The sequence below is a fragment of the Cognatundibacterium oligocarboniphilum genome, from assembly GCF_013377855.1.
Taxonomy (GTDB): domain Bacteria; phylum Pseudomonadota; class Gammaproteobacteria; order Burkholderiales; family Burkholderiaceae_D; genus Undibacterium; species Undibacterium oligocarboniphilum.
This window is the reverse complement of record NZ_JABXYJ010000005.1, coordinates 115,344-173,014: the sequence shown is the minus strand read 5'-3', so window position 1 is coordinate 173,014 and position 57,671 is coordinate 115,344. Positions and strand designations below refer to the sequence as shown.

At 49.8% G+C, this 57,671-nt stretch carries 53 protein-coding genes (2 of these 53 cut by a window edge); 27 read left to right on the top strand and 26 right to left on the bottom strand.

Going from position 1 to position 57,671, the window contains the following annotated elements; all coding sequences use genetic code 11:
• Nucleotides 1–30, bottom strand: partial view of an Lrp/AsnC family transcriptional regulator gene (locus HV832_RS10040; RefSeq protein ID WP_176803706.1) — the 5' end (the start) only. The gene continues 417 nt to the left of window position 1, outside the view; the window shows 30 of its 447 coding nt (coding positions 1–30); it begins with the start codon at nt 28–30; its stop codon lies off the left edge, out of view.
• A 141-nt stretch (nt 31–171) separates the two neighbouring features.
• Here HV832_RS10040 and HV832_RS10035 point away from each other — a divergent pair, with 141 nt between their 5' ends.
• From HV832_RS10035 to HV832_RS09950, 18 genes are all read left to right on the top strand, one after another.
• On the top strand, nt 172–1,263 hold the full coding sequence (locus HV832_RS10035) for a saccharopine dehydrogenase family protein (RefSeq protein ID WP_176803705.1): 1,092 nt from the start codon (nt 172–174) through the stop codon (nt 1,261–1,263).
• A 178-nt stretch (nt 1,264–1,441) separates the two neighbouring features.
• The gene (gene amaB / locus HV832_RS10030) at nt 1,442–2,953 is read left to right on the top strand and encodes an L-piperidine-6-carboxylate dehydrogenase (protein ID WP_176803704.1); all 1,512 of its coding nucleotides are present in this window, start codon (nt 1,442–1,444) and stop codon (nt 2,951–2,953) included.
• Nucleotides 2,954–3,255: 302 nt separating this feature from the next.
• Entirely contained in the window at nt 3,256–4,047 is a 792-nt protein-coding gene (locus HV832_RS10025; RefSeq protein ID WP_176803703.1) for a substrate-binding periplasmic protein, read from the top strand.
• Between the two features lie 136 nt (nt 4,048–4,183).
• Nucleotides 4,184–4,666 carry a Fe-S cluster assembly transcriptional regulator IscR gene (gene iscR, locus HV832_RS10020; protein ID WP_176803702.1) on the top strand — a complete coding sequence of 161 codons (483 nt, stop codon included), beginning with the start codon at nt 4,184–4,186 and terminating at the stop codon, nt 4,664–4,666.
• A gap of 15 nt (nt 4,667–4,681) precedes the next feature.
• Nucleotides 4,682–5,935: an IscS subfamily cysteine desulfurase gene (locus HV832_RS10015; RefSeq protein ID WP_176803701.1), complete on the top strand. Its 1,254-nt coding sequence runs from the start codon at nt 4,682–4,684 to the stop codon at nt 5,933–5,935.
• 54 nt (nt 5,936–5,989) lie between these two features.
• A complete protein-coding gene (gene iscU / locus HV832_RS10010) occupies nt 5,990–6,376 on the top strand; it encodes a Fe-S cluster assembly scaffold IscU (protein ID WP_176803700.1) in 387 nt (128 codons plus the stop codon).
• A 43-nt stretch (nt 6,377–6,419) separates the two neighbouring features.
• Entirely contained in the window at nt 6,420–6,743 is a 324-nt protein-coding gene (iscA, locus tag HV832_RS10005) for an iron-sulfur cluster assembly protein IscA (RefSeq protein WP_176803699.1), read from the top strand.
• A gap of 17 nt (nt 6,744–6,760) precedes the next feature.
• On the top strand, nt 6,761–7,264 hold the full coding sequence (gene hscB, locus HV832_RS10000) for a Fe-S protein assembly co-chaperone HscB (protein ID WP_176803698.1): 504 nt from the start codon (nt 6,761–6,763) through the stop codon (nt 7,262–7,264).
• Between the two features lie 71 nt (nt 7,265–7,335).
• A complete protein-coding gene (gene hscA / locus HV832_RS09995) occupies nt 7,336–9,201 on the top strand; it encodes a Fe-S protein assembly chaperone HscA (RefSeq protein ID WP_176803697.1) in 1,866 nt (621 codons plus the stop codon).
• A 31-nt stretch (nt 9,202–9,232) separates the two neighbouring features.
• Entirely contained in the window at nt 9,233–9,571 is a 339-nt protein-coding gene (gene fdx / locus HV832_RS09990; protein ID WP_176803696.1) for an ISC system 2Fe-2S type ferredoxin, read from the top strand.
• A 40-nt stretch (nt 9,572–9,611) separates the two neighbouring features.
• Nucleotides 9,612–9,806, top strand: a complete 195-nt coding sequence (gene iscX / locus HV832_RS09985) for a Fe-S cluster assembly protein IscX (RefSeq protein ID WP_176803695.1) — start codon at nt 9,612–9,614, stop codon at nt 9,804–9,806.
• A gap of 191 nt (nt 9,807–9,997) precedes the next feature.
• Nucleotides 9,998–11,611: a sensor histidine kinase gene (locus tag HV832_RS09980; protein ID WP_176803694.1), complete on the top strand. Its 1,614-nt coding sequence runs from the start codon at nt 9,998–10,000 to the stop codon at nt 11,609–11,611.
• Between the two features lie 193 nt (nt 11,612–11,804).
• Complete coding sequence (locus HV832_RS09975; RefSeq protein WP_176803693.1) at nt 11,805–12,599, top strand: thymidylate synthase; 795 nt, start codon at nt 11,805–11,807, stop codon at nt 12,597–12,599.
• 14 nt (nt 12,600–12,613) lie between these two features.
• Complete coding sequence (locus tag HV832_RS09970; protein WP_176803692.1) at nt 12,614–13,096, top strand: dihydrofolate reductase; 483 nt, start codon at nt 12,614–12,616, stop codon at nt 13,094–13,096.
• A gap of 9 nt (nt 13,097–13,105) precedes the next feature.
• Nucleotides 13,106–13,678, top strand: a complete 573-nt coding sequence (locus HV832_RS09965) for a DUF4337 domain-containing protein (protein ID WP_176803691.1) — start codon at nt 13,106–13,108, stop codon at nt 13,676–13,678.
• Between the two features lie 14 nt (nt 13,679–13,692).
• Nucleotides 13,693–14,481, top strand: a complete 789-nt coding sequence (locus HV832_RS09960) for a MipA/OmpV family protein (RefSeq protein WP_176803690.1) — start codon at nt 13,693–13,695, stop codon at nt 14,479–14,481.
• Between the two features lie 318 nt (nt 14,482–14,799).
• Entirely contained in the window at nt 14,800–17,070 is a 2,271-nt protein-coding gene (locus HV832_RS09955) for an arginine/lysine/ornithine decarboxylase (protein WP_176803689.1), read from the top strand.
• A gap of 202 nt (nt 17,071–17,272) precedes the next feature.
• On the top strand, nt 17,273–18,190 hold the full coding sequence (locus HV832_RS09950; protein ID WP_176803688.1) for a flagellar brake protein: 918 nt from the start codon (nt 17,273–17,275) through the stop codon (nt 18,188–18,190).
• Nucleotides 18,191–18,302: 112 nt separating this feature from the next.
• Here HV832_RS09950 and dcd read toward each other — a convergent pair whose 3' ends face one another.
• The 4 genes from dcd to HV832_RS09930 all read right to left on the bottom strand — a co-directional run bounded on the left by dcd (nt 18,303) and on the right by HV832_RS09930 (nt 21,494).
• Complete coding sequence (gene dcd, locus HV832_RS09945; protein WP_176803687.1) at nt 18,303–18,869, bottom strand: dCTP deaminase; 567 nt, start codon at nt 18,867–18,869, stop codon at nt 18,303–18,305.
• A gap of 167 nt (nt 18,870–19,036) precedes the next feature.
• Nucleotides 19,037–19,504, bottom strand: a complete 468-nt coding sequence (locus HV832_RS09940; RefSeq protein ID WP_176803686.1) for a (2Fe-2S)-binding protein — start codon at nt 19,502–19,504, stop codon at nt 19,037–19,039.
• A 47-nt stretch (nt 19,505–19,551) separates the two neighbouring features.
• Nucleotides 19,552–20,355, bottom strand: coding sequence for an ABC transporter substrate-binding protein (locus tag HV832_RS09935; RefSeq protein ID WP_176803685.1), 804 nt, complete (start codon nt 20,353–20,355; stop codon nt 19,552–19,554).
• 272 nt (nt 20,356–20,627) lie between these two features.
• Nucleotides 20,628–21,494 (bottom strand): DUF1653 domain-containing protein, encoded by an 867-nt coding sequence (locus tag HV832_RS09930; RefSeq protein ID WP_176803684.1) that lies wholly within the window; start codon nt 21,492–21,494, stop codon nt 20,628–20,630.
• Nucleotides 21,495–21,853: 359 nt separating this feature from the next.
• On the opposite strand from HV832_RS09930, the gene HV832_RS09925 reads away from it, so the two are divergent.
• Nucleotides 21,854–24,112, top strand: coding sequence for an OPT family oligopeptide transporter (locus HV832_RS09925; RefSeq protein WP_176803683.1), 2,259 nt, complete (start codon nt 21,854–21,856; stop codon nt 24,110–24,112).
• Nucleotides 24,113–24,250: 138 nt separating this feature from the next.
• Nucleotides 24,251–24,517, top strand: a complete 267-nt coding sequence (locus HV832_RS09920) for a hypothetical protein (RefSeq protein ID WP_176803682.1) — start codon at nt 24,251–24,253, stop codon at nt 24,515–24,517.
• 138 nt (nt 24,518–24,655) lie between these two features.
• On the opposite strand, the gene flgL is transcribed toward HV832_RS09920, so the two are convergent.
• From flgL to flgB, 11 genes are all read right to left on the bottom strand, one after another.
• A complete protein-coding gene (gene flgL, locus HV832_RS09915; RefSeq protein ID WP_176803681.1) occupies nt 24,656–25,870 on the bottom strand; it encodes a flagellar hook-associated protein FlgL in 1,215 nt (404 codons plus the stop codon).
• An 8-nt stretch (nt 25,871–25,878) separates the two neighbouring features.
• The gene (gene flgK / locus HV832_RS09910) at nt 25,879–28,134 is read right to left on the bottom strand and encodes a flagellar hook-associated protein FlgK (RefSeq protein ID WP_176803680.1); all 2,256 of its coding nucleotides are present in this window, start codon (nt 28,132–28,134) and stop codon (nt 25,879–25,881) included.
• 123 nt (nt 28,135–28,257) lie between these two features.
• Complete coding sequence (flgJ, locus tag HV832_RS09905) at nt 28,258–29,154, bottom strand: flagellar assembly peptidoglycan hydrolase FlgJ (protein WP_176803679.1); 897 nt, start codon at nt 29,152–29,154, stop codon at nt 28,258–28,260.
• A gap of 9 nt (nt 29,155–29,163) precedes the next feature.
• The gene (locus HV832_RS09900; protein WP_176803678.1) at nt 29,164–30,282 is read right to left on the bottom strand and encodes a flagellar basal body P-ring protein FlgI; all 1,119 of its coding nucleotides are present in this window, start codon (nt 30,280–30,282) and stop codon (nt 29,164–29,166) included.
• A gap of 15 nt (nt 30,283–30,297) precedes the next feature.
• Nucleotides 30,298–30,963: a flagellar basal body L-ring protein FlgH gene (locus HV832_RS09895; protein ID WP_176803677.1), complete on the bottom strand. Its 666-nt coding sequence runs from the start codon at nt 30,961–30,963 to the stop codon at nt 30,298–30,300.
• Between the two features lie 16 nt (nt 30,964–30,979).
• Nucleotides 30,980–31,762, bottom strand: coding sequence for a flagellar basal-body rod protein FlgG (gene flgG, locus HV832_RS09890; RefSeq protein ID WP_176803676.1), 783 nt, complete (start codon nt 31,760–31,762; stop codon nt 30,980–30,982).
• Nucleotides 31,763–31,825: 63 nt separating this feature from the next.
• On the bottom strand, nt 31,826–32,566 hold the full coding sequence (gene flgF, locus HV832_RS09885) for a flagellar basal-body rod protein FlgF (protein WP_176803675.1): 741 nt from the start codon (nt 32,564–32,566) through the stop codon (nt 31,826–31,828).
• Nucleotides 32,567–32,622: 56 nt separating this feature from the next.
• Nucleotides 32,623–33,978 (bottom strand): flagellar hook protein FlgE, encoded by a 1,356-nt coding sequence (gene flgE, locus HV832_RS09880; RefSeq protein ID WP_176803674.1) that lies wholly within the window; start codon nt 33,976–33,978, stop codon nt 32,623–32,625.
• 52 nt (nt 33,979–34,030) lie between these two features.
• Entirely contained in the window at nt 34,031–34,699 is a 669-nt protein-coding gene (locus tag HV832_RS09875) for a flagellar hook assembly protein FlgD (protein WP_176803673.1), read from the bottom strand.
• 22 nt (nt 34,700–34,721) lie between these two features.
• Nucleotides 34,722–35,126 carry a flagellar basal body rod protein FlgC gene (flgC, locus tag HV832_RS09870; protein ID WP_176803672.1) on the bottom strand — a complete coding sequence of 135 codons (405 nt, stop codon included), beginning with the start codon at nt 35,124–35,126 and terminating at the stop codon, nt 34,722–34,724.
• 2 nt (nt 35,127–35,128) lie between these two features.
• Nucleotides 35,129–35,536 (bottom strand): flagellar basal body rod protein FlgB, encoded by a 408-nt coding sequence (gene flgB, locus HV832_RS09865; protein ID WP_176803671.1) that lies wholly within the window; start codon nt 35,534–35,536, stop codon nt 35,129–35,131.
• 174 nt (nt 35,537–35,710) lie between these two features.
• On the opposite strand from flgB, the gene flgA reads away from it, so the two are divergent.
• From flgA to HV832_RS09850, 3 genes are all read left to right on the top strand, one after another.
• Nucleotides 35,711–36,418 carry a flagellar basal body P-ring formation chaperone FlgA gene (gene flgA, locus HV832_RS09860; protein WP_223827242.1) on the top strand — a complete coding sequence of 236 codons (708 nt, stop codon included), beginning with the start codon at nt 35,711–35,713 and terminating at the stop codon, nt 36,416–36,418.
• 121 nt (nt 36,419–36,539) lie between these two features.
• A complete protein-coding gene (gene flgM, locus HV832_RS09855) occupies nt 36,540–36,854 on the top strand; it encodes a flagellar biosynthesis anti-sigma factor FlgM (RefSeq protein WP_176803669.1) in 315 nt (104 codons plus the stop codon).
• A gap of 2 nt (nt 36,855–36,856) precedes the next feature.
• On the top strand, nt 36,857–37,345 hold the full coding sequence (locus HV832_RS09850; RefSeq protein WP_176803668.1) for a flagella synthesis protein FlgN: 489 nt from the start codon (nt 36,857–36,859) through the stop codon (nt 37,343–37,345).
• A 73-nt stretch (nt 37,346–37,418) separates the two neighbouring features.
• Here the strand turns inward: HV832_RS09850 and motD are convergent, their stop codons facing one another.
• From motD to flhB, 7 genes are read right to left on the bottom strand one after another with little or no spacing between them, the layout of a single operon-like run.
• Entirely contained in the window at nt 37,419–38,204 is a 786-nt protein-coding gene (gene motD / locus HV832_RS09845) for a flagellar motor protein MotD (RefSeq protein ID WP_176803667.1), read from the bottom strand.
• Nucleotides 38,204–38,956, bottom strand: a complete 753-nt coding sequence (locus HV832_RS09840; protein ID WP_176803666.1) for a flagellar motor protein — start codon at nt 38,954–38,956, stop codon at nt 38,204–38,206. The genes motD and HV832_RS09840 overlap by 1 nt, the downstream gene beginning before the upstream one ends.
• Nucleotides 38,938–39,669 (bottom strand): RNA polymerase sigma factor FliA, encoded by a 732-nt coding sequence (locus HV832_RS09835; protein WP_176803665.1) that lies wholly within the window; start codon nt 39,667–39,669, stop codon nt 38,938–38,940. The genes HV832_RS09840 and HV832_RS09835 overlap by 19 nt, the downstream gene beginning before the upstream one ends.
• Before the next feature lie 8 nt (nt 39,670–39,677).
• Nucleotides 39,678–40,520, bottom strand: coding sequence for a MinD/ParA family ATP-binding protein (locus tag HV832_RS09830; protein ID WP_176803664.1), 843 nt, complete (start codon nt 40,518–40,520; stop codon nt 39,678–39,680).
• The gene (flhF, locus tag HV832_RS09825; protein WP_176803663.1) at nt 40,513–41,763 is read right to left on the bottom strand and encodes a flagellar biosynthesis GTPase FlhF; all 1,251 of its coding nucleotides are present in this window, start codon (nt 41,761–41,763) and stop codon (nt 40,513–40,515) included. The genes HV832_RS09830 and flhF overlap by 8 nt, the downstream gene beginning before the upstream one ends.
• On the bottom strand, nt 41,760–43,853 hold the full coding sequence (gene flhA, locus HV832_RS09820) for a flagellar biosynthesis protein FlhA (RefSeq protein WP_176803662.1): 2,094 nt from the start codon (nt 43,851–43,853) through the stop codon (nt 41,760–41,762). Before flhA ends, flhF begins: the two co-directional genes overlap by 4 nt.
• Entirely contained in the window at nt 43,850–45,001 is a 1,152-nt protein-coding gene (flhB, locus tag HV832_RS09815) for a flagellar biosynthesis protein FlhB (protein ID WP_176803661.1), read from the bottom strand. The genes flhA and flhB overlap by 4 nt, the downstream gene beginning before the upstream one ends.
• A 396-nt stretch (nt 45,002–45,397) precedes the next feature.
• Between flhB and HV832_RS09810 the strand changes: the two genes are divergently transcribed.
• Nucleotides 45,398–46,870: a hypothetical protein gene (locus HV832_RS09810; RefSeq protein ID WP_176803660.1), complete on the top strand. Its 1,473-nt coding sequence runs from the start codon at nt 45,398–45,400 to the stop codon at nt 46,868–46,870.
• Nucleotides 46,871–47,172: 302 nt separating this feature from the next.
• Here HV832_RS09810 and purL read toward each other — a convergent pair whose 3' ends face one another.
• Nucleotides 47,173–51,171, bottom strand: coding sequence for a phosphoribosylformylglycinamidine synthase (gene purL, locus HV832_RS09805; RefSeq protein WP_176803659.1), 3,999 nt, complete (start codon nt 51,169–51,171; stop codon nt 47,173–47,175).
• A gap of 384 nt (nt 51,172–51,555) precedes the next feature.
• On the opposite strand from purL, the gene mutS reads away from it, so the two are divergent.
• On the top strand, nt 51,556–54,192 hold the full coding sequence (gene mutS / locus HV832_RS09800) for a DNA mismatch repair protein MutS (protein ID WP_176803658.1): 2,637 nt from the start codon (nt 51,556–51,558) through the stop codon (nt 54,190–54,192).
• Nucleotides 54,193–54,266: 74 nt separating this feature from the next.
• Here the strand turns inward: mutS and HV832_RS09795 are convergent, their stop codons facing one another.
• Nucleotides 54,267–54,806: an FKBP-type peptidyl-prolyl cis-trans isomerase gene (locus HV832_RS09795; protein ID WP_176803657.1), complete on the bottom strand. Its 540-nt coding sequence runs from the start codon at nt 54,804–54,806 to the stop codon at nt 54,267–54,269.
• A gap of 77 nt (nt 54,807–54,883) precedes the next feature.
• Between HV832_RS09795 and HV832_RS09790 the strand changes: the two genes are divergently transcribed.
• Both HV832_RS09790 and HV832_RS17295 read left to right on the top strand, forming a co-directional pair.
• Nucleotides 54,884–56,017, top strand: coding sequence for a cupin domain-containing protein (locus tag HV832_RS09790; protein ID WP_176803656.1), 1,134 nt, complete (start codon nt 54,884–54,886; stop codon nt 56,015–56,017).
• Between the two features lie 283 nt (nt 56,018–56,300).
• On the top strand, nt 56,301–56,528 hold the full coding sequence (locus HV832_RS17295; protein ID WP_223827256.1) for a hypothetical protein: 228 nt from the start codon (nt 56,301–56,303) through the stop codon (nt 56,526–56,528).
• A 128-nt stretch (nt 56,529–56,656) separates the two neighbouring features.
• Here the strand turns inward: HV832_RS17295 and bamC are convergent, their stop codons facing one another.
• On the bottom strand, nt 56,657–57,671 hold the 3' portion of the coding sequence (bamC, locus tag HV832_RS09780; RefSeq protein WP_176803654.1) for an outer membrane protein assembly factor BamC. Its footprint extends 152 nt past the window's final position; 1,015 of the gene's 1,167 nt are visible here — the last part of the coding sequence; the start codon falls outside the window, past its right edge — the gene reads right to left on this strand; the stop codon is at nt 56,657–56,659.

Here is a 57,671-nt window from a genome sequence, read left to right as displayed (position 1 = left end):
ATTATCAATTTCATCAAGCTCTGGTTTCATATATCATTTCATATTCATATATCGTCATATTGTATTAAATAATGGCATATTGACGATAATTTAGAGACTATTATCTGACAAAATTTGCATCTAGACTTTCTCCAGCGACTTTTAATCCACAAAAATTACCTGGAGATAATCATGACAACCAAACTCATCCTGCTGGGTGCCGGAAAAATCGGCGATGCCATTCTGAACCTGCTCTCCCATACCGGTGATTACGACATCACAGTCGCCGATCGCGATCCGGAGCGCCTGAAGTATGTGGCACAAGCCAACTTCCCGAATACCCGTATCGTGCAGGCAGATCTCGGCGATCAGGCAGCCGTGACCTGCTTAATTCAGGGGCATCAGGTCACACTGTCTGCCTGCCCATATTTCCTGACCCCGGTGATTGCCGGCGCAGCCAGGGCAGCGCACTCGCATTACTTCGATCTGACCGAAGACGTTGAAAGCACCCGCATCGTCAAACAACTGGCGGAAGGTGCTGATTGCGCCTTCGTTCCTCAATGCGGACTTGCGCCCGGCTTCATCTCCATCGTTGCGAACGATGTTGCCAGCCGCTTTGACTCCTTACGCGACGTCAGCATGCGCGTCGGCGCGTTGCCGACTTTCCCGAATAACGCCCTGAAATACAACCTGACCTGGAGTACAGACGGCCTGATTAATGAATATTGCAATCCGTGTGAAGCTATTGTCGACGGGGAATTGCGCGAAACAGCAGCGCTTGAAGAAATTGAGCACTTCTCTCTGGATGGCATTGATTACGAAGCGTTCAATACCTCCGGCGGTCTGGGGACACTGTGTGAAAGTCTCAAAGGTAAGGTGCAAAACCTGAATTACAAAACTGTCCGCTATCCGGGGCACCGTGATATCGTCAAAATGCTGATACGCGATCTCGAACTGGGCAAACTCGAGCGCCGCCCGATTTTGAAAGATGTTCTGGAAACTTCCATTCCAATGACCAAGCAGGATGTCGTGCTGGTCTTTGTCAGCGTCGTCGGAACCCGTAATGGCAGACTGGAGCAAGAATCTTATGCCAAAAAAATCTATGCGCAGCATGTGAACGGGCAATTGCTGTCGGCGATTCAACTCACAACGGCATCTGGTATCTGCACGATGGTGGATCTGGTTGTCACCGGCAAATTACCGCAGCATGGTCTGGTCAGACAAGAGCAGACCCGCCTGACTGACTTCCTGAGCAACCGCTTCGGCAAATACTATGCTGTCTGACAGTACTGATGCAGAATCTGTCGCGCCACTGGTTTTTCAGGGGCGCCATCTGCATCCGGATTGACAACACTTGCTGCAATCCTTGCAATATCGTACCTGATCGTCATAACCCTATACCGGATTTTGTTTTTCTGCTTAGCAGGCAAAAACTTCCGGCACAAACAGAGCGAGATTTACCATGACAATTTCTTCGATTGACAGCCTACTCGGCAAACTTGGCGTAACACTTGATGGTTACGCAGGAAGCGATATACACAGCATCTCCCCGATTGATGGAAAATTACTCGCCAGTCTGAAGGCCGACAGCACCAGCATTATTGAACGTCGCATCCAAGAAGCTCACCAGGCTTATCTGGCATGGCGGACTGTTCCAGCCCCACGGCGCGGGGAGCTTATCCGGCTGTTCGGCGAAGAATTGCGCACATACAAACATGAACTGGGGCAACTGGTCACTCTGGAAGCCGGAAAAATTCTACAGGAAGGTCTCGGCGAAGTTCAGGAGATGATCGATATTTGCGATTTTGCTGTGGGCCTGTCGCGCCAGCTTTATGGCCTGACCATTGCATCCGAACGCCCCGGACACCGGATGATGGAACAATGGCATCCTGCCGGTGCCGTCGGAATCATTTCAGCATTCAATTTTCCTGTTGCAGTCTGGGCATGGAATGCGGCACTGGCCATTGTCTGCGGAGATAGCGTGATCTGGAAACCTTCAGAAAAAACACCGTTGACTGCCATCGCAACCCAGACACTATTCATAAAAGCTGCACAGCGCTTCGGGAGTGACGCGCCGGCTGCTCTTACGCAATTGATTATTGGAGGACGCGACAGCGGCGCACAAATGGTGGCAGATCACAGAGTTGCACTGGTCAGCGCCACTGGAAGTACGCGCATGGGCAAACAGGTCGCCGAGGTCTGCGCCAAACGTCTGGCGCGCAGCATTCTTGAGCTGGGCGGCAATAACGCGATGATCGTGGCGCCAAGTGCCGATCTGGAAATGGCGGTACGTGCCATTATCTTCTCTGCAGTAGGCACTGCCGGTCAGCGCTGCACCACCCTGCGCCGCCTGTTTGTTCATCAAAGCATTTACGACACACTGGTGCCACGTCTGAAGAAAATCTACGAAGGTCTGCCAATTGGCAATCCGCTGACGTCCGGCACGCTGGTTGGCCCGCTGATTGATGAAATGGCCTATAACAACCTGCAAAAAACGATAGATCAGGCGATCGGTCAGGGTGCGAAAATCAGCGGTGGCCATCGTATTGATGTAGCCGGTTACGAAAAAGGTTTTTACGTCCGTCCGGCAATTGCCGAACTCAGCGCACCGGCCGACATCATGCAACACGAAACCTTTGCGCCGCTGATGTATATCGTTCCTTACAACGACCTCCAGCAAGCTATCGATTGGAATAACAATGTGCCGCAAGGTTTGTCTTCTTCGATCTTCACCACCGACATGCGCGAAGCCGAGCTGTTCGTTTCTGCTGCCGGCAGCGACTGTGGTATTGCCAACGTCAACATCGGCCCATCCGGTGCGGAAATCGGCGGTGCATTTGGCGGAGAAAAAGAAACCGGCGGTGGACGTGAATCCGGCTCCGATGCGTGGAAAGCGTATATGCGCAGAACGACCAACACCTTCAACTACAGCCACGCTTTGCCGCTGGCGCAAGGAATCAGTTTCGATATCTGAGTCCACGCATAAGTGCATTGATTTATCTCCCCTTCCTTCACCGGAAGGGTTTTTATTTCCCCAAAGCATAAAAAATTTAACAACTGTTGACATAAGGATTACCACAAGACCATCTTTCTCTCAAGCACAAGACTTATAATTACAGTGCAATCTGCCTTCCCCAAAGAATTCAATCAGACGGCATAAAAAATCAGAATAACGACCATATTCCTATTTCAGCCAGATCATCTGATCAGGTTTCGATCATGATCCCTTCTGTACTTTTCCGTTTATTGTCGTTGTATTTACTATGTGCTCCGCTTATGCTCAGCGCACAAGAAGCACAATTTGTCCGATACCCCAGACAGTCAATGGATGCCGACCCCAACGGCAAGTACATTATGCGATTGCTGTCAGATGCTCTTGCGTTGGATAACCAGCATTACGAGTTAATTCCGAGCAAAGATCCTATGCAGCAGGCGCGCGCCATCTATGAGATGACCTCAGGAATGGGCTCCATTGATGTGATGTGGACGGTCACTACCGATGAGCGCGAAAAACAATTGATCCCGATCCGGATTCCGATCGATAAAGGTCTTTTCGGCTGGCGACTGGCGCTTGTTGTTAACCCTAAGCTGTTGCATCAGGTTAAATCTCTTGATGACCTCAGAAAATTTTCTGCTGGTCAGGGCTTTGACTGGCCGGATGTCGGTATTCTGCGCCAGAATGACCTGACAGTGATGACTGCCACCGCTTATGAGCCGCTGTTTTTCATGCTGCGCGCCGGGCGTTTCGACTACTTCCCGCGATCAATGCTGGAAATTCAGAAGGAACTGGATACTTACCGATCTATCGGTCTGCATATCGATGATGCGATTGCATTACATTACCCCACCGCTCTGTATTTTTTTGTTTCCCCCAGAAAACCGGATGTCGCCAAAGCACTGCAGCAAGGGCTGGAGAAAATGCTGAAAAATGGCCAGTTTGAAAAATTGTTCCAGCAATATCTCGGCTCAACCATTCAAAGAGCCAGGATACGCAATCGAACCGTCATTGAACTCAACAACCCTCTGCTGAAAGCAGAATCTTTACCATTAGACCGGAACGAACTCTGATACCACCCCTGACCCTCAGCCCATACATGGGCATTACCTGACAAAATTGCTCAAGTTTGCTATACTTGATAAAAATGCTCAACAACTCAGGGTATTCAGTTTATTGCACCTCCCCCGACATACCGGAGCTTATTGTATGCGCCTTACGACCAAAGGACGTTTTGCCGTCACCGCCATGATTGATCTGGCCCTCCGCCAGGATCAGGGACCTGTCACGCTCGCCGGTATCAGTCAGCGTCAGGATATTTCCCTGTCTTATCTTGAGCAGCTGTTTGGCAAACTGCGCCGTCATGAAATTGTCGAGTCTGTGCGCGGTCCCGGAGGCGGCTATAATCTGGCCCGCAAAGCACAGTATGTCACCGTCGCAGACATCATCATTGCGGTCGATGAACCGCTGGATGCCACACAATGCGGCGGCAAAGGCAACTGTCACGGCAGCGATCATGCCAACGGTCTGCACTGCATGACCCATGATTTATGGGCGACGCTGAACGCCAAAATGGTCGATTATCTGGACTCTGTTTCTCTACAGGATCTGGTCAATCAGCAAAAACAGAAAAACCCGGAAAACCACGTTGTGGTCGTGCATAACAATCATGCCAACCACACTGCCTCTTGAATATTGGAGTCCCGAATGAATGCACCACTGGAACAAAGCCTGCTGGACACACTGAAGTCACCGCATTTTCCGATTTACATGGATTACTCGGCCACAACACCGGTTGATCCACGCGTCGCCGACAAGATGATTCCGTTTTTGCGGGCTCAGTTTGGCAACCCTGCGTCTCGCAGTCACATGTATGGATGGGACGCTGAAGCAGCTGTGGAAGAAGCGCGGGCCAATGTTGCGACACTGGTCAATGCCGATCCCCGTGAAATTATCTGGACGTCGGGCGCAACAGAAAGCAACAACCTGGCGTTAAAAGGGGCTGCAAATTTCTACAAAGCCAAAGGCAAGCACATCATTACAGTCAAAACCGAACACAAGGCTGTGCTCGATACCGTGCGCGAACTGGAACGCCAAGGCTTTGAGGCAACCTATCTGCAACCACAAGACAACGGGCTGATTACACTGCAACAATTGAAAGATGCGATTCGTCCGGATACGATTCTGGTATCAGTCATGTGGGTCAACAATGAAATCGGTGTAGTGCAACCCATCGCTGAAATCGGTGAGTTGTGCCGGGAAAAAGGAATCGTGTTTCACTCAGACGCTGCGCAGGCGACTGGCAAAGTCGAGATTGATCTCGAAAAAGTCAAAGTTGACCTGGTTTCTTTTTCTGCGCACAAGAGCTATGGTCCGAAAGGCATTGGCGCGCTCTACATCCGCCGCAAGCCACGGGTTCGCCTGGAAGCGCAGATGCATGGCGGTGGCCATGAACGGGGATTCCGCTCCGGTACGCTGGCACCGCATCAATGCGTCGGTATGGGTGAGGCATTCCGGCTCGCAAAAGAAGAAATGACCAGCGAATTGACGCATATCCGCGCAATGCGTGACCGTCTCGCCAAAGGCTTGCAGGAAATCGAGGAAACCTATGTCAACGGCGACATGGAACACCGCGTGCCGCACAACCTCAACGTGAGCTTTAATTACGTTGAAGGCGAATCGCTGATCATGGCAGTCAAGGATATTGCTGTTTCATCCGGTTCAGCCTGCACCTCTGCAAGCCTTGAACCATCGTATGTGTTGCGCGCACTGGGACGCAGCGACGAATTGGCTCACAGCTCAATCCGCTTTACTATCGGTCGCTTCACCACTGAAGAAGACATTGATTTCGCAATCAATCTACTGAAATCAAAGGTAGGAAAATTGCGTGAATTATCTCCACTGTGGGATATGTATAAAGACGGTATCGATATCTCGACAATACAGTGGGCAGCCCACTAAACAACGGGCATCAGCCGCAATGAATGCGGCTTAACGAACAGAGGGAGGAATATCATGGCTTACTCAGATAAAGTTTTAGATCACTACGAAAACCCGCGTAACGTAGGCGCTTTTGAAAAAGGCGACGATAGTGTCGGAACCGGTATGGTCGGGGCACCAGCCTGCGGCGACGTCATGAAACTGCAGATCAAAGTTGGCGCTGACGGCTTGATTGAAGATGCCAAATTCAAAACCTATGGTTGCGGCTCAGCTATTGCCTCATCCTCACTAGTCACAGAATGGGTGAAAGGCAAAACCCTGGATCAGGCACTCGAAATCAAAAACACGGCAATTGCAGAAGAACTGGCATTGCCGCCAGTAAAGATTCACTGCTCGATTCTGGCTGAAGATGCGATCAAAGCTGCCGTGCTGGACTACAAAAACAAGCACAATGCAGGCTAAGAGCGACAGAGGGACTGATTAAGGCAGCAAAGGCAGACACATCATGGCAATCACACTCACAGAAAAAGCAGCAAAACACGTTACCCGTTACATGGAACGCCGTGGCAAAGGTATCGGACTCCGGTTCGGTGTGCGCACGACTGGCTGCTCAGGCATGGCGTACAAGCTGGAATATGTGGATGAAATCGGCAGTGATGATCAGGTATTTGAATCGCATGGCGTTAAAGTGTTTGTGGATCCGAAAAGCCTTCCTTATATTGACGGCACAGAACTTGATTTTGCACGTGAAGGTCTGAACGAAGGCTTTAAATTCTACAATCCAAATGTCAAGGATGAATGCGGTTGCGGTGAAAGTTTCCGTATTTAATCCTGCGAAAATCAGCAATGCAAAATCACTTTGAATTATTCCAGTTGCCGGTACAGTTCACGCTTGACACGGATCGACTCAACGCGGCCTATCGCGAAGTGCAGAATCAGGTTCATCCAGATAAGTTTGTTCAGGCTACCGATGCAGAAAAGCGGATTGCCATGCAATGGGCCACCCGCGCCAATGAAGCCTATCAGACACTGAAAAAGCCAATTAAACGCGCGACCTATCTGTGTGAATTGCATGGCGTGAATTTGCAAAGCGAATCCAATACCAGCATGCCCGCAGAGTTTCTGATGCAGCAAATGGAATGGCGCGAGGCTTTTGAAGAAGCGCGCCACCTGAACGATATACATGCATTGATGGAGCTGGAAACCACATTGCACGATGCGCTCAAAACACAATTGCAGCAAGTCGCTAATACGCTGAACAATCAGGACTTCGCTATGGCATCGCAGCACATCCGTTCCTGCATGTTTCTGGAAAAATTCATCGCCGATATTGCTGCTTTAGAAGAATAGTATCGACGCCCGTTAAATTCGCACATTTTGTGTGCTAACCGGATGGATCAACCATCCCCGACAACATCATCATGGCATTACTGCAGATTTCCGAACCCGGCATGTCCACTGCCCCTCACCAGCACAGACTGGCAGTCGGCATCGATCTCGGCACCACCAATTCGCTGGTTGCCACCGTTCGCAATAGCATTCCCGAAGTATTAAATGACGAAGAAGGCCGCCCGCTGCTGCCATCGGTCGTGCGCTATTTGCCAAACGGTCATGCACATATCGGTTTCAAAGCACAGGTCGAACAGAGCAATGATCCCAAAAATACGATTGTGTCGGTCAAGCGCTTTATGGGACGCGGCCTGAAAGATATTGCTTACGCTGAAAATCTTCCCTACGACTTTCACGACGAGCCAGGCATGGTGAAACTGAAAACCATAGCAGGAATCAAAAGCCCGGTCGAAGTATCCGCGCAGATTCTGGCAAGCTTACGCCAGCAGGCAGAAGATGCTCTGGGAGATGATCTGGTAGGCGCCGTCATCACAGTGCCCGCCTATTTCGATGATGCACAGCGTCAGGCCACCAAAGATGCGGCCAAACTGGCAGGGATTAACGTGTTACGATTGCTGAATGAACCAACCGCTGCCGCAATTGCCTACGGCCTCGACAATGCGTCAGAAGGCACTTACGCCGTATACGACCTGGGTGGCGGCACTTTTGACATCTCCATTCTGCGCATGAGTAAAGGCGTGTTTGAGGTTCTCTCTACCGGTGGCGACTCGGCACTCGGTGGCGACGATTTTGATCATCGTCTGTTTTGCTGGATTTTGCAGGAAGCAAAGCTGGCGCCCCTGTCCGACGAGGACACCAGCCTGCTGATGGTGAAAGCGCGCGAAGCCAAAGAAACTCTCTCCAGTAAGCCACATACCTACATTGATGCCAAACTGAACTCTGGCGAGAGCGTTCATCTTCAGATTCATGCCGCGCAGTTTGCCGAGATGACGCAGAATCTGGTTTTAAAAACCATCACCCCATGCCGCAAAGCCTTGCGCGATGCCAGTCTGTCAGCAGACGATATCGACGGAGTAGTGCTGGTTGGCGGCGCAACCCGCATGCCGCACGTGCGTAAGGCTGTCGGCGAATTCTTCCAGACCACGCCGTTTGCCAATATCGATCCGGACAAAGTCGTAGCACTTGGCGCGGCCATTCAGGCAAATCTGTTAGCAGGAAACCGGGCGCCGGGAGATGACTGGCTGCTGCTCGACGTCATTCCACTGTCTCTGGGAGTGGAAACCATGGGTGGACTGGCTGAAAAAGTCATCCCGCGCAATTCCACGATTCCGTGTGCCCGGGCGCAGGAATTCACGACCTTCAAAGACGGCCAGACTGCAATGGCAATTCACGTTGTACAGGGAGAGCGCGAACTGGTCAGCGATTGCCGGTCTCTGGCGCGTTTTGAATTACGCGGCATCCCACCAATGGCGGCAGGTGCGGCGCGTATTCGCATTACTTATCAGGTCGATGCGGATGGTTTGCTCTCTGTTTCCGCCCGTGAATTACGTTCCGGCATAGAAGCTGCGGTGACAGTGAAACCATCATATGGACTGGCAGACGAAGATATCACCCGCATGCTACAAGACTCATTCTCGTCAGCAGACAGCGACATGCAGCAAAGGGCATTACGCGAAGAACTTGTGGAAGCAGAAAGAATTCTGCTCGCTACCCAGTCTGCGCTGGATGCGGACCGGCATCTGATCAACGATGCCGAAAATACCGTGATTCAGACACTAATGCATCGGGTCAGGGAGTTAATGCAGCAACAAGATCATCAGGCTCTGCACCATGCCATCGACACGCTGGCGCAAGGAACGGAAGAGTTTGCAGCTCGACGCATGGACCAGAGTGTACGCCACGCTCTGACTGGAAAAAAACTGGATGAAATCGCCTGAACGGCATACTATTTTTGAATCGAGGCCTACTATGCCACAAGTTATCGTTTTACCGCATGCACAACTTTGTCCAGAGGGAACTGTGCTTGAGGTTCCGGAAGGTAAGTCTCTGTGTGAGGCACTGGTTGAAAATGATGTGGAGATTGAACACGCCTGCGAAATGTCCTGCGCCTGTACCACCTGCCACGTCATCATCCGCGAAGGCTTTCAATCATTAAATTCTTCCAGCGATGATGAAGAAGATTTGTTGGATGCGGCATGGGGACTGGAATCCACTTCCCGCCTGTCGTGCCAGGTAAAACTGGGGAAGCAGGATATTACGATTGAAATCCCCAAATACACGATCAATCACGCACGGGAAAATCACTGACCAGCCACGTCTTTCCAATCAGCCACTGAAGGGGGAAATTATGAAATGGACAGATACACATCAAATTGCCGGGGCACTGTACGACAAATTTCCCGGGATTGATCCTTTAACCGTCCGTTTTACCGACCTGCATAACTGGATCGTCGATCTGGAAGGTTTCAATGATGATCATCTGCGCGGCGGAGAGAAAATACTTGAGGCAATTCAAGCAGCATGGATTGAAGAAGCACGTTAAATAAATTGTTGTGTTGCCACCAGTAACACATTTGATTTCTTGCTGAAACATAAAAAAACTCTTACTATTTCTTGATTGTCTACAATATTGCGACGTCGCCAATATGCTAGACGTGTCTTGCTTCGTGCAGACGGGGGGTTACCGCACCTGCCCCTGCATCCCACAGAACAGTGACAAATTAGGATATGGCAATGTGGTTTCAACATGTACTTTCCTCTATCCGCAGCCGGATCACGCTTCGTCTGGCCATTATTGCCGCTGTCATATTCGGACTGATGGTGCCGTCCGCGATTTTAGTGCCTTACCATCTGCATACAATCGAACAGGCAGCACGGGTTCGCAACAAAGAAGACCATAACCGTCTGGTTGAAATTTTATCTGTTATCCTGAGTGAGCCTCTATGGCAAATCACTCCTGAAATTGCCAATATTTCGAGCGAGGTGGTTTACTCCGATCCTCGTGTTGCCACCATTGAAGTTACTACCTTGCCGGATCGTAAAGAATTCATTAAAAATGATACCCGGCGCGCAACGCAAAAGGGCCCATTCACCAGCATGACGCGTGAAATACGGCATGGTGGACAAATCATCGGCGAAGTAAAACTGACATTAGCCGAAGATCTGTTGCAAGATAGTCTACGCTCCGACTTCCGGCGTTATGTGACGACAGCTGTATTGTCGCTGCTGCTGGCCGTTATTTTTATTTTGCTGGTGCTGCAATGGCGACTGGTCAGACCGGTCAAATTACTGATGGATGAATCGGACAGACTTGCCAACGGCGAATTAAATGACCCGATCGCTTTAAACCGGGAAGATGAACTCGGACATCTGGCAAACAGTCTGGAAGCCACGCGGCAGGCACTGAAACGGTCATTTGGCGAGCTCGAAATTAAAAATCAGCAATTACTGGAATATTCCAGCACGCTGGAATCCAAAGTACGCCAGAGAACTCAGGAACTGGAATCAGTCAACCATAATCTGGAAGCAGCACTGCATAATGTGAATACAGCACAGGCTGAGCTAGCCAGGGTTGAACGCATGGCAGCACTGGGTTCCATGGTAGCAGGTGTTGCTCACGAACTGAATACGCCGCTTGGTAATTGCTTACTGGTTGCCAGCACCCTCGAAGAGGAAACACGTCGTCTGCTGGAGATGGTGGAAGGTGGTCAGATTCGACGTTCGGATCTGACCCGTTATGCAACAACAGCTGTCGACTCTACCAAATTATTGTTGCGCGGATTACAACAATCTGCCCATCTGGTAGGCGACTTCAAACAAGTCGCCGTTGATCAGTCCAGCGCCCAGCGGCGCACCTTTGATTTACTGATCACACTTCAGGAACTGACTGCCCTGCTGCATTCCAGTCTGCGCAAAACCCCGTTCATACTGGAACTGGATATTCCCCCCGACATCCAGCTGAATAGTTACCCCGGGCTGCTGGGACAGGTATTTACGAACCTGGTCAATAACGCAGTCATTCATGGCCTGGAAGGACGCAGTTCTGGTCACATGCGCTGTACGGCAAAAAAACAAGGCGCTTTTGTACTCATGATTTTCACCGATGACGGTAAAGGAATTTCACAAGAAATTATTAACCGGATTTTTGAACCCTTCTTCACCACAAAGTTTGGTCAGGGCGGTAGCGGCCTGGGGCTTAGCATTACGTTTAATATCGTCACCAATGTACTCGGCGGAACCATCCACGTATCCAGCGTACCTGATCAAGGTACACGTTTCGAAATTCGTCTTCCCCTGATTGCTCCCGGTGACAAGGATGAGAAAGATCCGCTGTTCAAAGATCAGTAAGCATATATTCCCGACAAAATCGTTCAACAGAAAATTCAATATTCCGAAATTCCTGAATTGTTTTTTGGATTAAAAGCAAAAAAACAAATGATAGCCCGGATTTGAAAAATTTACTCTCAAACAACTCCTAATCCGAAAATGCCGGCGCAGCTTGCTGGTATACTACGCACCACTACTTCTCACATCTTCATTTATGCGCCAATACCTCGACTTCATGCGGCATGTGCGGGATCACGGCACAATAAAGACCGACCGGACAGGAACCGGCACTATTTCGGTATTCGGTTATCAGATGCGCTTCGATCTGCAGCAAGGTTTTCCGCTGATCACCACTAAAAAACTACATTTGAAATCGATTATCCATGAATTGATCTGGTTTCTGGCTGGCTCGACCAATATTCAATACCTGAAAGATAACGGCGTTTCAATCTGGGATGAGTGGGCTGATGAAAACGGTAACCTGGGGCCAGTTTATGGCTCACAGTGGCGTAACTGGCCAACACCGGATGGTCAGCATATTGATCAGATCGCACAGCTGATCGACCAGATCCGCAACAACCCGGATTCAAGACGCATGATCGTTTCAGCATGGAACGTAGCCGATATTCCACAGATGAAACTGCCGCCATGTCATGCCCTTTTTCAATTTTATGTCGCAGATGGAAAATTATCCTGTCAGCTTTATCAGCGCAGTGCTGATATTTTCCTTGGTGTTCCGTTTAATATTGCTTCATATGCCTTGCTGACCCATATGATTGCTCAGCAAACCGGGCTGGATGTGGGAGAGTTCATCTGGACAGGCGGAGACTGCCACTTGTACTCCAATCACTTGCAACAGGTCGAAGAACAACTATCGCGCACACCGCTGCCTTTGCCGCAGTTACGGATTCTCCGCCATCCCGGATCTGTATTTGATTACCGCTTTGAAGATTTTGAGTTCATTAATTATGAATTTCATCCACATATCAAAGCGCCAGTCGCCGTATAGGAAATGTCATCAACATGTCTTCTTTGACTATTATCGTTGCGACGGATAAACGCGCTGGCATCGGTATCAACAATACCCTGCCCTGGCACTTACCAGAAGATCTGGCACATTTTAAAAAAATGACCAGCGGTCATCCGATCATTATGGGAAGAAAAACTTTTGAGTCCATTGGCCGTCCGCTTCCAAACCGGCGCAATATCATCATCAGCCGCAACGCAACATGGCAACATGAAGGTACCGAAGTATTTCCTTCGCTCGAAGCTGCACAAAAAGCGCTGGCAGCACAATCCGCTTTTGTTATTGGCGGCGCCCAAATATACGCTCAGGCGATGCCACTGGCTAATCAATTGATCGTCACAGAAATACAACAGGAATTCCCCTGTGATGCATTCTTCCCTTATATTGAACCAACACAATGGAAAGAAATCAGTAGAGAATCTCATTATTCCGAACCTCGGCAACTACATTACGATTTTGTTACTTACGAAAAAATTTAAGGATTGCTTATGTCATCTGAAGGCTTTCACGTGCATGGCCCACACGATCATGAACTTGAACATGTGGCAGAACATGGCGGCGATGAGTTCGCCAGCCGCATCGCGGTGATGACCGCCATCATGGCAACAGTCGGCGCGCTGTTTGGCTACGAAGGCGGCGCGACCCAAAATAATGCGGCTATGTATAAAAATGAGGCCTCCATCAAAAAGACCGCGGCAGCGAACCAATGGAATTTTTATCAATCAAAGTCGAATAAGCAGAATCTGGCAGAGCTGGCGCTGATTCTGCCCGGGGCAGATGAGGAAAAATACAAAGCCAAGATCGCCCGTTACGAAAGTGAAAAAGAGCAAATCAAGCAGGATGCCGAAAAGCTCGAGGCCGAATCCAGAGAGTGGGATCACAAGTCCGAAGAAGCCATGCATCAGCATCATCGCTGGGCACAGGCGATGACGGCGGTACAAATTGCCATTTCTCTCGCGGCCATTACTTTATTAACAAAAAAGAAATGGTTGCAATATGCTTCATATGGCGTGGCCGGTATTGGCGTTATACTGGCCGGGCTCGCCTGGCTACACATCTGATTTGAGAGATTAATATGAAACGACTTCTCGGTATCCTGCTGCTCGCAGGTGCAGTGACGGCGCAAGCTCAGACAGCCGATTTTGTGCAAATTGTTCCAGAATACTATCTGCCAAAAGACGTAAATTTTTCCTTAGGTGCAGCAGCACTCTATCTGCCCAAGTACAAAGGCTCGGACGAGCATCGTGTTACTGCTTATCCATTATTTGATGGGCAATGGAAAAACGGTGCTTTTTTCAGTGCGGTTAATGGTTTAGGTTATAACTTTTCCAAAATCCAAGGGCTGCAGTATGGTCTGCGCATGTCGCTTGAGGCTGCGCGCGACGAATCACGTTCGACTAAATTACACGGGTTAGGCGATGTGAATACCGCACTGGAACCCGGTGCTTTCCTGAATTACTCGTTTACACCGAATTATTCCCTGTTGTCATCCTTACGGTATGGATCAGGGATCGACCATAACGGACTGCAGATCAGCCTTGGCGGCCGCATTTCCACCGCGCTCAACAGTCAGCACAGGCTCTCTGCCACGATTGGTGCAAACTGGGCTAACAGCGCATATCAGCAATCGTATTTCGGTGTCACACCACAGCAATCCCTTGCCAGTGGATATGCGCAATACACACCAACAGCAGGACTGACCGACATTCGTCTGCATGCCAGCTGGCATTGGAATATCGATACCAACTGGTCTCTCACGACCGGTGCATCCATTAGTCGACTGTCAGGGGACGCCGCCAAGAGTCCGTTTGTATTTGACAGGACTCCGGTCACCGTCTATTCGGCTGCCAGCTACCGGTTCTGATCCGACGCGACTGACCAGATCAGTAACCAGCAACAAAAGGGCACAGTGCAAACTATGCCCTTTTTTGCATGTCACCTCAAATATTCCGCATTACCAGAAATTCAATCTGACACATTCCCCCGCCCCGCCACTTTTCATCTTCACCTGGCACTTCATGACCATCCGATGAAATATGCAGGAAATCCTGAAAATTCACTCTTTTTTTCTACATTATCCCTCACATATCTGAGAGAATTCGCTCTTTGAATTTTTCGGCGCGCAAGCGGTTACCAAACTTGCCCAGGCGTCTCCCTTGTACGACGTTTTTTGGAGACTTCCATGAAATTCCGCTTCCCCATTGTCATCATTGACGAAGATTTCCGTTCCGAAAATACCTCCGGCCTGGGGATCCGTGCGCTCGCAGACGCTATCGAATCAGAAGGCATGGAAGTCCTCGGCGTGACCAGCTACGGCGACCTGTCTCAGTTCGCTCAACAACAATCGCGTGCATCAGCATTTATTCTGTCGATTGATGACGAAGAATTCGGTGATGGCAGCGATGAAGAGACTGATTACGCACTGAAATCATTACGCGCTTTTGTAGAGGAAATCCGGTATAAAAATGCAGATATCCCGATTTATCTGTATGGTGAAACACGGACCTCACGCCACATTCCGAATGATATCCTGCGTGAACTGCATGGCTTCATTCACATGTTTGAAGACACTCCTGAATTCGTTGCACGTCATATCATCCGGGAAGCAAAATCCTATCTCGACAGTCTGGCACCGCCATTTTTCCGCGCGCTGGTGCACTATGCCAACGATGGCTCTTACTCCTGGCATTGCCCTGGGCACTCCGGCGGCGTGGCTTTTCTGAAGTCACCGATCGGTCAGATGTTTCACCAGTTTTTTGGTGAGAACATGTTACGTGCCGACGTCTGTAACGCGGTAGAAGAACTCGGACAGTTACTTGACCATACCGGTCCGGTAGCCGCCTCAGAACGTAACGCGGCACGTATTTTTAATGCAGATCACTGCTACTTCGTCACTAACGGCACATCGACTTCGAATAAGATGGTCTGGCATTCCACCGTAGCGCCAGGCGACATCGTCGTGGTCGACCGCAACTGCCATAAATCCATACTGCACTCCATCATCATGTGCGGCGCAATTCCGGTATTTTTAATGCCTACCCGGAATCATCTTGGCATCATCGGCCCTATTCCGCTGGAAGAATTCAGTATGGAAAGCATTCGCAAAAAAATCGAAGCTAATCCATTTGCGCGCGAAGCAAAAAACAAAAAACCCCGAATTCTGACGATTACACAATCGACCTATGATGGCGTGCTGTACAACGTTGAAGTATTAAAAAACATGCTGGATGGCGAAATTGACACCCTGCACTTTGACGAAGCATGGTTGCCACATGCCACCTTCCACCCCTTCTATCAGGATATGCATGCCATTGGCAAAGACCGGCCAAGAGCAAAAAAATCCATGATTTTCTCAACCCAATCCACGCACAAACTGCTGGCTGGTATTTCCCAGGCGTCCCAGATCCTGGTGCGCGAATCGGAAACTGTGAAGCTGGATAAAGACAGCTTCAATGAAGCCTACCTGATGCATACGTCTACTTCTCCGCAATATTCGATCATTGCATCATGCGACGTCGCTGCAGCCATGATGGAAGCGCCTGGTGGGGAAGCTCTGGTCGAAGAGTCGATTCTGGAAGCGCTGGACTTCCGCCGTGCCATGCGCAAGGTCGATCAGGAATGGGGTCAGGACTGGTGGTTTCAGGTCTGGGGACCGGAAGAATTCGCCGCAGACGGCGTTGGCTCCAGAGAAGATTGGGTCATCCGTGCCGAAGACGACTGGCACGGTTTTGGCAAACTGGCCTCTGGCTTCAACATGCTGGATCCGATCAAGGCAACCATCGTTACTCCCGGCCTGTCTCTCGAAGGTAAGTTCGGTGAAACAGGCATCCCGGCATCAATTGTGACCAAGTATCTGGCTGAGCATGGCGTGATTGTAGAAAAATGCGGTCTGTATTCCTTCTTCATCATGTTTACGATCGGCATTACCAAAGGCCGTTGGAATACATTGCTAACCGCTTTGCAGCAATTCAAGGACGATTACGATAAAAATCAGCCGATGTGGCGTATTTTGCCCGAATTTGCAGCCGCCAATCCACGTTACGAAGGTGTTGGTCTGAAAGATCTGTGCCAGGGCATCCATGAAGCCTATAAAGGACACGACGTTGCTCGACTAACAACTGAAATGTATTTGTCCGACATGCAGCCCGCCATGAAACCATCTGACGCATTCGCCATGATGGCGCATCGAGAAATTGAACGTGTATCGATTGATGAGCTGGAAGGCCGGGTCACTGCAATTCTGCTGACGCCCTACCCACCAGGTATTCCTCTGTTAATTCCGGGGGAACGTTTTAACCGGACGATCGTCGATTACCTGCGTTTCGTGCGGGATTTTAACGAAAAATTTCCGGGCTTTGAAACAGATTGCCATGGCTTGGTCAAAGCTGAGCTAGATGGGAAACGTGGATATTTTGTCGATTGCGTCAAACAGGCTGCAGAAGCGGGAAAATAAAAACTCCGATCGCGAAGTCCTCATCTAAAAAATCCCTGAAGACAACCGTCTGTCAGGGATTTTTTAATTATTGTAAACATTTTGTCTGAAATCAGCTGAGCACTTGCTGCTTGCAGCAAAAAAGCAGTAACATCAGGCGAATACATGATCAGAATACCATTTCCTGAACAAGGTAGTTGCCGGATATTTATACGGAAAATACATGAGTGAAGTGCAAGGTCTAATGCCGCTGAGAAAAACGGAAATCAGCGTCGGAGAAACTATCAACTGGCCGATTTATAGTCAGGATGGCTGCCTGTTGCTTAATGCAGGGCTGAAAATTAAAGACCAACAGCAACTGGAACATCTGATGGAAGTCGGGTACTGCAATGCGAACCATCTCTGGGACAGTATCCCTTCAAAGCTGTCTGCCTCAGAAACACTCTCAAAATCATCCACAGAAGAATCTGCGCCTCCGACTGACCTGAACAAAGAAAGCATCGTTGAGCTCGATAGCGTGCGCTGGACAGTCGGAGAGGTTTTTTACCTGCAGACTCACGATCAGTCCGCAGCACGCTATACCGTTCGTCTAATTGGTTTTATTAAAAATAAAACACTGCTGGTGACGGCTCCGGTGATTAACGGTAAAGCAGAATTAATTCGTGAAGGGCAGGCATTTATCATTCGTGCTTTTCCCGGGAAAAAAGCTTATGCCTTTGCTGCCACGCTCGTTAAATATATCTACTCACCGCATGCCTACCTGCATCTGAGTTACCCGAAACAGGTGCGCTCCACCACAATTCGCCAGGGAGCAAGAGCTGCCGTTAAAATCATTGCGTCTGTTTCCATGAAAAACTCAGATATCACTGCTGCTGCCACACTTGGCGACCTGAGTATGGGTGGAGCTTCGGGTATTCTGAAAAAGCAGATTGGCAATAAAGGGGATGTCGGAGTCATCAAATTTAAAGTTCACGCCGCCGGAAACGACGAATACTTGGTACTGGATACGATTTTACGATCCGTAGCAGAAACCGAGAATGGCGAAGAATTCCGGCATGGTTTTGAATTTGTTAATCTGACACCGCAATCCCGTTTAGTGCTCTCCGCTTTCGTGCATCAAACCTTAGCAGAAAAAGACTGAAATAGCATAAACAAAGTCCATAATGCATGACCATCTGCGACGTCTTATTGCTTCAATAAAAAAGCAGATTCAGTGAATCTGCTTTTTTTTACGCTGTGGCTTTGGATTATGTTCAGGTTTTTGGCAGAGTCACACCGTGCTGTCCCTGATATTTACCACCACGGTCTTTGTAAGACGTTTCGCACACTTCATCACTCTCAAAAAATAACACTTGCGCACAACCTTCGCCGGCATAAATCTTGGCCGGCAGCGGTGTCGTATTTGAGAATTCCAGCGTGACGTATCCTTCCCACTCGGGTTCAAACGGCGTCACATTCACAATAATGCCGCAACGGGCGTAAGTTGACTTGCCGAGACAGATCGTCAGCACACTGCGCGGTATCCGGAAATACTCCATCGTCCTGGCCAGAGCGAATGAATTCGGCGGAATGATGCAGACATCCCCTTTGAAATCGACAAATGACTTTTCGTCGAAATTTTTAGGGTCAACAATCGTGCTGTTGATATTGGTGAAAATCTTGAATTCATCAGCACAGCGGATATCGTAACCATAAGACGATGTGCCATAACTGACAATGCGCTGGCCATCGCGGGTACGCACTTGTCCCGGCTCAAACGGCGAAATCATACCGTGCTGTTCCGCCATGCGGCGTATCCATTTATCCGATTTGATGCTCATGCAATTCTCCTGCCAGAAATAGTGGGGAGAATTTTACGCGAAAACAAACACTGTAATGAGCAAATTGCACAAACATCCACGCAAAAGCGGTCTCTGCTTGTTGCAACGATCTGCCGGCGTCCGGAAATGACAACACCCTTTTCAGATATAACTGATGCAAATCAAAATCAACGTTGCTTTAGCAGATCAGCGGCAGCTGTCTTGATCGCTTCGCGGATACGCTGATAAGTGCCACAGCGACAGATATTGCCGCTCATGGCGTTGTCGATATCCGTATCAGTCGGCGAAGAATTTGATGCCAGTAAAGCTGCGGCGCTCATTAACTGACCAGACTGGCAATATCCGCACTGCGGTACGTCATGAATCATCCATGCCCGCTGCAGAGCCTTGCCGTAAGCGCTCTCCAGATGCTCAATCGTCGTGATTTTTTTATCTGCGACAGAAGCGACCGGCGTCTGGCATGAGCGCACAGGCACGCCATCCACATGGACGGTGCAAGCGCCACATAAGGCAGCACCACAACCGAATTTAGTTCCGGTAAGCCCAAGTTCATCGCGCAAGACCCACAGTAATGGGGTATCAGACTCAGAGCGACAACTGACTGTCTGATCATTAATCCGCAAATTGGTTGTCATCAGATCTCTTCATCACCGGGCGCATATCCCGACGAGCAATAGTTAAATTATTTTTTATAGGAGGGGAAAAATAACTGCTGCCCATCCACTTTAAATTCTGCAATTTTTTTCTGCCCTTCCGGCGAAGTCATCCATTCGATCAGGCTATTCGCTCCACGGATATTAATGTCTTTATATTTAGCCGGATTCACGGCGATGATGCCATACGGATTAAACATTTTGGGATCACCCTCGACCTCAATTGCCAGACCGGTTTTGGCCTTATACGCGCCGTAAGTAGCGCGGTCAGTCAGGGTGTACGCCTGCATCTGCGCCGCCATCGTCAGCACCTCGCCCATACCGAGACCTGCGGAGATATATGATGCGCCAGCTGGCTTCACACCAGCCTCTTTCCAGTATGCTTGCTCCATCTGGTCGGTACCGGAATTATCGCCGCGGGAGATGAACTTGACCTGTGCCCCTGCCAGTTTGCGCAAGGCCGCGATCACATCCTTACTGCCTTTCAGACCTGCCGGATCGGATACCGGTCCGACGATGATGAAGTCGTTGTACATCACATCGCGGCGGTTAATGCCGTGACCTTCTGCCACAAATTTATCTTCTGCCGCACGTGCATGCACCAGAGTCACATCCACATCGCCATTCTTTGCCAACTCGAGCGCCTTGCCGGTACCGACAGAAATCACATGCACCTTGACATGCGTTTTTGCCTCAAATTCCGGCAAAATGGCTTTCAGCAATCCAGAATTATCAGTACTGGTCGTTGTGGATAAACGCAACACTTCCTCAGCATGGATAAGCGGATGCACGCAAAAGATCAATACCGCGACAGCAGCTATTAGTTTTTTCATTGTTCCTCCTGGAATAAGTGCCACGCTATTCTCGCATGAAAGCAGGTCGTTACACCGCCCGCAATCCGCGGCCACTGCAACGGAATCACTTCCGTGCACCGACCGATTTGTCAAATATGCACCCAAAAAAATGTATAGCATACACCCAGCAGAATTTCATTTTTTGGGGGAAATCATTAAAAATAAGCCTATACTCTTCATCAAAAAAGGGATTAGATCACATACTCCCCCCAGTATGTTGAATTAGAATTTACGGATAAGTCATCCCTGGTTCAGACGGTCAACGGCGTAAACCGCTGCACCTGCTTCCCGTCAATCTCCAGCATCTCAAAAAACACACTCTTGGGCCTAGTCCAGATACTTCCGTTCTGGGCGCGATAAACGATCACCGGACTCAGATCAGCCTCCTGAGTCGCCTCGCAGACCAACTCGTAAATCCCGCCTTTGTAATGCCTGAAACGCTGCGAATGTCCGATACTGACTGCAGGCGACGCAGCCGTCACGACAGCGTGTTCCGGAGGTGAAAAATACTTTTGTAAAAATCCAGAAACTTTGGCGGCAGCCAGCCGGTTCACCTGCACCAGCAATTGCGGATTAATTGGTGCCTGTGTAGTGTAGCGTTGCTGCAATTGCGTCGCCAGATACAACATCAGCGCTGCCGTGACCTGCGCATCCGCTTCTGCCCGATGCGCGCGCCCTTCAAAACGGATTTTCAGTGCAGCGGCCAGCGGACCAAGTGAATAGCTGGGTAAACCGGGACAAATCCTGCGTGCCAGCTTGACGGAACAGATCACGCCCTGATGTGATGGTTGCAGCCCCAGACGCTGACTTTCGGACCACAAGAACTTTTCGTCAAAACTCGCATTGTGCGCCACCAGCGCAGAATCGCCGATAAATGCCAGCAAAGAGGGAAATACCTCCTCCGCCGGCGGTGCAGCATCGACCATGGCCTGCGTAATACCGGTCAATTCAGTAATAAAATACGGAATCCGCACGCGACTATTGACCAGCGAGACAAAACGCTCCGTGACCGCGCCGCCCACTATCCGTAACGCGGCGACTTCCGTCACACGCCCACCCTGCTCCGGGCTCATGCCGGAAGTTTCAAAATCGATGACAACCACTGCCTGTTCAAACATACGCTTTCAATCATTCATCACATTATCTGACTCGTACCAAATCATCCGCGCCACTTGCACCTGCTTGCCTGAGGCCGGTAATTTTGCGTCAGCCCGTCCGTTATTGGGCTGCAACGCAAAAACCCCGCCAATCTATCACGTTTAAATCACGATGCACTTCTCCTACCTCCGGTAATCAGCAAAAGAACGATACATCGCCGGAAAAGAAGGCACCCGGTGATTGCTCAGAAAGGAAAAAAAGCGTGATAATGCGCGATTAGTAAATTGATCATCTGCGGCGACAAAGATCATCAAGTCCGGGCGGACCCGGTCAGCACAACTGGCAGAGTCCATCATGCATAACAAAAAAAGGGTCACCAATGCAAAAAGAAACCACTTCCGCATTTAAGCCGTACATACCCGCTGCAGCACAGTTACCGGAAATGACTGCCCGCGCCCTGATCATGGGGGTGGTGCTCGGTATGATTTTTGGCGCTTCATCACTCTATCTGGTGTTAAAAGTCGGCCTGACCGTCAGCGCCTCGATTCCGGTAGCCGTGATTGCCATCACACTGTTCCGCCTGTTTAACAAGGCGGGTGGTAAAGATTCCACGATTCTGGAAAACAGTATTACCCAGACTGCCGGCTCGGCGGGTGAATCGCTCGCATTCGGCCTGGGCGTCACCATGCCTGCTATCCTGATCCTGGGTTTTGATCTGGAAATCTACCGCGTGATGCTCGTCGGCTGCCTTGGTGGTTTGCTTGGCATCCTGATGATGATCCCGATGCGACGTACCATGATTGTGGAAAAACACGGTGAACTGAAATACCCGGAAGGGACTGCCTGTGCCGAGGTATTAAAAGCAGCTGCCACTGATACCTCGCGTGAGGCCGCTGGTGAAACCAGCAATCCGCATGCTCAGGATGATGCGAACCGCCGCGCAGCCATTATCTTCGGCGGATTCGGAATCGGTCTGTTATATAAAATTGCCAATGTCGCGTTCAAAGGATGGAAAGACACCCCCGAAGTTGTTTTTGGCACTCCACTAAAAGCCGGCTCGATCGGCGCAGAAGTATCTCCGGAATTACTCGGCGTTGGCTACATCATCGGCCCCCGTATTGCTGCTGTAATGGCTGCAGGCGGCGTCATGTCTTACCTGTTGTTGATCCCGATGATCAAATTTTTTGGCGATGCGCTGACCGTCCCGCTGACACCCGGAACCAAGCTGATCAGCGCCATGAGCCCTCACGAAATCCGCAGCGCCTATGTACTGTACATCGGCGCAGGCGCTGTCGCTGCTGGCGGACTGGTCAGCCTGATGCGTGCCATGCCTACCATCTGGCGCAGTCTGTCGGCCGGATTATCGGGCATGCGGAACGGCAAAGAACAAGTCCGCGCCGTATTACGCACTGATCAGGATATTCCGATGAAATGGGTAATCATCGGTGCGCTGGCAATCATTGCCATCATCACAATGGCAACACCATTGCACATGAATTTACTCGGTGCATTGCTGATACTGGTATTCGGATTTTTGTTCTCCACCGTGTCTTCCCGCCTCACTGGTGAAATTGGTTCGTCTTCCAACCCGATTTCCGGCATGACTGTAGCGACGCTGTTATTCACCTGCCTGATTTTTCTGTTGATGGGCTGGACCGGTGGTCAATATTATGTGACGGCACTCTCTGTCGGTGCGATCGTCTGTATTGCGTCCAGCAATGCAGGCACCACTTCCCAGGATTTAAAAACCGGTTATCTGGTAGGGTCCACGCCACGCCTGCAACAGTACGCTATTCTCGCCGGCGCTCTGTCATCAGCGTTGATTCTGGGCCCAATCCTGTTGAAGCTGAACGATGCAGGCACAGTCTACGTACCGGCAGCACAGGTTACCGCAGGTCTCAGCACTGATGCCGCCAAACTGACTGAAACCGCGCAATTGCAAGGTCCACAGGCCGAACAGGATAAGACCACCTATAAAGTCTGGCACAAGAATGACAGCAATGGCGGCCCTGCCGGCAAGTATCTGGTGAACGATGCAGGACAAGTGGTCTACCTGGTTGATCCGGGCATCAATGGCGCCTACAACAAGCGCCCTGACGGAACTGAGGTAAAAAAATACGATGCCCCCAAAGCTGTGCTGATGTCGTACATCATCAAAGGGATTCTGGATCGTCAGTTACCTTGGACGCTGGTATTATTTGGCGTGATGATTGCGCTGGTGCTGGAAATGTCCGGCATCCCATCGCTGGCATTTGCAGTCGGTGTTTATTTGCCGCTATCATCGTCAGCCCCCCTGTTTGTCGGCGGCATGATACGCTGGCTGGTCGATCGCAGGAACAGCAAGCTCGATCAGTATAAGAACCTGAATGCAGAAGAAATGCAGGCTGCCGGCGATCGCAGTGCGGGTGTGCTGTTATCCTCTGGCTATATTGCCGGCGGAGCGCTGGCAGGGATTGTGATCGCCTTCACTGCAGGTATTCTGACCGGTTTTGATCAGGCCATCGGCAACTGGGCGACTGTACATAATCCTTTCTTTGAAGGACCCAATGCTAATGCCCTGACGATGCTGCCTTACGCCGTGATCGTTTTGTTGCTGTACTGGATTGGCAGAGAAAAAAATACCCCATCTGATCGTTAAGCAGCGACAGCACCCGATTAGATATTTTTTATCAAAGAGACCGGTATTGCTAACGATTCAGGGCTTGAATTCCTGTGAATTCGAGCCCTTTTTATTCCCGTCTGTCCACACAGATCTACTTGTACCAAGGAAAAGAAGATGATTTCCTCACCCATTTACGATTGTAAAAATCAAGCTGTTGTGATTGGCGATATCGTTCGCATCGTTACACTGAACCCGCAGTTCATAAAGAGTTTTCCGGAGGATGAACGAATTCTGATCGAATCAATGATCGGACAGTTTTTTAAAATCATCGCACTCGATGAAGATGGCTATCCTTGTGTTGTCAGGGAATGGCATGATGAACGCGGACAGCTGCAAACGCACGTCATCGGACTGGATTCCGAAGAGATGGAAAAAGTCTGAGTCATCGTTCTGCATTTTTGCTCAATGCCTGGTACCACAACTACCAGTATGAAAAAAATACCACCGTATGAGTGACATTTTTTTGGAGAGGAATGCATTAAAGTCGGATGAAATTAAAGAATCCCAATGAAGCGGTAATCAGGTGATATAGCTGAACAGCGATAAGTTGGCCGTTTTAACGAATGATTGCTGTGCTGCCTGCAAAATCGTCTGCTGCTGACTCAGAGATGTAATCGCTTTCGCATAATCCAGATCCTGAATCTGCGACAACGACTGCTTATAATAGACACCGTTTGCTGAACCAACACTGTCAAGATCATCGATTTCTTTCAGACTGGAACCAATCTGGGCGCGTTGCGTCAACACATTACTCAGCGACGCATCCAAATTTGAACCACCTTGACTCAAAGCTGCCGTCAAATCTTTTTTCGCCGGCGCGGAGGAAGTTGGCGTCTTCAAGGCATTAATCACATCCGTGACGGTTTCAAAAATGTTCTGATTGCCCGGCTGAATAGAAAAATGATCTCCCGGTGCTGGCGCACCAGGGGTATTCGTCAAAGTAATCTTCATCCCATCTACAGTGACCGTGGCAGGGCTTGTATATGCTGTGCTTGGGACAACCACGGCACCCGTAGTTTTGTTGGTGACCGTAAAATTTGCAGCCAGTGCATCAAATGCCACATCATAATTATTACCTGTCAGACTAGATGCTGTCGCAGGATTAATACTGACGGTAGCAACCGCTTGCCCGGTATTGGAAGGATTTGGAACAACATTAAATTGCCCGGTTGAAGTGCGGATGTTTTCAAAAATCATCGTTCCGGGTGTACTCAGCGGCAATTGGCGTGTGGTATCGACCTGGAGATAACGCTGCCCCTGATCACCATTGTACTTTGCACCGCCAGCTGTCTTGGTATAGGGGGCTGTTGTGGTTGAAAATCCTGAAAACAAATACGCACCGGTACCATCGGTCGTGTTAGCCAGCCCCATCAGCTGATCCAGATTACTCTGCATTTCAGTGGCAATAGCAGTACGGTCATTATCATTTAATGCACCGTTGCCAGCATTGACCATCAAAACTTTCAGATTTTGCAAAGTGGTAGTGACGCTGCCCAGCACTGAGTCAGACATTGACAGATTTGCTTTAGCATTTTGCCGGTTAACAGCATACTGATCATTAATGGAATCCGCCTGTGTAATTACCAACGCACGCGCAGAACCAATGGGATCATCGGCAGGTGTCAGAATCTGGCGGCCAGATGCGATCTGCTGCTGGGTTTTATTCAGCGAGGACTGCAGATCGCTGATACGGGAACCACCGCCCTCATAAATCATCCGAGTACTGATACGCATATAAGTTCCTACCTTCCGATTGCCAGCAAAGTTTCAAACAGCTGGCTGGCGATTTGCATCAGTTTTCCGGCAGCCTGATATGCCTGCTGATACTTCAATAAATTGGCAGCCTCTTCGTCCAGATTAACGCCCGATACAGATTGCTGTATATCTGTTGCATTTTTCAACGTAGTTGTTTCAGAAGCACTCGTCACCTGCAATTCATGCGTCTTGTTGCCAACCTGGCTGACAAATTGCGCATAGGCTCCCTGGATTGTCGTGGTGCCGCCAATCAGATTATTCTGCGTCTGTATTCCAGCAAGCAACAAAGAGTTTCGGTTATCACCAGTTCCGGCGACATTCGGAGAGATATTAAACACGTCACCATTGGCTGGCGTACCTGAAATGGTATAGCTGGTTCCGGAAAAGCTATAAGTTGCCCCACTGACGTAAGGAATTGCCGTACCTGCCGGATAAGTTGTACCGGTTGTGCTGTTGGGATTGGTCACGGTGACATTGGCATTCGGAGGAAATCCAGTCACGGTATTAGCCGGAGCATTAAAAGTCAGCTTAGATGTGGCCACCGGGATAGATGGACTTAAGGTAAAGGTATCCCCGTTAGCAGGAGCACCGGTTCCGTTGGCAATAACAAAATTCATACCGCTAAAACTGATCGTAGCACCACTGGTATAAGGGATGCTCGCCGGAGGTGCATAGTTTGTGGTCACCCCGCCTGTCTTCACCGTCACGGTGGCATTCGACGGAAATCCAGACAAGGTACCTGGTGCCGTAAAAGTCAGCGTGACCGCTGCTGTCAGCGGTGAACCGGAGTACGTATTGTCTGTTGATACCGGGCTAATCGTAGCACCGGCAGAGGTCGATGCTGCTGCAACAGGGGAGTCCAGCGTACCTGCAGAGATTTTGCTATTGCCAGTATTGGTTGTCGGTGCAGAACTGGTCATTGGCGCAGAAGCAGCAACTTTAGACGGATCATTAATATAAACCCCAAATCCCCCTGCGACCGCTGATGTTGGCCGGATCATATATTCATCACCGGCAGCAGGCTGTGCCGCCGGTGGCTGAGGAAACTGCATACTGACCCCATCAACACTGATAGGCTGCGAAGTTGCGGTTGTAACCTGTCCATCAGAAACACGAATCACGCGATAATTACCCGGACTAGTCACCTGTAACCGATAATCACTGGTTGTCAATGCACCCACATTAGTGATGCTTGCTGTGGGTAATGCGTTAGAAGTATTAGAAGTCGATGGCGTGGTGACAGGCTGCGGTATGGTAAAAAATTTACCCCCGACTTGCCCATTCAGATCCAAGCCCAGAGCATGCTGATCGTTAAAATTAGAAGCAATACCAAGTGCTACCCGTCCAATCGCATTCTGCGCCGGGTCTAATGTACTTGAACGGAAATCAAACAAGCCGCCGAGAATACCGCCAGGCAATCCATTTTCAGCAACCTGGATAGCGGTACCGTTAGTAGTATAAGAAACTTCAGTTCTCGATGGATCTGTCGTCGATTTGCTGGTCTGCAATTGATTCACCACGCCACCTATAACAATAGGTTGGCCGTTCCCGATAAAGACATTGTATTTACTATCTTGCGGTATGACTGTGACCTTGGTGTACTTGGACAACTCAGTCACCAGCTGATCCCGTTGATCCAGCAAATCGTTCGGCGGCGAACCTGTCGTACTTTGAGACCTGGCAATTGTTTCGTTCAGGGCTGATAACTGTGTCGCATACGTATTGATCGCACTGACAGCCGACTCAATCTGACCATTGATACCTGTCCGGATCTGGTCCAGACGGGTTTGCAGGCTATTGAAGCGCCCTCCCAGGGCCTGGGCACTGGAGAGTATTGCCTGGCGCGCTGCTGCCCCTGCAGTACCATTTGGGGACGAAGACAAATTCTGGACTGATTTAAAGAAATCTTGCAAAGCGGGAGTCACGCCTGCTGTTGAATCGGCAACCAGATTATTAATCTGCTGTATTTGAGACAAATAAGAGTCGGCCTGATTTTTGGATGTCTGCGCAGCATTCACCTGTTGGCCAATAAACGTATCATATTGTCGCTGAATCTGGCTGACAGATACACCTTGCCCGACATATGACCCGCCCAGTATCTGGGGCGCATTCGCAGTCTGAAGAATGACTTGACGGTTGTATCCTGGAGTTGAAGCATTGGCAATATTATGTCCGACGGTACTAATACCCGTTTGCGCAGCAGCCAGAGCACTCTGCCCGATATTAAGAATATTTGTACCCATAATTTATTTGCTACCCATTAAAACCATCTGATGCCACTGGGAATGTTTTCGGTAGGAAACCTGAAAACTTTAATACCGCAAAGCAAATCACACATTCATTATTCATTAATGTATGTTGATAATTCAGGTTGACAATGTCTGCCTGATAATCCGCGTCAGTTTATTCGCGTACTGAGGATCAGTTGCATAACCGGCACGTTGCAGCCCCTGAGCAAAGGAAGTGGCATCCTTGGCATTAGCAATCACTTGTTCGTAACGTGGATTATTTGTCAGCACTTTCGCATAATCCTTAAAAGCATCCGCATAAGAGTCATAAGCCTTAAATTTTTCGAGTTTGCGGTGCGCTACGCCATTGATATACTCCGTGGTCACGGCATTCACGGTTCTGCCCTTCCATTTACTGGTCGCCTTTACACCAAAGATATTATGGCTGGCAGAGCCATCTGCTGTTTTAATTTCCTTGCGTCCCCACCCACTCTCCAGTGCAGCCTGCCCCAGCATGAATTTGGCTGGAATACCGGTCTGTTTACTGGCTTCTTCGGCATGTGCCGCTAATTTTTCCTGAAATTCCCGCACATGACTGGGTCCGGAAAAACCACTTTTCGCAGAAGGTACCGGTTGTGGCTCAAATTTCAGATTATCCAGATAAGAGTCAATTGCGCGTCCGTTTCCAACCGCATTACCACTACTGTCCCCGGAAAGAACCTGATTGACGGCGTTATTACTTAATTGCCGCACCAGTGCGTCGGCCAGACCAATACCGCGATTAGCCATAGTCTGGGATAATTGCTGATCCAACATGGAAGTGTAGGTTTTCGTTTGTTCATTATCAAACACCCCATCCTGCCCACCGGCCTGCCGCATGGATTTCAGCATCATATTCATGAATAATGCTTCAAATTGCTTGGCTGCTGCCTTGACGGATTCCGGAGAATTATCTTTGGCAGACTGTTTCAGGCCATCCAGACTTTTACTATCAAAAGCCAGTTTACTATCCATGGCATCGGCACGGCTGATCATCTCAGATCCTTAAATAATTTCGAGCTCAGCGCGCAATGCGCCCGAAGCTTTGATTGCCTGCAAAATCGCCAGTAAATCCTGTGGGGTGGCGCCAATCGCGTTGAGCGCCTTAACAACATCCGCCAGTGACGCACCCGCCTTGAGCATCATTAACTGTCCGGCATCTTTAGTGATCGTGATGCCTGAATTCGCGATGGCAGCAGTCTGTCCGCCCGCTAACGCATTCGGCTGACTGATTGCATTGTCAGTATTAATCACCACCGACAAATTACCATGCGCCACGGCGCAGGCATCCAGTGTCACGGCCTGATTCATCACGATTGACCCGGTGCGTGCATTCAGAATCACTTTCGCCACCGTTTGCGCCGGCGTCACATCAAGACTCTCTAATGCACCCAGAAATGCCACCCGCTGATCACTGCTGACTGGCGCCCGGACCTGAATCGTGCGTCCGTCCATCGCGGCTGCCGTATCAGCACCGAAACGACGGTTAATTGCCTCAACCACACGGCTTGCAGTCGAAAAGTCGGAGGTATTGAGTTCGAGTTGCACTGTTTCCCCCTGCCCGACCGAACTAGGAACAGCACGCTCCACCGTCGCACCACCTGAAATTCTGCCAACGCTGAGATGATTCACCTGCGCTTTACTACCGTTCGCAGCGGCCCCTGCGCCACCGACCAGCACATTGCCTTGCGCCATAGCGTAAATCTGATTATCCGCACCTTTGAGTGGCGTCATCAGTAAGGTTCCGCCACGCAGACTTTTCGCATTTCCCATTGATGAAACAGTAATATCCAGCGTCTGGCCTGGCTGTGCAAACGGAGGCAGCGAAGCGGTCACCATCACGGCAGCCACATTTTTTAACTGCAAACTGGTTCCTGGCGGCAGGCTCACTCCGAGCTGCTGCAACATGCTGACAATACTTTGCACGGTAAACGGTGTCTGTGTAGTCTGATCGCCACTGCCATCAAGCCCCACCACCAGACCATAACCCAGCAATTGGTTTTGGCGTACGCCCTGAATACCGGCGAGGTCTTTCAAACGTTCAGCCTGGCAAACGCCCGAAAACAATCCCAGAATCAGTCCACATGACAAAATGCTGATGCGCGTTAATACAAACCATTTCATATGATTTCCCCCTGCTTACATAGGTAAAAAACTGAGGAAAAAACGTGTCAGCATCGAATTGATCTCCGCCTTATCAACCCGGGTGGTTGAACGATATTCAAAACGGGCATCAGCAACCTGCGTTGAAGGAACAACGTTGCCCGTTGCAATCGTCTGTGGACTCACAACACCGGAAAAACGGACAAATTCGGCACCTTTATCAAAGGCCAGCTGCTTTTCCCCGCTGACCAGCAAATTACCATTCGGAAGCACGTCAATCACAGTCACGGCAATCGTGCCGGTAAAACTGTTGCTGGCTGTTTCCGCCCCTTTTTCATCAAATTTTGAAGAGCCGCTGGCATTTAAACTACCCGCCCCTGTACCAGTTGAAGGTAATCCTAAAAATTTTGGTCCTGTTAAAGACAGTGAAGATGACTTGCTGGCGGAAGCAGCACTGCCTTTGGCAGCAGAAGTTTTTTCGCTGATCGAGATAGTCAGCACATCTCCCACCATGCGCGGCTTGTTATCCTCGTACAAAGGACGATAACTGGCTGATTGAAAAATTGCGCCATTGATTTCTTTATGCGGCTTGGCTGTCTGTGCAGGCAAAGAAGTCGGCTGATGCACAATCGGCGGTGGCGTAACCGCACATCCAGTCAATGCAAGGGTGGCAACACAATACAATAAAGCTGCAATTTTCATGATTTACCCGCTGGCCTTAGAGCTGCGTCAATTTCTGCAACATCTGATCCGATGTCGTGATTGCCTTACTGTTGATTTCGTAAGCGCGTTGCGTCTGAATCATGTTGACTAATTCCTCTGCCACATTCACGTTGGAAGTTTCCACAAAATTCTGTGTCAGCAGACCAGCGCCATTGGTTCCCGGAACATTCGTGCTCGGGCTGCCGGAAGCGGCTGTTTCGACATACAAATTTTCCCCCATCGACAGCAGTCCGGTCGGATTAATAAAGGTTGTCAACTGCAAAGAGCCGACCTGCACCGGCGTGTTTGAACCCGGCTGAGTCACAGAAACGGTGCCGTCGCGGCCAACCGTGATGGTCTGTGCATTTGCCGGAATCGTGATGGCTGGCTGAATCACGAAACCACTGGAAGTGACCAACTGTCCCTGGCTGTCCATCTGGAATGAACCGTCCCTGGTGTATGCTGTTGTGCCATCCGGCATCAGTACAGAAAAAAATCCCTGCCCCTGAATCGCCACATCTTTTGCATTACCGGTTTGTTGCAGATTACCCTGAGTGAAAATTCTCTCCGTTGCCACTGGACGCACACCTGTACCCAGTTGCAAACCAGATGGCAACTGGGTTTGCTGGGAGCTTTGCGCGCCCGGCTGACGCAGAGTCTGGTACAGCAAATCCTCAAACACAGCACGTGAGCGCTTAAAGCCCGTCGTACTGACGTTTGCCAGGTTATTGGTGATCACATCCATTTGCGTCTGCTGTGCATCCAGCCCAGTCTTGGCAATCCAGAGTGAACGTATCATTTGAATTCTCCATCGCCACCAGGTGGCATCATTAAATCTGTCGCTATTGTGCGCCTTGGCGTATCAGCTCAAAGCGATAATCTGAGTGGCTTTTGTCTCGTTATTCTCAGCGTTTTGCAACAACCGCATCTGCATTTCAAACTGGCGCCCCAGATTAATCATGGTCACCATCGAATCGACAACATTCACATTACTGCCTTCAAGTGTGCCACCAGCAACCGTTACGGCAGCATCCGCATCCGGCACACTGTTATCCTTGGTCTTAAACAGCCCATCATCGCCACGCACCAGATTTTCTTCCGGAGGATTCACCAGCTTCAGGCGTCCAATCACCTGCACTGAATTCAGATTGCCGGTGACAGGAACGGTTGAAATGGTGCCATCTTTGGCAATCGTGACAGAGACATCCGGCGGCACTGTGATTGGTCCGCCATCACCCACAATGTTCAGGCCACTCAAGGTTTGCAAAACACCGTTTTCACTCAGTTTCAGACTGCCGGCACGGGTATAAGCTTCCGAACCGTCAGGTTTTTCAACTGCCAGCCACCCTTTACCCTGAATCGCCACATCCAGTTCACGCCCTGTCATCTGCATACTACCAACCGAAAAATCGGTACCGACCGTCGCATCAACAACAAATGCACGCGTCGGTATATCCGCCCCCACAACAGGAACCGCACGGAAAGAATCAAGCTGCGCCCGGAAACCGGTTGTGGTGGCATTCGCCAGGTTATGCGAATTAGTTGCCTGCTGCTCCAGGATATGCTTGGCGCCGGTCATCGCGGTATAAACTAGACGGTCCATAACGTCTCCTTAAAATACTGCAGCAGAAAAAAATATAGTGGCATACCCGACAATCATTAACGCAGATTAACGATGGTCTGCAAAATCTGATCCTGTGTTTTAATCGTTTGTGCATTGGCCTGATAAACGCGCTGTGCCGTAATCATGCTGACCAATTCACCCGTCAGGTCAGTATTGGAATCCTCAGTCGCTGACGAGGTCAGCACACCGATATTTCCCGAACCCGGAGGGCCAATCAACGATTGACCGGAATCGGATGTCTCAGCCCATTGATTATCACCCAGAGATTGCAAGCCATTTGGATCAGTAAATGAAGCCAGCACGACTTGCCCAAGCACCTTGGTTTGTCCGTTGGTGTAACTACCTATAATTGTTCCGTCTTTCGCCGTGTTAAATTTCGACAATTTACCGGACGTAAAACCGTCCTGTTTCATGCTGCTGACACTGAAATCCGAACCAAACTGGGTTGAATTGGTGTAGTCAAATTTAATATTGGCAGTCGTATTAATTGGTGTGACCGCACCTGACGAAACAGGAACAATCATGTTTAATGCACGCGGATCCGTAGCGGCATACGCCGGGATGGCCCCCGTTAATTTACCCAGATTATTAAAGGCCAGCTTACCTATGGGGGATGCGGCCGTTCCTGTTGGCGTCAACGCACCGGTTGCATCAAAGCGATTACCATCGATCGTGGCAAAAACATTCCATTCAATGGTTCCGGCAGTCGCCGGTGGTGTGGTGACAGGATTAATCCGCACATAATAAGTTTGTAAAACATGCGAGTTTCCGAGGCTATCAAAAACCGTCACTGACGTTGACTTATTATAAGAGGTCGGATCAGTTGGAGAAAATGCAATCGGAGTAACGACAGGGGGAACCGTCACAGGAATCTGTGTTCCCGGTACATTCTCGCGAGAATCCAGATTCATCACACCGCTGATTTTGGAAGTCTGCGCCGGCGCGATATCTGCCGTGTTAATCGTGATCGGTGACGCAGAACCGGTTGATAATACGCCATTCACATCCGCCAGATACCCGGTCAGATTTTGCCCCGATGCATTCACGATGGCACCGCTCTTATCAAGCTGAAACTGACCATTTCGCGTATAGGTAATGGCCCCATTTTTACTCATCCGGAAAAAACCATTACCGTTAATCGCAATATCAAGCGGATTATTCGTGGAACTGATATTTCCCTGCGTAAACTGCTGTGCGATGGTCGACACCTTAACACCAATTCCAACGGTATTCGATGATGCTCCACCGCTCAGGGAATTTGCATAGACATCAGCAAACTGGACCTGAGCCTGTTTAAAGCCAACCGTATTGGCATTTGAAATGTTGTTGCCAATAACGTCCAGTGATTTGGAGGCTGCGTTCAAGCCACTTAAACCTTGCTGAAAACCCATGATATTTTCCCTTCAACGTTGATACTGCAAATGTTCTGCTGCTATAAGCGGCTTAATAAATCTGGTGAATATCGCTCATTCCGATCTGGCCAATCCCACTGACATTTAATTTCATTCCCTGCGTACCGGAACTGACACTGGTCACCATGCCAAAAGCAAGCTGGGTCGCATCAATCTGCTTGCCCTGCGCACTGGCGGTCAGGGTGTAGGTGTAATTACCGTTGGCGGCAGTCGCTCCTGAATCCGTCTTGCCATCCCAGGTCAGATTATTGGTTCCAGAAGACAAGGCGCCCAAATCCATGGTCCGCACGACTAATCCATTAGCATCCTTGATCACGACACTGGCTTTATCTGCCGCCTGCGGCAAATCAACGGCGTACACCGATTTTCCATCCGACAGTGTCAGTGCCTGCCCCGGGGTGAGTACCCCATGTCCGATCATCCCTGCCGCTTGTAGATTCTGGCTGGCCAGGAAATTCGCATTCAGCGCATTGACGGAGGCATTCAGTTTGTCAATACCCGTTACTGTTGATAATTGCGCCATCTGACTGGTGACCTGGGCGTTGTCCATCGGATTCAGTGGATCCTGATTTTTCATTTGCGTCACCAGCAAGGTCATGAAACGATCCTGCGCATCCTGCACGCTGGATTTGCCGGAGCTGGCGCCATTCATCGTCGTCAATAATGATGGGTCAACGGTGTTTGTCTGTATGCTTGTCATTTCTATTCCTTTACATCAAAGATCACTGGCCGAGCGTCAAGGTCTTCAGCAACATGGATTTAGCCGCATTCATGGTTTCCACGTTCGTCTGATAAGAGCGGGAAGCTGAGATCATATTCACCATTTCCTCAACAACATTGACATTAGGCATGGCAACGTAACCCTTTTCATCGGCCAGCGGATGCTTGGGGTCATACATCAGTTTCGGCGGAGCCGCATCTTCCACGACCTCTGAAACTTTGACCGCAGTAGAGGCGGTACCATTGACGGGGACAGCGCTGAATACCACCTGCTTCGCCTTGTACGGCGAACCATCTGAACTGGTGACACTGTCCGCATTGGCCAGATTGCTCGATACCACATTCAGACGCTGGGATTGCGCACTCATTGCTGAGCCCGCAACATTAAAAACATTAAAAAGTGACATGATTATTGCCCCTGTATGGCAGCCAGCATATTGCGGATCTGCATATTAATAATGGTCAGACTGGCCTCATAGCGTATCGAATTGTCTGTAAACTGATTTCGCTCCACATCCATATCAACAGTATTGCCATCTAGATTTCCTTGTCCGTTTGGACGATATTGCGGCACAACACCCGCCAGATCCGTCGCAGAGGCCAGATGCTGAGGGTCTGTCTTATTCAGATTACCAGCAGGCTGCTTGCCATCCGTATGGAGCGCATTACTCAATACGGAAGAGAAATCAATGTCTCTCGCTTTATAATTAGGCGTATCAGCATTGGCGATATTCGATGCCAGCAATTGCTGGCGCATTCCGCGAACAGACAGTGCTGTTTCATGAAAGCGCATAAAGTCATCCAGCTTACTCATCAACCTCTCCCAACGGACTCATCAGAACCATACGGTTTCCCATGCGTCTCATATTACTTCGCCACCACCTGCTTCAATCGTGCAAGAAAAGGCCAATTTCCCCTCTTATTCCCTACTTTGGCTAAATCAGACCGATCTACAATGAAGTCATATCAATGCGGGAACTGGTCATCATTCATGAAACACCTATTTGCATACGGATGCCTGATTGCCGGTTTGTCCGGTCAAGTGCTGGCGGCTGGAAACGTCAGCGACGGACTCAGACAGGATCATGAGATTCTGAGAAAAATGGCAACCGACTTCCTGACCCAGTTGTCAGCAACGCAACCGGGGGATGCGCATATCACCGTGGGGCAAATTGATAATCGCCTGAATCTGGCGGCATGTGATGCGCCAACCCCATTCTTGCCACCAGGCAGCAAAACCAGTGGGAAAATCAGTGTGGGCGTACGCTGCAGCGCCCCGGTCAACTGGGTTGTCTATATTCAGGCAAATGTTCAGGTCACCGGGGAATACTACGTGGCAGCACGGCCACTCAGTCAGGGGCAGGTCATCGGGAATATTGATCTGAATAAAATCAAGGGAGAAATCTCGAATCTGCCACCCGGCATTATTCACAACCCAGAGCAGGCTATTGGTAAAGCGCTACAGTTGTCTATTGCTGCCGGCACTCCTGTAAGACTCGATAATCTCAAAAGCCCTGCGGTAATCCAGCAAGGTCAGTCCGTGCGGATCATCAGCAACGGCCCCGGGTTTCAGGTCGCCACAGATGCGCAGTCACTCAGCAACGCATCAGAGGGACAGATTGCAAGAGCCAAGACAAGCAACGGGCAAACTGTCAGCGGAATTGCCAAAGCGGGAGGCGTGATCGAAATAAATTACTAAAAATACATTTTTAATAATTGTGCTTTCAGTCATCTTTTTCAGGGCAAGATTAAAGTTTAAAAATACCTGGCCGATAACCGGATTGTAGATGTAGATTATTCCCATTATCGAGGGTATCGCTGTGAAAATTGATGACACATTAAATAAAACTGCCGGGCTGACGAATACCGCCAGCCCCCAGCAGGTGCGCACAGACAAGGCACCGGACAGAGCGATCTCGACTCCGACACCTTCCAGTAACGTGCAGATTTCGACTCTTTCAACGCAATTGCAGGCTATGCAAAGCACGCAGGCAAGCAATGCGGTGTTTGAAACCAAAAAGGTTGAAGAAATCAAATTAGCAATTTCCGAAGGTCGCTTTCAGGTCAATTCAGAAAAAGTTGCTGATGGACTTCTGGAAACCGTAAAAGATTTACTTAACGCCAGAAAACGATAACGATGAACAATTCAAGCGCATCTGTCACATCTATTGCTCAATGCCTGCAAAATGAAAAAATTGCCATGCATCAGCTGACTACATTGTTGAAAGATGAAGAGACTGCTCTTGTAAATAATGATATCGAATCGCTGACCCAGACTATTTCTGCTAAAAATGATCTGGTTCGCAACATGTCCGATCTGGAGCGGCAGCGCAATCTTCTCTTCCAAAATCTGGGTTATAGTGATCCTGCGACCAATCTGCCAGATTATCTGCGCAGCGGGGTTGCGGATGATGCAATCAAAGAATTATGGGATAGCATATTGGCGTTATCAGCACAGGCAAAAGAAAACAACCGGACTAACGGATTATTAATTTCACGCAAACTGTCCCAAAACCAGGCCGCATTAAGCATATTCCAGCAAGGTAATCCTACCGCTTCTTTATATGGCCCGAATGGTCAATCCAGTATACAGACATCCCCAATTAAGGGACTCATTGTGCGCTGAAATAATTCTGTTGCTGCATCAATAAAAATGCCCCTTTGCAAGGGGATTTTTTATTGATTGAACCTGAAGTCAGTCAGAGATGCGGGGTGCTGCCGGAAGCAACCGGAATATTCACTACCGGCTCAGGCAATACTGCCAACACCGTAATACTCACCCGACGGTTTCTTGCCCGACCATCCGGTTGCTCATTCGATGCCACAGGAAACTTTGCACCCTGTCCAACCGCTGTGACGCGGGTTTCATCAACGCCATTTTCAGTCAGCAACCGGGCAACCGTACTGGCACGGACGGCAGATAATTCCCAGTTAGACGGGAATGCGGAATTCCTGATGGGCAAATTATCGGTATGCCCCTCGACCTGTATTGAATGTTTATCCAGGCGCAGTACCGAAGCAATGGCGGTCAGCGCCTGCTCAGAATCAGGACTAAGTTTTGCCTCTCCCGTAGGAAACAGTAGACTTGCATTGATCTCAATCGTAATCCCCTTGCTCGTCTGACTGACTCTGACCTTGCCTTCCCTGACCAGAGGCTCCAGCACAGCCAGAATGTCTTTTGCCATGCTGGTCATCTGCTCGCGCTCCTTGCGCAGATTTTCGTTTCCCCTCGGCTTGATCAAAGGTAAGGGTTCCAGCTTGACCATATTTTCTTTTATACCCATACCGTCCCTGATCGGAGACGGAGGAGCATTCGTGAATGCACCGTTTAAGGAATTGGACAGGACACGGTACTTACCTTCATTTAAAGAAGAAACTGCATACATCACGACAAAGAAAGCAAACAGTAAGGTAATAAAATCTGCATAAGAAACCAGCCAGCGGTCATGATTATCAGCCTCCTCTTTGTACTTTTTCCTCGCCATCAACTGCTCCCTGTTGTGCGTTGATGGTCAACCCGTTCCTCCAAAATACGTGGACTATCTCCCATTGCAATGCTGTAAAAAATGTCCGATAGCATTTCACGCCTGGTTACTTCACGGGCAATAATTTCTTTTAATTTATTACTGACTGGTAAAAACAATAAATTTGCGAGTCCGACGCCATAAATAGTGGCAACAAAGGCAACTGCAATCCCTCCGCCCAGTTTAGCGGGATCAGTCAGATTTTCCATGACGTGAATCAGACCAAGCACAGCACCCAGAATACCAACAGTCGGAGAATAACCTCCTGCAGATTCCCAGACTTTAGCAGCCTGACGTTGCTCCATCTCATAAAGAGAAATATCCACATCCAGAATATCTTTCAGCCGCCCGGGGTCCACACCATCAATCACCAGGCGTAATCCCTTGCCGATAAAGGGATCTGTTGATGCTGTCATATAGCCCTCCAGACTGAGAAATCCTTCCCGCCTCGCAACCACACTCCAGACCAATGCATCCTGAATATTTTTACGACTGTTATCAACCGGCTCGGAAACAATCCACTGAAACATATTCACCCCACGGCGGAAAGTGCTCATGCGACTCTGAATCAGCACAGCACCCAATGTCCCAATAACAACAATGACGAATGCAGTCGGTTGCACTAAAGAGGAAAGCTGCCCGCCCTCCATGACCTGGCCAACGGAGATGCCGACAACCACCAATATAAAGCCAATTATGCTAGCCCAGTCCACGCCTTCTCCCTCAGATATGCACGCAGTCTGGCGACTGCCTGGCTATGCAATTGCGACACGCGCGACTCAGAAACTCCCATCACAGCACCGATTTCCTTCAGATTCAATTCCTGTTCGTAGTAAAGGCCCATCAACAGTTTTTCCCGTTCAGGCAGGTTGTCAATAGCACCAATGACAGCATCCCGGAAATCGCCGTTCAGCAAATCCTGCAGAGGATCCCCGGAACTGTCCGAGCAATAATGATCGAGAAAATGTTCTTTGGTGTCCGAATCGTGAAAGTCTTCGTAATACACCAACTGATGACCGCCACTATCAGTCAGCATGTCCTGATATTCACCCAAAGATAATTTGAGCGATTTGGCGACCTCTGTTTCAGTTGGTGGACGCCCCAGCTTCTGCTGGAGTACATTCATAGCGCTTTCCACCTTGCGCATGTTCTGCCGCACGCCGCGCGGTAACCAGTCTGTATTACGCAATTCATCCAGCATTGCGCCACGTATACGCTGCACGGCATAGGTCTCAAACTGAGCGCCATGGGTATCTTCGTAGCGGTTTACTGCATCCAGCAGGCCAATCATGCCAGCCTGAACCAGATCATCCACCTCCACGCTGGGCGGCAGACGCGCCTTCAACTGGTAAGCCAGACGCTTGACCAGTGGCGCATGCTCCCGAAGGAGAAAATTTTTATCTGATTTTCCGCTAGCGGTGTACATAAAATAAATTAAATTCCAAGGTCAACACCCTGACCAGAAAAACTTTCCGGACACAATGCCGACCGCGCAGTGGCAGCAAACTGACCTGCCAGTCTGGAGAATGCCATCGAAGCACGTGCTTCAGGAAAAGCATCAATGACCGATCGCCCCTCATGCGCCGCTTTTCTTACACAATCATCATCAGGCACATAGCCGGCAAAATGCAACGGTACTGCAAGATAGCGCTGACATGTCTGTGTCATATTTGCATAAATCAAATTTGCTTCTTTTTCTGAAGCACCAGATACCAGAATCGTAAAAGAACGCCGTCCCAATCTGCTGCTCATCCGCTTGATCAAACCATAGGCTGCCTTGATTGCTGCCGGATCAGGAGATACCTGAACAACCAGTTCCCCATCGTCCAGAGAGGCCAGCGGAAATGTATTGTTAGCATCCATGTCTCCATCCACAATCACCAGATCCGAACGATGCACTACAAGATCAAATGTCCGCGACAACAAGCGCGCGCTTTCTTTTGGCAAATGGGACGACAATCCAGTTTGTCCGGACAACATAGTGACGGACAAACCTGGTACGATGTTTTTGACAGCCTCTTGCATTGTACGCTGTTGTCGGGCCACATCCAATAAGGTACGGTCTTTTCTGGCGCTAAACCAAGAGCCAATACTTCCGCTGGTTGCCTGTGCATCCACCATCAGAATCTGATGCCCCTGTCGTGCCAGCGTCACCCCCAGATTCACCAGCATTCCGCTTTTTTCATCGTCCTTCAAAACGGACAAAAACGTCAACACCCGTGGACGCGGTGCAGCCAGCAAACGCCGCAAACCCTCTGCCTGATCGATATTAGCCAAAAGACACCTCCCGGGAGGTCTGGTTTTTACGGGAAACCGCTGATGCTCCCGCCATCAATAAGGGCAACTCTTCATCGAGGTAACGGAAAGGTGCGGTTTCACGCTTGAGTTTAAAAGCGCGGTCGATCAGATATTGCTTGTTCACAACGTGCAAATCTTCCGGCACACGCTGTCCGCTCGCCACATAGTACAGATTGAGTTTCTGACGAATGGAAATATCCAGCGCACCGCCTATCGTTGCGGCTTCATCAAGCTTGGTCAGGATACATCCGGCCAGACCATTTCCTTGATAGGCGCGCACCACTTCACTGAGCGTCTCGCCAGTCGATGTCGCGTTCAGGCACAGCAGGCGCTTCACACCGTGCTCTGCACCAGACAGCATTGCGACTTGCTCTGTCACCATTTTGTCTCTCTGGCTGACACCCACAGTATCAATCAGGACTGTATGTTTGTTTTTCAATTCGGACAAAGCGATCCGCAAATCGCTTTCGTCCTTCACGGCATGTACCATCACGCCCAGAATTTTTCCATAAATACGAAGCTGTTCATAACCACCGATACGGTAACCATCCGTGGTAATCAAAGCCAGCTGGGATGGCCCATGACGCATCACACAACGCGCTGCCAGCTTGGCGGTGGTGGTGGTCTTGCCGACACCTGTTGGCCCTACCAGTGCATAAACACCGCCTTTTTCAAGAATTTCATTTTCATTGTCAATCGTTGACAGATTTCTGGCGAGAACCGCCTTGATCCATTCGATACCACTCTCCAGCGTTTCACCTTCCGGTAATTTTGTCATCATAAAACGGGACAAGCTGGCACTGAGTCCAGCAGCCAGCATTTCTTTCAATACTCCTGCCTTGACCGGCTCACGCTTCTGGATCGCTGTCCATGACAGCTCTGCCAGCTGGGATTCGAGCATACTGCGCATAGAACGGATTTCACTCATCATGTCCTGCAACTCGGAAGATCCCGGAAAAATCTGCTCATGACCACCCTGACGTGGCGTAAATAAACGCTGCTCCGATTGAAACCCCGAAATGTCAGGAGATTCGGAAGCATAAGCAGACGCCGTATGGGATTCGGGTGCAATGGAGTGTATCGTTTCATCCGCCATTGCCATAATCTCCACCTTACCATTGACATTACGGTTTGATAAAATCACCGCATCCGCCCCAAGTGCCTCCCGAAGCATACGCAATGCTTCGCGCGAAGTGTTAGCAGTAAATTTTCTCACGTTCATGATTGCCCTCCGACCAGACTAGTGACTCTGATAGTTTTTGTTTCAGGTAATTCGGCATGCGACAGTACTTTCAGCTGAGGCAAAGCTCTGCGCAAAAATCTTGACAGCAAAGCCCGTAAAGGTGCGGGAACCAGCAGTACTGGTGTCAGGCCCATCTGCTCCTGCTGCCGCGCTGCGTTCTCAGTTTGGGATGTCAATGTATCGGCCAGGCCCGGCTCCAGCGCAGCAACCTCGGCTCCACCAGTATTCATCGCCTGCATCAGCAAACGCTCCAGCCGGCTATCGAGCGTCATGACGCTTAATTCATTGGTGCCCGGGAATATCTGCTGCACGATGGCACGTCCTAGTGCCACTCGCACCTGAGCAGTCAGTTCGCTGGCATCCTGTGTATGCATTGCCTGCTCTGCCAGCGTTTCAATAATGGTGCGCATATCACGAATATGCACGCCTTCTGTCAGCAAATTCTGCAGTACCTTTTGCAAGGTCGACAAAGGTAACAGTTTCGGTACCAGATCTTCCACCATCTTCGGCATTTCCTTGGCGAGATGATCAAGCAGTTGCTGCACTTCCTGACGTCCCAGTAATTCTGCCGCATGTGTGGTGATCAGGTGGTTCAGATGCGTCGCAATCACTGTCCCTGCATCCACGACCGTATATCCCATAGACTGCGCCTGCTCACGCAAGCTGGCATCGACCCAGACCGCTGGCAAACCAAAAGCCGGATCGGTCGTTTCCACCCCAGGCAACGATCCGGAAACCATACCCGGATTAATCGCCAGATACTGGCCATTCACCGCTTCGCCTGCGCCGACTTCAACGCCTTTTAAGGCGATCCGGTAAGCAGATGGCTTGAGTTCCAGATTGTCACGGATATGTACCGGCGGAGACAGGAAACCGACTTCCTGAGCGAATTTTTTACGTATTCCTTTTATCCTGCGCAACAGCTCCCCGCCCTGGGTTTTATCTACCAGCGGAATCAGTCGATATCCCACCTCCAGGCCAAGTGTGTCAACTGGTAAGATATCCTGCCAGGTTGCTTCTTCCAATTCCGGTGCAGCAGTTGCCTGCGCCTCCGGCTGTGCATCTGCTGCCGCAGTGCTGCCCTGCTCTGCTTTTTTACGGACCAGATAACCGGCACCGGCCAATAATGCTGCCAATAACACAAAAGCAATATGCGGCATGCCGGGAATAATTCCCATGCCCCCGATAATGCCAGCGGTAATAAACATTACCTGAGGTTTGGCAAACAGCTGTCCGATCAGCTGTCCACTGATGTCCTGTTCACTAGCTACCCGTGATACGACAACACCCGCAGCAGTAGAAATAATCAGAGATGGAATCTGCGCTACCAGACCATCACCAATCGCCAACAAGGTGTAATTTTTAATCGCAGAAGAAAAATCCAGATCATGCTGCACCATGCCGACAATCAGACCGCCGACAATATTAATCACCGTGACCATAATCCCAGCTACGGCGTCACCACGCACATACTTTGACGCACCATCCATCGCGCCGTAAAACTCGGCCTCTTGCGCTACTTCCGTCCGGCGACGACGTGCCTCCTGCTCTGCAATCAGGCCAGCATTCAGATCCGCGTCAATCGCCATCTGTTTACCAGGCATCGCATCCAGAGCGAAACGGGCGCCAACTTCCGCAATACGGCCCGCACCTTTGGTCACCACGGTAAAGTTAATAATCGTCAGAATAATGAACACGACAATACCGACCGCGTAATTACCACCGATCAGGAAGTGTCCGAATGCCTCAATCACTTTGCCCGCGGCATCCGGGCCGGTGTGCCCTTCAGTCAGCACCACACGGGTTGATGCCACATTCAGGGAAAGACGTAACATGGTACTAACCAGCAGCACCGTCGGGAACACCATGAAATCCAGTGGCTTCACTGTGTACAGGCTGGTTAGCAAAACGATCACGGCAATCGCAATATTGAAGCTGAAAAACACATCCAGAACAAATGCCGGCAAAGGCAAGATCATCATCGCCAGCATCAGCACAATCAGCAACGGCGCAGCCAGCGCCCGGCCATTAATTCCGCTCATCCACAGCGGTAACTTCAGGCTATTCATACCAGCACTCCTGCTTGATTATTCGGGTCCATCTCAGCCGGAACATTCAACTGAACAGGCTCCTCAGGACGCACCCCGCCACGCTCACGGTATACCCGCAACTGGAATACGTACGCCAACACTTCCGCCACTGCTGCATATAAACCTTCCGGAATTTCATCGCCCAGTTCGGTATGCTTAAACAAGGCTCGTGCCAGTGGCGGCGCTTCCAGCAACGGTACCTGATGCTCTTTCGCCAGTTCACGGATTTTTGCTGCGACCTCATCCGCGCCTTTTGCCACCACCTTTGGCGCGCGCATGCCACCTTCGGTATATTTCAACGCCACAGCAAAGTGCGTCGGGTTCGTGACCACCACATCGGCTTTAGGAATTTCCGCCATCATGCGACGGCGCGCCATCTCGCGCTGTTGCTGGCGGATTTTGGCTTTGATCTGCGGATTACCATTGGCTTCTTTTGATTCCTGCACCACTTCCTGATGCGTCATTTTCAGTTTGTTTGCGTAATGCCACATCTGATAAGGCGCATCAATCGCAGCGATCAGAATCAGTGCCGCCACGATCGACATAAAACTGACTGCCATCATGTACCCGACGTGACTCATACCCAGTTTCACGCTCTCCAGCGGCAGCGCAAAAATCGCCTCTTTCTGCCCCATGATGACTACCCAGGCCACACTGCCAACCAACACTGTTTTCAGAATAGCTTTCAGCAACTCGACTCCGGCGCGGGCAGATATCATATTGCCCAGACCGGAAGCAGGATTGAGCCTGCCAAAATTTGGCTGCAATGCTTTTGCGCTGAACAACCATCCGCCAATCAGTAAAGGTGACCCTAAAGCAACCAGCATCAGCAATACGGCAACCGGAGAAAACGCCAGCATCACATCCAGCAGCCCAGAACCAATCTTGCTGATCAAAAGATTAAAGTCGAACGCCACTTCACGTTCCAGCGTCAAACCGTCAATCAGATTCTGATTTAAATGACTGACCAGCGTGCCACCCATTGCCCACAACGCACCACCGGCAGCCAGCAGAATTGTTGCTGTGGATAATTCACGCGATCGTGGAACATCGCCTTCTTCCCGAGCCTGCTCAAGGCGCTTAGGCGAGGCCGGTTCTGTTCTTTCGAGATCGCTTTCTTCGGCCATTGCCGACTCCTGTTATGTTTCTGCACCAACCATGATGCGTTGACACTCATTCACAGATGCCATTATTGGCGAATCAATGGCAGCGGTATGCGATGAACAACATGGTAAACACCCGTTTATTTCCAATTAAACAGACCATTTCACATACCTGGAAATGTTTCACTTACTTTAAAAGTTATTTTTAAAACAAAATTACACGTACCTCCTAAAACGATTTGCAGTAGAGAACGCATGAGTTGCATCTTTCATGCGACAAACTGCATTCATCCAGAGAAAAAAGCGACCAGTAAATTTTCGTTGCTGAATTCCTATAAGGTAAAATAGATTTTTATCAAAAAACAAACATCCTTCATGAAGCCTTCCTCACTCAAATATCCAACTATTACAAGTGTTCTAATGATTGCTTTTTCTGGTTTATTTGCCGGATCAGCTATCGCAACAGAACCGGATCAAAACACCACATCCTTAGAGAAAGAAACCGCTTCACTGCACTTTGGTCTGGAAAAAATCAAACTTCCCGGCAACGAACGCATGGGGATGATTAATACCAGTTATCTGATCCAGATTGCACCTGAACTGTATTTCGGACCATCGGTATACGGCTCGGTCAGCGGCAAACGCGGCGGCTTCTATACCATAGGCGGCGAACTGACATGGCGCCATCCGCTGGTATCGAAACTGACATTCGACACTGGGATGTATGTCGGCGGCGGCGGCGGCGGAACTTCGCTGGTTGGCGGCGGACTGATGCTGCGTCCCCATGCTGATCTGATGTGGGATTTCGGCGGATACAGAGCGGGTATCTCCGCTTCTCAGGTACGCTTCCCAAACGGACATATCAACAGCAATCAGATTGGCCTGATGGTTGATTTCGATACCGACTTTTTACATACCAGTGCATCTGCCGGAGATCATAATTGGCCTTCCACCATCCGTACCGGCGTCGGCTTTGATCGTGCCATGGCGGTGTTCGGTCGTTACCAGCCGCGCAGCAATTCGCAATTCATCAGTGGAGCCCCTCTGCAACAGTCTATCGGCTATGTCGGCACACGGATGGAACGCTTCCTGACTCCGGGCGTATTCGTTGGTCTGGAGGCCAATGGTGCGGGTAGCGGCGGCGTTGCGGGCTATGCGGAATACCTGGCGACCGCCGGTGCCGAAATGCCGATATTCAGCGACAACTTTAAAGTTGGCACACGCTTCGATTTAGGTATGGGTGGCGGCGGCGCCGTGTCGGTCGGTGGCGGCATCATGCTGAAAGCGGGTGTTTATGCGAGCGCGAATCTGAGTAAAAATTTCCACATCAATGTGGAAGGCGGCATGGTCGATTCACCTAACGGAAATTTCCGCGCGACCTACGGATCGGTGGCACTGCAATGGGATCTCGATCATCCATTCAGCCAATCCAGCAGCTCTACGGTGATCGCTAATGAATGGATAGGTGGCACCCAGCACTATTTCAGCGCTGCCCGCAAAGACGGCAGCAAGCGTGATATGGACAACGTGACGCTGCAACTGAACCGCTATCTGACCGACACGATTTATCTGACCGGTCAGGCGCACAGCGCATATAGCGGCAACGCCGGTGGCTACTCGGTAGGTCTGGTCGGTCTGGGTTACCACAGCCCGAAAACCAGCTCAGGATTATATACCGGCACTGAAATACTGGCGGGTGCAGCCGGCGGCGGCGGTGTCGACACCAATAGCGGTTTTTTGATTCAGCCTTCGGTATATTTAGGTATCCAAATCAATAAAAATCTGTCGGCTCAGTTAAATGCAGGTCGTGTAAAATCACTCAAGGGCAATCTGAACAGCACCCTGCTCGGTCTCGGGCTTTGCTATTCATTCGGCACAGTTGAACGTCATTAATTATCAGCTCAAAAAATTTCTCTCTCGCAAGTAATTTCATTGAAATTTTGATTTAAGAGACTCATGCACTTATGGTTACGATCCCTCAAAGGAACCGTAACCATGGAGGCACTGATTTGCTTAAAACGATAGTCATTTAAACTCATCCGACTTTTCATTACCCTATGTAGTTCATTACATAAAATTTATTTACATTTTCTTTATAAATTTTCTTTAATTGGTCAGCACAACTCATAAAAATGGGCAGGTCGTACAAAAACGATCTGCCCATCGCTTCAAGACCATTCACCCGCAGTCAGATTTTAGCCAACCCACTTCCTGGCATTACGGAACATCCGCATCCATGGTGAATCTTCTTTCCAGTCATCCGGATGCCATGACTGCGTCACCGAGCGGAATACGCGCTCCGCATGTGGCATCATTACGGTAAAACGGCCGTCCTGATTAGTAACAGACGTGATACCTTGGGGTGATCCGTTCGGATTAAAAGGATAAGCTTCAGACGCAACACCTCGATTATCGACAAAACGCATTGCTGTGATTGCTTCCGACAAATTCCCGGTAGTTGAGAAGTCCGCGTAGCCCTCCCCATGCGCCACAGCAATCGCCGTACGCGTACCAACCATTCCGTCAAAGAAAATCGAAGGTGATGGCATAATTTCCACCATAGCAAACCGTGCCTCAAACTGCTCGGATTTGTTTTTCGTAAACTTCGGCCATGCCTCTGCACCAGGAATGATCGATTTCAGATTGCTCATCATCTGGCAGCCATTACAAATACCCAGACCGAACGTATCCTGACGATGGAAAAACGCCGCGAACTGATCTGCCATCATGGCATTGAACAGGATCGTCTTGGCCCACCCCTCACCCGCTCCCAGCACGTCACCGTAAGAGAAACCACCTACCGCGATGAGCCCTTTGAACTCCTGAAGACTGACTCGACCAGCAATCAGATCACTCATGTGAACGTCCACCGCTTCGAAACCGGACTTATGCATCACGTAAGCAGTTTCAATGTGAGAATTCACGCCCTGTTCACGTAAAATCGCAACCCGGGGTTGAACGCCGGTGGAAATATAAGGAGCTGCCACATCTTCATTGATATCAAACGTCAGCACCGGTTGAATACCGGGGTCCTTCAGATCCAGCAAGCGGGCGTATTCTGCGTCGGCACATGCCGGATTGTCCCGCATTCTGGCGATCTGCCAGCTGGTCTTACTCCAGATCTGATGCAAGGATGAGCGGCTCTGGCTGAATATCTGTCTGGCATCCCGCATGAATTCGATCACATCGCGCGTATCCGGTTTGCCGATGATATGGCTGCATGCACCCAGATTAAATGAACGCAATACATCCATGACTTCTGTACGCTGCGCTGTCCTGATCTGAATCACTGCGCCGAGCTCTTCATTGAATAACGCGCGCAGAGTCTGATCATTGCGTCGTTCTGCAATCTGACCAGCCCAGTTTTTAGCATCACCCTGATCAGCAGCATGTTCTGCATCCATCGTCAGGATATCCAGATTCACGGATAAACCCGCGCGTCCGGCAAATGCCATCTCGCACAAAGCAGCAAATAAGCCGCCATCAGAACGATCATGGTAAGCCAGTAATTTCCCTTCGCTGTTGAGCTGCTGGATCGCAGAGAAGAATGCTTTCAAATCATCTGCGCTATCCACATCCGGCGTCTGGTCTCCGACTTTCTGCATAACTTGAGTAAAGCAGGAGGCGCCCAGGCGGTTTTTACCACGGCCCAGGTCAATCAAAATCAGGGATGTATCCCCCTGATCAAGGCGAATTTGCGGTGTCAGTGTTTTACGCACATCGTATACCGGTGCAAAGCCGGAAACGATCAGCGAGACGGGAGATGTGACCGATTTATCACCCTGCTCATCTTTCCAGGTAGTACGCATGGAAAGAGAGTCCTTACCGACAGGAATACTGATACCTAAAGCCGGGCACAAATCCAGTCCAACCGCCTTCACTGTATCAAATAAAGCCGCATCCTGCCCCGGTTGTCCGCATGCGGCCATCCAGTTGGCAGACAACTTGATATCCGAAATTTTGCTGATCGGCGCTGCGGCAATATTGGTGATTGCTTCACCCACAGCCATGCGTCCGGAAGCCGGGGCATTGATAACAGCCAGAGGAGTACGCTCCCCCATAGACATAGCCTCACCCAGATACCCTTCAAAACTCATGGTCGTGACGGCACAATCTGCAACCGGAACCTGCCACGGCCCCACCATCTGATCCCTGACGGTGGTCGCGCCAACACTGCGATCGCCAATCGTAATCAAAAATGATTTATCGGCCACTGTTGGCAGACTCAATACGCGCTGAACCGCTTCATTCAGCTCGATGCCGGTCAGATCCAGCGGGGAAAACTGTTTACTGACTCGTTCCACCTTGCGATGCATTTTGGGTGGTTTACCCAACAAGACATTCATTGGCATATCGACCGGCGCATTATTATGCTCAGGATCAATCACCTTTAACTGGCGCTCTTCCGTTGCAGTACCGACGACGGCAAACGGACAGCGTTCGCGTTCGCAGAATGCCTGAAAAACAGCCAGTGACTCTGGCGCAATCGCCAGCACATAGCGTTCCTGTGACTCATTACTCCAGATTTCTTTCGGTGCCAGACCGCTCTCTTCCAGCGGGACTTTACGCAAGTCAAACAATGCGCCGCGCCGGGCATCATTGGTAATTTCGGGAAACGCATTCGACAATCCACCGGCGCCGACATCGTGAATCGACAAAATCGGATTCTGTTCACCCAATTGCCAACAGGAGTTAATGACTTCCTGAGCCCGGCGCTCCATTTCCGGATTACCGCGCTGAACGGAGTCGAAATCCAGATCAGCTGTATTGGTACCGGTTGCCATCGAAGATGCCGCACTCCCCCCCATACCAATACGCATACCAGGACCACCCAGCTGAATCAGCAAGCTACCAACCGGCAAATCATTTTTCTTGGTATGACGAGCAGAAATGTTACCCATGCCACCGGCAATCATGATCGGCTTATGATAACCATACACTGTGCCGCCAACATTCTGCTCGTAGGTACGGAAATAACCTGTCAGATTGGGGCGACCAAATTCGTTATTGAATGCTGCGCCGCCAATCGGTCCTTCCACCATGATCTGCAACGCGGAAGCAATGCGGTCTGGCTTGCCATATACAGCATCAGTTGATGTACCGCCATCACAGTCAGTCGCATTTTCCCAGGCCTGCACATGGCCAGGCAGCATCAGATTCGAGACAGTGAAACCTGTCAGACCCGCTTTCGGTTTGGCGCCACGCCCAGTCGCACCTTCGTCGCGAATCTCACCACCGGCACCGGTCGAGGCACCTGGAAACGGAGAAATCGCTGTCGGATGGTTATGTGTTTCAACTTTCATCAGGATATGCGTCTCTTCCACAGATCGCTGATACGTATTGCCAGCTGCTACCTGAGGATAAAACCGCATTACCGGTGCCCCTGCAATCACGGAAGAGTTGTCGCTGTAAGCAACGATGGTTCCTTCCGGATTTTTCTCATGCGTATTCCGGATCATCTGGAACAGGGATTTATCCTGCTCCACACCATCGATCGTCCAGTCCGCATTAAAAATCTTATGCCGGCAATGCTCACTGTTTGCCTGAGCGAACATCATCAGTTCCACATCCGTCGGATTGCGATTTGCGGTCAAAAATGCGTCTTCCAGATAATCAATTTCATCATCCGACAACGCCAGCCCTAATGCGCTGTTTGCGTTTAACAACGCAGTTTTCCCACCTTCCAGCACATTCACGAATTCAAGAGGTTTGGCTTCCAGTTCAGAAAATAAAGCCTTCACCGCATCCAGATCAGTCAGCACCATTTCGGTCATGCGGTCATGTAATTGCGCAGCCACGGCATCACGCAACTCAGGTGCGAGTTCCTTGGTGCCACCGAAGAATCCGGATTTCATCTGGATAAAATAAGCAATGCCACGCTCAATCCGGTGGATTTGATGCATACCGCAATTCCGCGCGATATCCGTCGCTTTACTGGCCCAAGGAGAGATCGTTCCGATGCGTGGAATGACGATAAACATCAGTCCATCCTCTGCCCCGGTAAATTGTTCGCCGTACTCCAGCATCGCTCCGAGACGTTCGGTTTCGTTTTTTTGCAGCGCTGCATGAAGATCAACAAAATGTTGGTAACGCGCATTGATACCAACAATATTGGAATCAATTTCTTGCAGTCTGGAGAGAAGATTCGATGAGCGGAAAGCAGACAGGGCGTTAGAGCCTGGCAATATCAACATAGCAAAAGGGATAGTTGAGGCAATAGCCCGAGTCAGGTTCAGTTTCCCGGTGACTATCGCAGGTTAGACGAGAAAACCATGATTATACCTTGATGCCCTTGACCGCTCCAGAATAATGGGGAATCAAGCCGCAGGAAATGATTTAGCAGAAATCCGTCCGGCAAAGGTCTTGTATCGTGTGTCCTGCCCTAAGATAAGCAATGCCGGTAGATTATAATGTGCACCAATCGCAACGTCTCCAAAGCTTACCGTTTCTCGTCGCATGTTGCTCCTTCCCGTCACTAATACCCAGAACAACCTGTGCACTGTGCAGCATGTTTTCGAGAAATATGACACATCGCACGACAGAACAATTTTAAAACAATAAAAATCACCTTCTTACTTATGAGCACAGAAAAATCCAGCCATACACCAATGATGCAGCAATATCTCAGCATCAAAGCCGATCATCCGGAAACACTCGTTTTTTACCGGATGGGTGATTTTTATGAACTCTTTTTTGAAGATGCAGAAAAAGTCTCCCGCTTACTGGGAATCACACTGACTCAACGCGGTAGTTCCGCAGGTAATCCGATCAAGATGGCTGGTGTGCCGTTTCATTCACTGGAATCCTATCTTGCCAAACTGGTTAAATTAGGCGAGTCCGCAGCTATCTGCGAGCAAATCGGAGACCCTGCAACCAGCAAAGGCCCGGTCGAACGCAAGGTGATGCGCATTATTACTCCCGGTACATTGACCGATACCGACTTATTACCCGAAAAATCTGAGCGCCCGTTACTGGCGCTGTGCCTCACGCAACACAGAAGAACAATTACTGCCGGGTTGGCATGGTTGTCGCTGGCAAGCGGTAATCTGAAACTGATGGAAATCAGTACCGATGAAAAATCTCTGTTGCAGCGTTTGCAGCAAGAGCTAGACCGGATCAGTCCGGCAGAAATCCTGATATCGGCCGGAGTCTTGCTGTCAGATACTTATTACGAACAATTGCCAGGAAAATTTTCGGAAGTGCCCGACTGGCATTTCGATCTGAAACAAGGACAAAAAACACTTCAAGAACAGCTGGGCACTATCTCTTTAACCGGATTTGGCGCAGATCATTTGAGTGCGGCTCTGGGGGCTGCTGGTGCCTTGTTGCGTTATGCAGAAAACACGCAGGGCCGGGGACTGAAGCATATCAATAATCTGACGGTTGAAAATGAACATGAATTTATTGGCCTCGATACGGCAACCCGGCGCAATCTTGAGCTTACCGAAACACTGCGCGGGCAAGAATCTCCGACGCTGTTTTCTCTACTGGATCATTGCCGCACGGCGATGGGCTCAAGGTTGCTGCGGCATTGGTTGCATCATGCAAAAAGAGACCAGTCGGTCGCGATTTCAAGACACGAAGCAATTAAAGCTTTATTGAAAATCGACTCGACCGAGGGCTTGTCGGCACTTCTGAACACAATTCCTGACATTGAACGCATTACAACGCGCATAGCATTGCAGTCGGCTCGCCCCCGCGACTTGTCAGCCTTAAGAGACGGATTGCAGCACCTGCCTAATCTGCGTAATTATGTGAGCATGTGTATCGCTGACAACCAGACCACGGTACTCAGCGGCATCCTGGCGGGTCTGGCAACGCCGGATGATTGCCTCGATTTATTAGAGCGAAGCCTGATGACGTTGCCAGCTACGATGGTCAGGGATGGCGGCGTGATCGCCACCGGTTTCGATAATGAACTGGATGAATTACGTTCACTGTCTGAAAATGCCGGACAATTTCTGGTACAGCTGGAAGCATCCGAACGGGAACGTACTGGTATTGCCAACCTGCGGGTGGAATACAACCGCGTACATGGTTTTTATATTGAAGTCACCAATGGGCAAAGTGACAAAGTACCGGATAACTATCGTCGCCGGCAAACCCTGAAGAATGCAGAACGTTACATCACACCGGAATTAAAAGCATTTGAAGATAAGGCGCTGTCAGCGCAGGAACGCGCGCTGATCAGAGAAAAGATTCTCTATGAGAAAGTATTACAGGATTTACTGCCATTCATTCATCTGCTGCAAACTGTCGCACAGGCGATTTCTCAGCTGGATGCACTGGTCAGCCTGGCAGAACATGCTAATAAAAATAACTGGTGCGCACCTCAGATGATTCCGGAACCTATACTCCAGATACGTCAGGGCAGACATCCGGTCGTAGAAAATCAGATCGAACGCTTTATTGCCAATGACTGCGAATTATCTGCCGAACGCAAACTCTTGTTGATTACCGGCCCCAACATGGGCGGTAAATCGACATTTATGCGCCAGGTGGCACTGATTACGCTGCTCGCCTACATTGGTAGCTACGTACCGGCAGACAGCGCCGTAATCGGGCCGATCGACCGTATTTTCACCCGTATCGGTGCCGCGGACGATCTGGCTGGCGGGCGTTCGACCTTCATGGTAGAGATGACAGAATCTGCTGCCATCCTGAATGCCGCAACCGCTAATTCACTGGTGCTGATGGATGAAGTTGGACGTGGCACATCCACATTCGATGGCCTGGCACTGGCGTGGGCCATTTCCCGGCATCTGATACAGGTATCGCAAAGCTATACCCTGTTTGCCACTCATTATTTTGAACTGACACAATTGCCCGATATGCATCCGACTGCTGAAAATGTCCACTTATCTGCCGTGGAACACAAGGAGAATATTGTCTTTCTCCATGCGGTGCAGCCGGGCCCGGCATCACAGAGTTACGGTCTGCAGGTAGCACAGCTGGCCGGCATTCCCCAGTCGGTCATCCGGTCAGCGCGCAAACATCTGGCGGAACTGGAAGCGCAATCGCTGCAGGCAACGCCTCAATTTGACCTGTTTTCTTCGGCTCCGGCCATTCCACACTCAGAGCCGGAGCCTGAAATGACAGCTGCCATCCATCCAGCTTTAATAGAAAAGCTGATGGCACTCGATCCAGACAAGCTAAGTCCACGAGATGCGCTGGATGTGCTGTACGATCTGAAAACACTCACCAATCAACAGTAGTTCTTGTTTGATTTGCTGCACTCCAAAATAAAAAACCGCAAGATTTTGCGGTTTTTGATGTATCAGAAATCAGTTCAGTGAATGATATGCGTCCGATATTCATCTCCGGCCTCACCATCGTCTTCATCATCGTGCGCATGTCCATGTTCGCCATGCACGTGACCATGCGCCACTTCTTCCTCTGTTGCCGCACGGACTGCTTCGACTGTCAAACTAAAACGTAGCGCAATACCTGCCAATGGATGATTTCCGTCCAACACGACCTTATCATCAGCAATATCGGTGATGGTGAAAATATGTCCCTCCTGATCTTCGGACTCTTCAGGCGTTCCTTCAAACTGCATACCCACTTCCAGTGGCGAGGGAAAACGGTCACGCGCTTCCACCTTCACCAGTTCCGCATCATAATCACCAAACGCGTCTTCAGGATTAAGCTGGATAGTCGTGTGATAGCCGGCTTCCTTACCTTCCAGCGCTTCCTCAATTTTCGGGAAAATATTGTCATAGCCACCATGCAGATAAACCATAGGCTCAACACCCTCCTCGATCAGATTGTCTTGCGCATCCGTTAGCTTATAACGGGCAGTAACAACTGAATTTTTGACAATCTTCATAATCCACCTTCAAAATTTTATCGATACCAGATTATACCTGTCTGGAACTACCGGACAGGCAAGCCTATAATGCCAAAATGAAAAAATTTAATTCCCCGATCAGTCTTTTGGGCAACATCAGCCCGGAGCAATTTCTCAGCGAGTACTGGCACAAAAAGCCATTACTGATTCGTCAGGCAATTCCTCAGTTTAAAGCCTTTATCAAGCCTCAGGAGCTATTTTCCATGGCAGAGCGGGATGAGGTGGAGTCTCGCCTCATCAGCTTCTTCAGCAAGCATTGGGAAATGCAACGCGGCCCGTTGCATCAAATTCCACTCCAACAGAAGAAAGACTGGACTCTGCTGGTTCAGGGTGTCAACCTGCACCATGCTGAGGCGGACGAATTACTGCGGCAATTCCGCTTTCTGCCCGACAGCCGGCTGGATGATCTGATGATCAGCTATGCCGTGGACGGCGGCGGTGTCGGCCCGCATTTCGATTCCTACGATGTATTTTTGCTGCAGGCGCATGGCCAACGCCGCTGGCAAATCAGCGCCCAGAAAGATCTGTCATTGGTTGAGGGAATGCCCCTGAAGATCCTGAGCCACTTCACCCCAGAACAGGAATTCATTCTGGAACCGGGAGACATGCTTTACCTGCCACCTCATTATGCTCACGATGGTGTGGCAATCGGTGAATGCATGACTTATTCGATTGGCTTCAGAGCACCGGCTTATCAGGAAATCGGTGAAGCATTCCTGCATTTCATGTCGGATACGATTGATTTACCGGGTCGCTACAGTGATCCCGATCTGCAGGCAACATCAAAACCGGCCGAAATCAGTCAGGATTTTTTGCAGAAAATCAGCGAGCAGATTCAAAAAATTCAGTTTACGCCGGATGATATCGCCATTTTCCTCGGAGAATATTTATCCGAACCCAAACCCAACGTGTATTTCTCGTCGCCAGAAAAACCTTTATCACCCAAGCGTTTTGAACAGGCAACGCGCAAAAAAGGGATCAGGCTCTCATTAAAAACCTCTATGCTGTATAAAGGCAAACATATTTTCATCAACGGAGAATCGTTTGCCGTCGGACGGGAAGACAAAACACTGCTCAACAAACTGGCCAATCAACGCTTTCTCGAGAGCATGGACTTAGAAACCGCATCTGCTGATGTCATGGAAGCCTTTTGCATCTGGTACGAAGATGGCTGGATAGAAGTAAACTGAAGTAGAAAACTGAAATAAGTAACTGTTTATTAACAAAATAACGAGCAAATGGATTAATTTTTTTTCTTATATGAAATATTTATGAAATTAAATCTAATTAGACGCCAATATCTATTCCATTGCCTGAAAAATCATTATAATCGTGGGTTAGGAAACTTTTGAAGGGAAGAGCTAGTTCCATCAGCAATTTCCTTCGGGTAAGCCTATAGAGCGATAATTACCGGTAATTATTCATCGCAAAATTTTGATCTTATTTTTTGATCTACTTATTGAAAGTACAAACATGAAAAAATCACTCTTGCTCGTATCCCTGTTGGCAATCGCTTTGGCTGCTTGCGGCAAAAAAGAAGAAGCTGCACCTGCTCCAGCAGCCTCTGCAGTTGCTCCAGCTCCAGCATCTGCAACTGATGCGCCAGCAGCAGCTCCAGCTCCAGCAGCAGCTTCTGACGCAGCAGCAGCTTCTGGCGCAGCTCCAGCCGCTTCCGCAACAGCAGCTCCAGCTTCCAAGTAATTTTTACTTGTTTGCAAAAAAGCCGGCCGATGGCCGGCTTTTTTTATGTTTGAACTTCTTCACCAGACGATACTAAATACAAAAAAAGCACGGAAATCCGTGCTTTTTTTAAACTTTTTTTACAGTATTTATTTTAATTGTTCATTCAACAGCTGCAAAATCTTTTCAGCAACTGGCGAAGAATCAATCTTGCCGTCATTGTTATGAACAGAAATGTGACTTACCTCGCCATTCCCTGCATTTTTCACCAGAATACGATAGCGCTTGGCATCTTTGGCTGCATCGCTTGAAGAACCAAATGAGAACAATCTGGAGAAGAAACCTTCACTGGCACCTTTTGACCTGGCATCGATATCCTGATCAATATAGCGAACAAAATACAATCCCTGAGAACGATCCCGGTCTTCAACAGTGAAACCGACGCGATCCAGCGCCAGTCCCACGCGGCGCCATGAACGCTCAAAGCCCTCGTCTACCTCGACATAACTCAGCTCACCACTCTTCAAGAGTTGCGAACGTGGCTTCACCGGGGCAGCAGCCGTCGTCACGGCAGCTTTCGCCACTTCCGCATCAGAACCCAGGCGAACCATCAGGCGGGACAGGAATTCCGCCTCCAAACCAGGGTCTGCTGGACGCGGAGTCCAGATCGTTCCATCCTTTTGTGTACCAGTCACCACTTCCTGTGCGCCACGGTGGCTGATATAGATTTCGACTTCACCATTCGCACTGCGCTCCAGTCGGGTGCGGAATTTATCCCGTTCTCCTGTCGAATACAGCGAGTCAATGACTTTACCCAACGTACTGCGGATAATATCTTGTGGAATCTTTGCCCGGTTTTCCGCCCAGTCCGTTTCCATGACACCGGCTTCCTGATTTTCGACATTGATCAGGAAACCCAATTCTTGCCAAAAATCTTTAATCTGCGGCCATAACACCTCAGGTGTTTGCCCGACAACCAGCCAGCGCTGGGAGCCATCGCGCATGATGCGCATATTTTTCAGTTGCAGCGGAGCGACTGATGCAGTCGTACCAGTCGCCTGTTTCATACCTTTTTCCAGATTGTAACTGGAAGCAGTTGCGCTGCTTTTATTCGCATCAGGAATAGCAAAACGGCTGTCACGACGAATCTGGGTTAAATCAGGC

Excerpts from the sequence above, each read along its gene's own strand:
- flgK (WP_176803680.1), bottom strand. The coding sequence starts at position 28,134 with ATGGGTACAAATATTCTTAATATCGGGCAGAGTGCTCTGGCTGCTGCG.
- HV832_RS09895 (WP_176803677.1), bottom strand. The coding sequence starts at position 30,963 with ATGAAAATTGCAGCTTTATTGTATTGTGTTGCCACCCTTGCATTGACT.
- dcd (WP_176803687.1), bottom strand. The coding sequence starts at position 18,869 with ATGAGCATCAAATCGGATAAATGGATACGCCGCATGGCGGAACAGCAC.
- hscA (WP_176803697.1), top strand. The coding sequence starts at position 7,336 with ATGGCATTACTGCAGATTTCCGAACCCGGCATGTCCACTGCCCCTCAC.
- HV832_RS10015 (WP_176803701.1), top strand. The coding sequence starts at position 4,682 with ATGAATGCACCACTGGAACAAAGCCTGCTGGACACACTGAAGTCACCG.
- HV832_RS10025 (WP_176803703.1), top strand. The coding sequence starts at position 3,256 with ATGCTCAGCGCACAAGAAGCACAATTTGTCCGATACCCCAGACAGTCA.
- purL (WP_176803659.1), bottom strand. The coding sequence starts at position 51,171 with ATGTTGATATTGCCAGGCTCTAACGCCCTGTCTGCTTTCCGCTCATCG.
- iscX (WP_176803695.1), top strand. The coding sequence starts at position 9,612 with ATGAAATGGACAGATACACATCAAATTGCCGGGGCACTGTACGACAAA.
- HV832_RS09935 (WP_176803685.1), bottom strand. The coding sequence starts at position 20,355 with ATGAAAAAACTAATAGCTGCTGTCGCGGTATTGATCTTTTGCGTGCAT.
- motD (WP_176803667.1), bottom strand. The coding sequence starts at position 38,204 with ATGGCGAGGAAAAAGTACAAAGAGGAGGCTGATAATCATGACCGCTGG.
- iscA (WP_176803699.1), top strand. The coding sequence starts at position 6,420 with ATGGCAATCACACTCACAGAAAAAGCAGCAAAACACGTTACCCGTTAC.
- HV832_RS09980 (WP_176803694.1), top strand. The coding sequence starts at position 9,998 with ATGTGGTTTCAACATGTACTTTCCTCTATCCGCAGCCGGATCACGCTT.
- HV832_RS09950 (WP_176803688.1), top strand. The coding sequence starts at position 17,273 with ATGAGTGAAGTGCAAGGTCTAATGCCGCTGAGAAAAACGGAAATCAGC.
- flgE (WP_176803674.1), bottom strand. The coding sequence starts at position 33,978 with ATGGGTTTTCAGCAAGGTTTAAGTGGCTTGAACGCAGCCTCCAAATCA.
- HV832_RS09795 (WP_176803657.1), bottom strand. The coding sequence starts at position 54,806 with ATGAAGATTGTCAAAAATTCAGTTGTTACTGCCCGTTATAAGCTAACG.
- HV832_RS09920 (WP_176803682.1), top strand. The coding sequence starts at position 24,251 with ATGATTTCCTCACCCATTTACGATTGTAAAAATCAAGCTGTTGTGATT.
- HV832_RS09940 (WP_176803686.1), bottom strand. The coding sequence starts at position 19,504 with ATGACAACCAATTTGCGGATTAATGATCAGACAGTCAGTTGTCGCTCT.
- HV832_RS09970 (WP_176803692.1), top strand. The coding sequence starts at position 12,614 with ATGTCTTCTTTGACTATTATCGTTGCGACGGATAAACGCGCTGGCATC.
- HV832_RS09975 (WP_176803693.1), top strand. The coding sequence starts at position 11,805 with ATGCGCCAATACCTCGACTTCATGCGGCATGTGCGGGATCACGGCACA.
- HV832_RS09790 (WP_176803656.1), top strand. The coding sequence starts at position 54,884 with ATGAAAAAATTTAATTCCCCGATCAGTCTTTTGGGCAACATCAGCCCG.
- HV832_RS09965 (WP_176803691.1), top strand. The coding sequence starts at position 13,106 with ATGTCATCTGAAGGCTTTCACGTGCATGGCCCACACGATCATGAACTT.
- HV832_RS17295 (WP_223827256.1), top strand. The coding sequence starts at position 56,301 with ATGAAAAAATCACTCTTGCTCGTATCCCTGTTGGCAATCGCTTTGGCT.
- flgG (WP_176803676.1), bottom strand. The coding sequence starts at position 31,762 with ATGATACGTTCACTCTGGATTGCCAAGACTGGGCTGGATGCACAGCAG.
- HV832_RS09925 (WP_176803683.1), top strand. The coding sequence starts at position 21,854 with ATGCAAAAAGAAACCACTTCCGCATTTAAGCCGTACATACCCGCTGCA.
- iscU (WP_176803700.1), top strand. The coding sequence starts at position 5,990 with ATGGCTTACTCAGATAAAGTTTTAGATCACTACGAAAACCCGCGTAAC.
- HV832_RS09900 (WP_176803678.1), bottom strand. The coding sequence starts at position 30,282 with ATGAAATGGTTTGTATTAACGCGCATCAGCATTTTGTCATGTGGACTG.
- HV832_RS09955 (WP_176803689.1), top strand. The coding sequence starts at position 14,800 with ATGAAATTCCGCTTCCCCATTGTCATCATTGACGAAGATTTCCGTTCC.
- flhA (WP_176803662.1), bottom strand. The coding sequence starts at position 43,853 with ATGAATAGCCTGAAGTTACCGCTGTGGATGAGCGGAATTAATGGCCGG.
- HV832_RS09835 (WP_176803665.1), bottom strand. The coding sequence starts at position 39,669 with ATGTACACCGCTAGCGGAAAATCAGATAAAAATTTTCTCCTTCGGGAG.
- flhF (WP_176803663.1), bottom strand. The coding sequence starts at position 41,763 with ATGAACGTGAGAAAATTTACTGCTAACACTTCGCGCGAAGCATTGCGT.
- HV832_RS09810 (WP_176803660.1), top strand. The coding sequence starts at position 45,398 with ATGATTGCTTTTTCTGGTTTATTTGCCGGATCAGCTATCGCAACAGAA.
- fdx (WP_176803696.1), top strand. The coding sequence starts at position 9,233 with ATGCCACAAGTTATCGTTTTACCGCATGCACAACTTTGTCCAGAGGGA.
- HV832_RS10035 (WP_176803705.1), top strand. The coding sequence starts at position 172 with ATGACAACCAAACTCATCCTGCTGGGTGCCGGAAAAATCGGCGATGCC.
- iscR (WP_176803702.1), top strand. The coding sequence starts at position 4,184 with ATGCGCCTTACGACCAAAGGACGTTTTGCCGTCACCGCCATGATTGAT.
- HV832_RS09930 (WP_176803684.1), bottom strand. The coding sequence starts at position 21,494 with ATGTTTGAACAGGCAGTGGTTGTCATCGATTTTGAAACTTCCGGCATG.
- flgC (WP_176803672.1), bottom strand. The coding sequence starts at position 35,126 with ATGTCACTTTTTAATGTTTTTAATGTTGCGGGCTCAGCAATGAGTGCG.
- flhB (WP_176803661.1), bottom strand. The coding sequence starts at position 45,001 with ATGGCCGAAGAAAGCGATCTCGAAAGAACAGAACCGGCCTCGCCTAAG.
- HV832_RS09960 (WP_176803690.1), top strand. The coding sequence starts at position 13,693 with ATGAAACGACTTCTCGGTATCCTGCTGCTCGCAGGTGCAGTGACGGCG.
- amaB (WP_176803704.1), top strand. The coding sequence starts at position 1,442 with ATGACAATTTCTTCGATTGACAGCCTACTCGGCAAACTTGGCGTAACA.
- flgJ (WP_176803679.1), bottom strand. The coding sequence starts at position 29,154 with ATGATCAGCCGTGCCGATGCCATGGATAGTAAACTGGCTTTTGATAGT.
- flgL (WP_176803681.1), bottom strand. The coding sequence starts at position 25,870 with ATGCGTATCAGTACTCGGATGATTTATGAGGGCGGTGGTTCCCGTATC.
- flgA (WP_223827242.1), top strand. The coding sequence starts at position 35,711 with ATGAAACACCTATTTGCATACGGATGCCTGATTGCCGGTTTGTCCGGT.
- HV832_RS09875 (WP_176803673.1), bottom strand. The coding sequence starts at position 34,699 with ATGACAAGCATACAGACAAACACCGTTGACCCATCATTATTGACGACG.
- HV832_RS09850 (WP_176803668.1), top strand. The coding sequence starts at position 36,857 with ATGAACAATTCAAGCGCATCTGTCACATCTATTGCTCAATGCCTGCAA.
- mutS (WP_176803658.1), top strand. The coding sequence starts at position 51,556 with ATGAGCACAGAAAAATCCAGCCATACACCAATGATGCAGCAATATCTC.
- hscB (WP_176803698.1), top strand. The coding sequence starts at position 6,761 with ATGCAAAATCACTTTGAATTATTCCAGTTGCCGGTACAGTTCACGCTT.
- flgF (WP_176803675.1), bottom strand. The coding sequence starts at position 32,566 with ATGGACCGTCTAGTTTATACCGCGATGACCGGCGCCAAGCATATCCTG.